We start from the raw sequence: 57,671 nt of genomic DNA, 5'->3' as shown, positions 1-57,671 counted from the left end.
GCGTCACGGCTTGTCCGGGACGACGGCGGTGGACGGGGGCGGATACACGGCTCAAACAACGATCGACACATGGTCTCGTTCTCGCGGCACGGACGCCCGAGGTCTGCGATCAGTTCGTCCCTCTCGAAAGGCAGAGGGCGCAGGGAATGCCGGGTGAAGGCCTCACCCATGGCCCGCCTGCGAAAAAATGCAGGCGGCAGGTACCACAGGCAAAGCCGATTCAACCGGCATTCCCTGCGCGACGGTCTTCACGCTTATACGCAGTCTCCCTGGTGCGCCGGGCTTGTTGGCCACCATTGCGACAATGCGCTTGCGCGCACTGCGCGTGATACCAGCATCGGGGTATCAGGACGCTGCGACTTCACGTCCGCGAGCTGCCGTTCGTCCGCGCATCCGAAAATGCGCTGCGGCATGATCGCGGCCATCGCTCCCCGCCTCGCGTGTCGTGACGATCGCGCGCAACGCCCCTCCGCAATGAGGCGGGATGCGCGGAGATAATCATGATTTCCGATTATTGGCAAGAGGATTATTTTTTTCGGAAACAGATGCCGGGCTGGTCAGCCGCTCCCGCATGAGCTAAACCGCGGCTCCCGTGAACGAGCAGAGGCGGTCTGGAGCATGCGGCGTCCGATGAACAGAAGAGTTGCGCTGATGGCGGCGGCATCGGCCGCGGCCGGTGTCTTGCTGGGCTCCCGCGCGGTCTCGGCACAGACCAGTTCCGCCAAACCCACAGGAAAGACCATGACCACTCCCTCCGGACTGCAGATCATCGACACCAAGGAAGGCACCGGCGCCACGCCGACGCGCGGTCAGACCTGCGTGATGCATTATACGGGCTGGCTCTATGAGAACGGCCAGAAGGGCAAGAAATTCGACTCGTCGGTGGATCGCAACGAGCCGTTCGAATTCCCGATCGGCATGAAGCGCGTGATCGCCGGCTGGGACGAGGGCGTCGCCACCATGAAGGTCGGCGGCAAGCGTACCCTGATCATTCCGCCCGAGCTGGGCTACGGCGCCCGCGGCGCCGGCGGCGTGATTCCGCCGAACGCGACGCTGATGTTCGACGTCGAACTGCTCGGCGTGAAGTAAGGCGCGCGAATGATGCCGGGTGGGGACCAAGCGTGCTGCGCGATACAGCGCCCTCTCCCCTTGTGGGAGAGGGCATCCCGGGCCCATCCGCGAACACAATGGGGTGAGGGGGCTCTCTCGGCGAGAGACGCTCATGGAGCGAGACCCCTCACCCGACCGAGCTTGTGGCGCTGTCCGACATGCCCTCTCCCGCAAGGGGAGAGGGCGCATTCATGGGCGCGGGCTTGAGCTCTGTAATGATCGGGTTGATAGTTGCCATCTATCGTTAACTAACGACGCAAAGACCGGCCCAAGAGGGGCCGGTCTTGTTAGTTACTAGAGATCGTCATCGCGCTACCTCAGCGGTCGCGCCGATCCTGCTCAGAGGTTCTTGTTGGCGGCGCCGGCGGCAGTGTTCACCGCGTCCTTGGTCGCCTGCTTGGCATCGCCCAGCGCCTGCTGGCCCTTGCCCTTGATCTCCTGCACGGCACCCTCGCCCTGCAGGCGCTCGGAGCCGGTGGCTTCGCCGATGCCCTGCTTGGCCTTGCCGATGGTCTCGTTGGCGACGCCCTTGATCTTGTCGGTGGTGGCACCCATGATTTCGTCCTCCGTTGTTCGTGTGAACTCCACCGATCCAACGCACGCAATGCAGAAAGGTTCGCGCGGAACTGCGAATAGCTTCGCTGCGGCATTTCGGCTAAGAACGGTTGGTTCCCTCGAACCGACGAAATCCCGAGAAGAAATCATGTCAGGCTCTGACGATCACGCGCACGGCCATTCCCACGATCACGGCGACGAGCGCTGGAAGCACGACGGCGTCCGCGTCATTCCGGGCAATCAGCTCGATTCCAACGTGCCGTCGACGCCGGGCATGGACCGCAAGGCGGCGATCAACTTCGCGCGCGTCGGAGCGCAGAAATTGTGGGCGGGCACGGTCACGATCAGGCCTGACGCCAAGACCGGGGCGCATCATCACGGCCATCTCGAGAGCGTGATCTACGTCGTGAAAGGCAAGGCGCGGATGCGCTGGGGCGATCGGCTGCAGTTCACCGCGGAGGCCGGTCCCGGCGATTTCATCTTCGTGCCGCCCTATGTGCCGCACCAGGAGATCAATGCGAGCCCGGACGAAGTGCTCGAATGCGTGCTGGTGCGCAGCGACGGCGAGGCGGTCGCGATCAACATCGACATCGAGCCGGTCGAGAAGCCCGAGACGGTGCTGTGGATCGACCCGGTGCACCGCGATCCTGCCGAATCGAAGTCGTAGCCATCAAGGAAATGGCGGAGCCGTCTCGCGACGGCTCCGCCGGGCAGGGAGCGGCTATACCGCCTTCCCTCTCACACGCGAAGCAGGGGCGACTGTCGCGCGTGTGTCTCGCTGGTCGTTGCACCCGAGCCGTTGTTCGGATGAATGCTGGTCAGGCCGCCTCGTTGGTGCGGCGCCAGCTTCCGAGCCTGGCGGTTGTTCAGGATGTGGCTGACCAAAGTGGTCTTCCCAGCCCCGAGGAAGCCGGACAAGACCGTGACGGGGAGTTTGCGCATCGAGATCGAACAGCCTCTTCAGGGGAAAGGGTCGGTGCCGGCGGGCGGGCATGCGGCCTCTTTATGCAATGTTATAACGTAACATCATCTGAAACGGGAGAGGGTGTCAAGGGGAGAGCGTGGCGACGAAGGCGTGAGTGGGCGGGCTCGCGGCCGCTTGGGGAGTCGGCAGAGGCGGCGGCCGAGACGCAGGGCGCGAGCGGCTCTGGTGAGCTGGTGAAGCCCTTGCAGTGCTGAAACGACGCTGCAGCCGCCAGCGACACCGCGTTCCCTCTGCCGTGAAGAACGCGGAGAGGGAAGCAGTATCGGTGGCGGGATGCAGCTCCGTTTCATCTCCTAAAAGAGGAGCTGATATCTTTTCGTGTAGCCGGGTCGTCAGTCCCTGCGACCAGCCACTGAAACGGCGCTCACGAGAATTGGCTCAGCTATGGCACCTACCTCGACAGGAACGCCGTGCCGGCCGGACCACTGGCCGCCGACATCGACAGTGCGCCGGGGGCGATCGCCCAGTTGGTCTGGTTCAGGATCAGCGTGTTGAACACCATCGTGACGCTGTTGCTGCTCATGGTCGAGACCGAGTTGATGGTGACGTTGCGGCTCGGCAGATACATCAGGCCGGTGTAGGACGAGCTGCTGGTGCCGTTGATCGGCAGGTTCGTCGTCGACAGGCCGCTCGGCTCGTACATCAGGATATTGGCGTAGGTGCCGCTGGTCGGCGCCGACAGCGTCGCATTGACGTTGCCGTTGAAGGTGAGCGTCGCGTTCTGGTCGACGAGGTAGAAGGTGACGCCGCTGCCGGTGACCGTCCATCCCGAGTTGAAGGTCATCGCGCCGCCCTTGATGATGTAGAGGCCCGGATTGAGCGTCAGCGTGCCGGAGCCGTTGAAATTGGTCGCGCCGCAATAGACGCCGGGATTGAGCGTGACCGAGCCGGGATCATAGACTTTGTTGTTGGTGGTGCACGCGCCCACCGTGACGGCGGGCAGCTTGCCGGCAAATGGGTCGGAGATCGCCGCGCAGCCGGTCTCGGCCGGCGGAGTGACGCCGCCGTTCTTGGTGATGTTGGTGCCCTTGATGCAGATGCGCTTGACGTTGAGCGTGGCGTTGAACATCGCGGCCGGGCTCTGCGTCGACAGCACGTGGATCTCGCAGCTCGGCGCATTGAGCTGGGCCCCGGAATTCACCAGCAATGATTGCGCGTTGATGGTGCTGACCAGCAGGATGCAGACGGGCGACGTGGTCTGCGCGCCGGCCTTGGCCGTTGCGGACGCCGTCACGCCGAGCGATGTCGTGCCCATCACGTTGAGGAACGAGGTCTTCACCGAGGTCGTCGCAGTGCCCGACAGCGAGCCGTCGCTGTTGGGCGTGAAGGTCGCCGTTGTGCCGGTGCCGAACCGGCCTTTGAAGCTGCCCGAGAACACCGCGCTTGCGGTCGACACCTGCTGCGCGCTCGCCTGGGTCACGCCAGCGAGGACCGCGGCGTCGACCGACTTCTGCAACTGCGCCCTGGTGTCGCTCGACTTGGCGAAATCGACCGCGGCGCCGACCGACACCAGGATCGGGATGATGGTGATGGCGAAGATCATGCTGATCTGGCCGTCCTTCGCGCGGCCAAATCTCCATGCCAGATCGCGAAGAGTCTTCGACGAAATCGATGCGGTCATGTGCGACGCTTCCTGCTGATGGCTGTCCGCGGCTCGATGCCGGCGGATGCGAGCCCCTGCTGCAAAGGAAGTGGCGGTCAGACGTTACCGCATGCTGAATCCGGTTCCGTAAAGGAAACCGGCAGCGGAGTAGCGGAAGCGGAAGGTTAGCAGCCCGTTTGCCGGATCATCGACAGGTGCCCGTTCGCACCACTCATTGGTAGCAGTCGCGCGAATTGCCTGTATTTGGCGGTGACGGCTTGTGAGTTGCAAGCGGTCGGATTGCGCCCGCCGGTGGATGTCGCGCTAACGAGGCGAGCGCCAGATCCGGGGCGAGAGAACGCGGCTGCACACCAATGCGTAGAGCGCGGTCACCAGGATGACGGTGAGATTGACCATGACCGCGTTGAGCGCGCTCGGCAGCCCGACTCGCAGGATGTCGGCGAACAGCCGGCCCTGGTGCACCCGCCAGGGGCCAGCGCCAGCCGCTAATAATGGACGCGCAGGCCGATGCCGCCGTGGATGGTGTTGCCGACCGGCTGCGGGCCGAGCGTGCCGTTGACGAACAGATCGGCGATCCAGCCCTGCGGCAGGCGGAAGCCGAGCCGGCCGCCATATTCGAACCAGCCCTGGTTGCCCATGGTCGGCGTCACCGTGCCGTTGCCGGTGACGGTGGCGACGATGCCGGAGCTGGTCGCGAACGACTGGACGTAGCCGCCATTGATGTTGGCCTCGATGCTCGTGCCGAACAGGTGGGTCCACTGGCCACCGACCTTGACCAGGCTGGTGCGGTCGGTGCCGCCGGCGATCGTCGCATCGAACGGGTTGAAGGCCACCGTGGGATCGCGATAGCCGGCGACGTGCTGCCACAACTGCCACAGCTCGACCGACGCCGCGAGCTCGTCGCGCGGCGAGAGCCGGCTGATCCAGCCGGCGCGGCCGTAGACCGCGTAGTTCGATGCCGTGGTGGTGCCGTCCACCGTGACGTTACCGAGGCTCGTTGCATAGCTCCGGCCGTAGCGCACGCGCTCATAGGGCGTCAGGATCGTGCCGACGTCGAAGAACGGCCGCGACGAGCCCCAGTCGACGAAGTCGTAGCGCAGTGCGAAGGCGCCGATCGGCGCCGACGTCACGTGGTAGCCGTTCTCGTCGTAGTGCGTGTAGGCGAGGCCCGCGAGCAGCGCCAGATTGTTGGTGAGCTGCTTGCGGCCATGGATGCCGGCCGAGAACGAGCCGGCCGAGCCGAATGCGCTGATGCAGTCGTTGCAGTTGACCTGCTCGTTGACGCCGAGCAGCACCAGCCCGAGCACGCGGTTGGTGATCATCTGGTTGAAGCGCTGGTCGGCGAGGCCGTTGATCGCGTTCGCGCTGTTTCCCGCGCCGGTGGGCGACGGCGACGGGGTCGGCGAGATCGAGGGAGAGGGCGTCGGTGTCGGACTTGAGGTCGATGTCGGCGTGGCCGACGGCGTCGGCGTCGCGGTGGGCGAGGAGGTCGGCGACGGCGACGGGGTGGGGCACGGCGCCGCCGCGAAATTGTCCACCCCGCAACTGCTCTGCGCGGCGGCCGGCGCAGCTTGCAGCGCAAGCGCGAGCAGCCCGCCGGCGATGGCGGTCATCAGGAGAGCAAGCTGACCGCGGTGCGTTCTCATCGTCATCGCCCGCACAGGATGCCGGTGAAGTCCTGCGGCGGCGCATTGCTGGCGAGATCGGTGACCGTGCAAAGGCCCGATGTCGACGCGCAGGTTGCTGCAAAGCTCCAGGACGGATTGCTGGTCTTCTTGATTGCGCTTCGGCCGTTGCCGGTCGCGGTGATGATCGCAGTGTCGCCCGGCTGCGTCAGCTCGAGGCATTGGAAGGTGAGGGTGCAGACCCGCGAAGCGCCTTCCTGCAGCACGACCATGGTCTGGCCGCGCTGCGAGCGGATGTCGAGGATGGTGCCGCGCACGCCGATGGTCGCGAGCGGCGTGTTGATCTTGTAGGCGGTTTTCTCGGAATGGCCGGTGACGAAGCGGAACGCGCCAGTGCCGAGCCGGATCGCCATGTCGCGATAGCTGGTCTCGTCGTTGAAGACGGTGCGGTCAAGCGTCAGGGTGGCGTTGGCGCCGAGCGAGAGATTGGTGCTGTCGATCATGACGAGCCGCGCGGCGCTGTCATTGCCGGTGCGCACCGTCTCGTTGCGCACGACGCCGTCGCCGACATTGATCGGACTGCTCGACGCGCCTGCCACGCGCAGCACGTCCTTCTGCACCAGCACGGCCTCGCCGATGCGGCCGTCGGCGCTTGCCCCGCCCGCCAAGCCCAGCAGGGCGGCGGCCGAGATTGCAGCGACACAGGCTCGGCGACGCTGATTCATATCCACACCGAAGATTGTTCCTTGCCCAATCTAGCCGAAGACGGCGCGCGGGGTTGTTGTAAAATAGGCACAAGTTTGCCTCTATGACCGTTCGGTGGTTAGTTGCCGCCACCGTGAGATCAGTTCAACGCGGAGGCCCATGAAGGTATCTGCTGCTCGCCGCGATGACGACGAAGAGGACGGCGAGGTTGCGCAGGATGGCGCTCTGTCGGTCCGCCGCTGTGTGATGACGACATTGCTGATCTTCGCGATCGCGCACGTCGTGCTGATGATCGGGCTCGCCTCGCCGCCGAAATTCGTCTTCGACGAGGTGCATTACGTGCCGGCGGCGCGGCAGATGCTGGGACTGGCGCCGGCGACGCCGCAGCTCAACCCGATGCATCCGCCGCTCGCCAAGGAGCTGATTGCGCTGTCGATCAGGACGTTCGGCGATAACGCCTTCGCATGGCGCTATCCCGGTACCGTGCTCGGCGGGCTCGCCGTGGCCGCGATCTATCTGTGCGGCCTGGCGCTGTTCGCGGCGCAATGGCCCGCCATTGCGGCGGCGCTGCTCGCGGCCTTCAACCAGATGCTGTTCGTGCAGGCGCGCATCGCGATGCTCGACATCGGCGCGCTCGCCTTCAGCCTGCTCGGGATCGCGGCCTTTCTGTTTTCGTTCCGGCAGCGCCGGCCGCAGGTCGTGTTCGCGCTGGCGGGCGCGCTGTTCGGCCTTGCGATCGCCTGCAAATGGAGCGGGCTGTTTCCGCTGCTGACGGCGCTTCTCATCGTCGGTCTCATCAAGCTGTTGCAGCATTGGCAGACCTCGTTTGGCGATGGCGAGCCGACCGACTGGTATCGGCCCGAGCAATGGCCGCAACTGAGCTGGCTGCAGATCGTGCTGTGCCTCGTCGCGATGCCCACCGTCTGCTATCTCGCGACCTTCGTCCCGCTGCACGGCCTGTCCGTCGTGGGCATCTTCGAGGCGCAGCGGCGCATCTTTGACGACAGCGTCACCACGGCGATCGCCGGCCACACCTATATGAGCGCGTGGCCGACCTGGCCGCTGCTGGTCCGTCCGGTCTGGTTCCTGTTCGACAAGACGAGCGACACCGACATCGCCGCGGTGGTGCTGCTCGGCAATCCGCTGGTGCTGTGGCCGGCGCTTGCGGCGATCGCGATCTGCGTCCGGGATTTCATCGCGACGCGCAGCGCGACGGCGTTCCTGATCCTGGCGTTCTATCTCGGCTGCTATCTGCCCTGGGCGCTGCTGCCGCGCGCGCTGAGCTTCATCTACTACTACCTGCCGTCGGCGACGCTGGCGAGCCTCGCGCTCGTCCATGTGCTGACCCGCTGGCCGCGCTGGGTGCTGTTGAGCTATGTCGCCGTCGCGATCCTGGGCTTCGTCGCGATGCTGCCGGTCAGCGCCGCCTTCATCGGCACGACGATGCAGACCTTCACCCGGTTGATGCTGTTCCAGAGCTGGATCTGAAACCGGACAAAAAGCGCCCCGCCCGCCAGGGACCGTGGGCAGGCGGGGCGATGCGCGGCGGAGCGCTCACTTCGCCGCGGTTTTGGTGTCCATGTTGACGACCTGGACCCGCCGGTTGAGCGGATCGGCCGGGTTGGCCGCGTCCTTGAGCTTGGTCTTGCCATAGCCGACCGTGACGAGGTCCTGGCCGGGGAGGGCGAACTTCTCGACCAGATAGCGTTTGATGGTGTCGGCACGGCGCTCGGAGAGATCCTGGTTGAAGCCGTCGCTGCCGATGCCGTCGGTATGGCCGGCGACCACGAAGGTCGAGCCCTTCAGGTTCGGATCGGACAGCGCCTTGCCGAGCTCCTGCACGGCCGGCATCGAGGCCTTGCTGATCTCGGCCGAGTTGTAGTCGAACTGGATCTCGAGATCGATCTTGGGCTTGGTGGCCGCGATCTCGGCAATCTGCTCGCGCTCGCCGAGCGACAGCGAGCGGGTCTTGCGGTTGCGCATGCTGTCGATGAAGGCCGCTTGCTTCGCCTGCGCTGCCGCGTCGGCCTGCGGGGTCGCCTGCGGTCCGACCGAAATGCCGCGCGTCACGGCCTTCGGCTTCAGCGCGTTGAGGATCTTGTCGGCCGACACGGCCTCGCCGGCGAGCGCGGTGCCTGCGCCGATCGCCAGCATGGCGGAGAACGCCGCCGCCTGAACTGCAAAGCGTCCAAAATATGGGGTCATCGTCGTTATCCTCGGGTCGTCATGCCCTATGGCCATTGGATGCGTGAACGATAGAACGGGTTCAAAGCATCAAATGTGATCGACGTCACGTTGCCGGACCGGGCGGCCCTTGAGGGGCGAAGCGAGTGGTCTGCGGGATGCGCCGCGCGCTGCCGCAAAGCGATCGGCAGGTGGCCGGTCCGCGAACAACAAATCGGCCAGATGCGGTTCTACCGGATAGCGCTCGCCGGGAAAAATCGCAAACCTGAGGGACGCGAACGGCGAGTGGATTCGTAGTCAAAGAAACGCGAACAGAAAAGCAAAGCCGTGTTCAACCCATCGCACAGGCGCGACTATCAGTCCCATCGGGCAAGCAGTCAGGATCAGACGGGATCAGTGGGTTCCATGTCGACGCTGATCGGAGCTGGCATCATAGCGGCATCGATCCTGCTGTCGACGCTGATCACTGCGGTCGGCAACCGCTATGTCGGCCTGGAAAGTCCCTCCGAGGATACGGCCTGGCTGGTCGACCGCCTGACCGGCCGCATCTACAAGTGCCGTGCGCCGGATCCCGGCCGCGCCAGCTGCAAGGCCGAGATCGCCACCGGCAGCATTCCGGACAAGTCCAAGCCTTGAGGTTCCGCTAGGGGATCTCGCCGGCCTGATTTGCCGTTGCGGGAGCGGGGGCGAATCTCGCACCATTGCGCGGCATGCCCGCCGTTTCCACGCCCATCCCGCTCCCCAAGCCGCAGGCGCGCCGCATCTGGCTGCGCGCGCAGCGGCTCGATGCCGAGGCGCCGTTCGGCGCGGGCCCCGAGGCGGTCGCCGCCGCCATTGCCCATCTCGGCTATGTGCAGATCGACACCATCAACGTCATCGAGCGCTGCCATCACCACATCCTGTTCAGCCGCATTCCCGCCTATCGCCGCGCCGATCTCAGGCAGGCGCAGAGCACCGACAAGACCGTCTTCGAATATTGGACCCACGCGCTGTCCTATATTCCTGTGCAGGACTTCCGCTACTTCGTTCCGGCGATGCGCCGCCACCGCCGCGAGGGCCATCGCTGGCTCACGACCGTGAAGCCTGAGGATACGCGCAAGGTCATGCGGCTGATCCGCCAAGGCGGCGCGCTGACGATCCGCGACATCGACGACGACGTTCTGCGCGAGAAGGACCACGCCTGGGCCAGCCGCAAGCCGTCGAAGCGCGCGCTGCAGCTCGGCTTCTACGAGGGCGTGCTGACGGTGTCGGGCCGCGACGGCATGCTCAAGACCTACGACCTCACCACCCGGCATTTCGGCTGGGAACGGCTGCCGAAGGGCGCCAATGATCGCGAGATCGCAACCTATCTGCTCGACCGCGGCTTGCGCGCCCAAGGCGTCGTCAGCCTCGATTCGCTCTGCCATCTCAATGCGCCAAGCAAGGCCGCGGTACGGCGGGTCATCGATGCCAGGGTCCGGCGCGGCGAGCTGCTGCCGGTGACGGCGGAGGGCGCCGGCAAGCAGGAGCACTGGATCACGCCTGCTGCATTGGCAGCGCCGATCGAGATCGATCCGGCGCGCGTGCACATTCTGTCGCCGTTCGATCCGCTGATCATCCAGCGCAAGCGGACGCAGGCGATCTTCGACTACGATCATCGCTTCGAGGCCTATGTCCCGAAGGACAAGCGCCTGTTCGGCTATTTCGCGCTGCCCGTCCTGGTCGGCGACGAGATCGTCGCCGCGCTCGACCTCAAGACCGACCGCCAGAACGGCAAGCTCCTGATGCAGAAATGGAGCTGGGTCGGCCAGGGCAAGGCCGCGCGTGGCGAGCGGCGCAAGGCGCTGAAGCGGGTGATCGAGGATGAGCTGCACCGGTTCCAGAAGTTTCAGCTTGGAGATTGAGGCCGGGAGCAACGGGTCCGTTTTCGCTTGAATTGGGAATGATTGTTTCCTATTATCCGGCCATGATGAAGTCTCCGAAGGATGCCGTCGAGCGCCGTGGGCCTGGCCGGCCGCGCGAGTTTGACATGGATACCGCCTTGAGCAGGGCGCTGGTGGTCTTCAGCGAGCGCGGCTACCACGCGGCATCGCTGGCCGAGCTACGCGTCGCGATGAAGCTCGCGACGGGAAGTCTCTACAAGGCGTTCCAGGACAAGCGCGCGATCTTCCTCGCGACACTCGATTACTACATCGCGCGGCGTGACCGACAGGTGCGCGAACGTCTCGATGCGCAGCACAGCGGCCGCGACAAGCTGCGGGCCTTGCTGCAGTTCTATGCCGAGTCCGCCAGTGACGGCGAGGGCCGGCGCGGTTGCATGGTCGTCACCAGCGCGGCGGAGCTCGCCAGCCTCGACGCCGAGTCCGTGGCGAAGGTCCGGGGCGCACTGCGCCGCGTCGAGGCGCTGTTGCGCGACTTGATCAGGCTCGGGCAAGCCGATGGATCCATCCGGCCGGGGCTCGATGCCGACGTCGTCGCCGGCGCTCTGTTCTGCATGATCCAGGGCTTGCGCGTGGTCGGCAAGACCGGGCGCGGCAAGAGCGAGATGATGGCTGTCGCGAGCCAGGCCGATGCCCTGCTCGGTTGAGCTTTCGTTTAAATAGGAAACAATCGTTCTATAAAGGAGAAACATCATGCGTCATCAGTCGAACGTGACAGCCGAAGCCGACGCCTCGCGGGTCGTCGCGGCGGAGCCGCTGTCTCGGGCGGAAGCGTCGCTGCCCGGCTTCGAGCATCGGTTCGAGACCATCGACGGCACCCGGCTGCACTATGTCAGCGGTGGCCGGCCTGATGGCGAGATCGTCGTGCTGCTCGCCGGCTTTCCCGAGAGCTGGTTCGCCTGGCGCAGGGTCATGCCGCTGCTCGCGCCGCGCTATCGGGTGATCGCGGTGGACCTCCCGGGGCAGGGCGACTCGGACCGGCCGGCGGACGGCTATGATACGCAGACCCTGGCCACGGCGGTGCATCGACTGCTGCAACGGCTCGGCGCCACGCGCTATCATCTCGCGGCCCACGACATCGGCGCATGGGTGGCCTATCCCTATGCGCTGCTGTTCGAGGCTGAACTGCGCAGCCTGGCCCTGCTCGATGCCGGCATTCCCGGCGTTACCTTGCCCGACGCACTGCCATTCGCGCCGGAACGCGCGTGGCGGACTTGGCACTTTGCGTTTCATGGTCTCGCTGAGCTTCCGGAGTTTCTGATCCAAGGGCGCGAACGCGACTATCTCAGTTGGTTCCTGCGTCGAAAGGCGGCCAATCCCCAGACGTTCCTGGAGAGCGACCTCGATGAGTATGGCCGCGTGCTGACCAAGGCCGGCGGCCTGCGCGCCGGGCTGGCCTATTATCGTTCTGCTGCGCTGTCGGCGCGCCAGAACCGGGAGCTGAATGCCAGGGGCAGGCTGAAGCCGCCGCTGCTGGCCATCGGCTCCGACCAGGGCTCGATCGTGGACATGGCGGCGCCGCTCAGGGAGTTTGCCCACCATGTCGAAGGCATCACCATCGCCTGCTGCGGCCACTACATTCCGGAAGAACAGCCGGCCGTTCTGGCCGAGGAGCTCGACGCCTTCTTCAGCCGCGTTGCGGCCGGGCCGAATTGAGCGTCTCGACGCTGCGGGTCGACCTGCCGTTCAAGTGATGCGCATCGTCCTTTCCTGCCGGCGCACCTACGGCAATGCGCGGCGCATCGCCGCGCGATCGACGGCGATGCCGAGCAGTATGCCGGCGGCATAGACGACGATGTTCCAGAGCGAGAAGATGCGGCCGAGCAGCAGCGCACCTGCAAGCGTCAGGCGGAAGCCGTCGAGCCACGGCGTGTGGACCAGACGGCTGGCCTCGACGATCACGGTGACGGCGAGCGCCAGCCCGCCGATCTGCCACGGTGACATCCGCGGCAGCAGCGCGACGAGCAGCATGTAAACCATCGTCGCCCAGAGGAGGGAGCCGCCATACTTGACGATGAAGGCGGGCGCTCCGAGGCCGAGACCGGCGAAGCGCAGTGCGAGCCCGAGCGCGATCATGATCAGTGCCGTCGCAAACGCCATCGCGGCGCGGCGGCGCTTGCCGGCGCGCGGCGGCCACCAGGAGGATAGCGGCGTCATGCGCGCGCCGCGCCCCCGCGATGCGCCGACGGGCTGTGGGATGTCAGGTTTTCCGATTGACTTGCCACGACCGATGCTCAACACCGCCTTCAACTATCAATGTCCAGAAAGCTCCCGGGAGGAGATCGATGAGTCCGTCCGCCACCACTCCGGCCGCACCTGGCCGCTCCGACATCGAGGCCGCGACCATCCGCGCGATCTCCTGGCGGCTGATTCCCTTTCTGGTGCTGGCCTATTTCTTCTCCTATCTGGATCGCGTCAATCTCGGCTTCGCCGCGCTGACCATGAACGCGGAGCTGAAATTCTCGCCGCTGGTGTTCGCCTGGGGCGCGGGCATCTTCTTCATCGGCTATTTCATCTTCGAGGTGCCGAGCAATCTCGCGCTGGAGAAGTTCGGCGCCAGCCGCTGGATCGCCCGCATCATGGTGACCTGGGGGATCATCTCGGCGCTGATGGCCGTGGTCTCGGGCCCCTGGAGCTTCTACACGCTGCGCTTCCTGCTCGGCGTCGCCGAGGCCGGATTCTTTCCCGGCATCATCCTCTATCTCACTTACTGGTATCCCGCGCAGTATCGTGCGCGCTTCCTCGCCGCCTTCGCGGTTGCCGTGCCGATTTCGACCGTGATCGGCGCGCCCGTCTCCGGCCTGCTGCTCGGCATGCACGGCCTGATGGGGCTGCAGGGCTGGCAGTGGCTGTTCATCATCGAGGGAATTCCGTCCATCATCCTCGGCGTCGTCACCTGGTTCTATTTGACCGACCGGCCGGAGCACGCGGCCTGGCTGTCGGCGGAGCAGAAGGCCTGGCTCGCGGCAAGGCTCGAGGCCGAAACGGCGGCGAAGCAGGCCGCCGGACACATGACGCTCGGTGAGGCGCTGTCGTCGCCCAAGGTGATCGTGCTCAGCCTGATCTATTTCGGCTTCGTCGGCGCGCTCTACGGCATGCAGTTCTGGCTGCCGCAGATCGTCAAGGCGTTCGGACTGAGCAATGTGCAGACCGGCTTCGTCACCGCGATCCCCTATGCGTTCGGCACCGTCGCGATGATCCTGTGGGCGCGGCATTCCGATGCGACGCGCGAGCGCGTGATCCATGTCGGCGCGCCGCTGATCCTGATCGCTGTCGCGCTGGCCGCCTCGAGCGTGATCGGCGATCCCACGCTCACCATGGTCGCGCTGACGGTCGCCGCGATCGGCGTGTTCTGCGTCTTCGGCGTGTTCTGGACCTTGCCCACGGCGTGGCTGTCGGGCACGGCCGCGGCCGGCGCCATCGCGCTGATCAACTCGATCGGCAATCTCGCCGGCTTCGGCGGTCCCTATCTGGTCGGCTGGATCAAGGACACCACCGGCTCCACCACCCACGGCCTGCTCGCGCTGTCGGTGTTGCCGCTGATCGCCGGGCTGCTCGTGTTCTTCGGCGGCCATGAGAGCAGGGTCGAATTCGCGGACCAGGCGCCGGCGGAGTGAGTCCCACGTGCATGCTGTGATCGGCATTCGGCTTTCGACCGTTGTCCGGCACGGCCCCGAAAGGACGGCGGGGATGGGCATTGACGCAGTTCAGAGCCTGCCTGCCGCGCCAATGAGCACCTGCGGCAACATGTCCAGATGTTCACGAAGTCATGATCACTGACGAATATTGACAATCGTCACTCAACATTCGACACTTCCTCGCAACTGCAGCGAGGGTGCCCCATGTTGATCCGCCTGATTTTCGCGAGCTATACCAAGCTGTTGACTGGTCTTGCGCTGGCCACCATGGCCGTCGCCCTGGCCGGGTGCAATGAAACCGTCGCCCAGAAAGCCGAGCCGATCCGGCCGGTGCTGGTCGCCCCCGTGCATTACGAGGCCGAGACGCCTGAACGCAGCTTCGTCGGCACCATCAGGCCGCGCATCGAGGCCGATATCGGCTTCCGCGTCGCCGGCAAGGTCGCCAAGCGCCTGGTCGAGGTCGGCCAGACCGTCGATGTCGGCCAGCCGCTCGCCACGCTCGACGAGGTCGACCTGAAGCTCCAGGCCGAGCAGGCCGAAGCCGAATTCCGCGCCGCCACCGGCGTGCTTGCGCAGGCGTCCGCCGCCGAGACCCGAGCCAAGGAGCTGCGGGCCAAGGGCTGGACCACCGATGCTCAGATGGACCAGGCCAGGGCGTCCGCCGACGAGGCGAGGGCACGGCTCAACCGTGCCGAACGCTCGGTCGAACTGACCCGCAACTCGCTGTCCTACGCGACGCTGGTTGCGGACGCGCGCGGTGTCGTCACCGCGAGCATGATCGAGCCAGGCGTGGTCGTTGCCGCCGGCCAGGCGGCGATCCGTGTCGCGCGTTTCGCAGAGAAGGAGGCGGTGGTCGCGATCCCGGAGACCCTGCTCGAACGCGCCAAGACCGGTAGCGCCTACGTCACGCTGTGGTCGGAAGCCGACAAGAAATATGCGGCGAAGCTGCGCGAGATCGCGCCCACCGCCGATTCCGCGACGCGCACCTATCTCGCCAAGTTCTCGCTGCCGGACGCCGGCGAAGCCGTCTCGCTCGGTATGACCGCGACCTTGACGCTCGCCGATCCCGCCACCACGCGCGTCGCGCGGCTGCCGCTGTCGGCGCTGTTCAGCGAGGGCCGCGATCCGTCGCTCTATGTCGTCAACGACAAGGGCGAGGTGACGCTGAAGCCGGTGAAGGTGAAGGCCTATGACAGCAAGGATGTGCTCGTCACGTCAGGCGTCGACGAGGGCGACAAGGTCGTGGCGCTCGGCGTGCAGAAGATCGATCCCGCCCAGAAGGTGCGGGTCGTGTCAGCGCTGACGTTCTAGTTCTCCTGTCGTTCCGGGCGCACGCAGTGCGAACCCGGAACCTCGAGATTCCGGGTTCGATGCTTCGCATCGCCCCGGAATGACGAAAGTAATGGTTGTCATTGCGAGGAGCGAAGCGACGAAGCAATCCAGACTGTTTCCACGGAAGGATTCCTGGATTGCTTCCACCGTCGCCCTTCGGGCTATGGCGGACAAGTCGCTTCGCTCGCAATGACGATCACTGAGAATGGCCTGGAATAGCGATATCGGATCATCGGAGAGCACCCATGAAGCGGTTCAACCTGTCGGCCTGGGCGGTCAATCATCCGCCGCTGGTGCTGTTCCTGATCATCGCGCTCGGCGTCGCCGGCTTCTTCTCCTATCAGAAGCTCGGCCGTGCCGAAGATCCGTTCTTCACCGTCAAGGTCGTCAACGTCTCGGTGATGTGGCCGGGCGCGACGGCGGCCGAGATGCAGAGCCAGGTCGCCGACCCCATCGAGAAGAAGCTGCAGGAGCTGCCTTACTTCGAGAAGGTGCAGACCTATTCGAAGCCGGCCTTCACCGCGATGCAGGTGACCTTCCGCGATTCGACGCCGCCGGCAGAGGTGCCGCATCTGTTCTACCTGATCCGCAAGAAGCTCGACGACGTGCAGTCGTCGCTGCCGTCGGGCATCGTCGGGCCGTTCGTCAATGACGAGTTCTCCGACGTCGATTCCATCTTGTTCATGATGACCGGCGACGGCGCCGATTATGCGCAATTGAAGAAGACCGCCGAAGGCCTGCGCCAGCGCCTGCTCAAGGTCACCGGCGTCACCAAGGTCAATCTCTACGGCACCCAGGACGAGCGCATCTATGTCGAGTTCAGCCATGCCAAGCTCGCCACGCTCGGCGTCACACCGCAGGCCCTGTTCGATTCGTTGGCCAAGCAGAACAATGTGACCCCGGCCGGCACGGTCGAGACCTCGTCGCAGCGCGTGCCGCTGCGCGTCACCGGCGCGCTCGACGGCGCCAAGGCGGTGGCGGAGACGCCGGTCGAAAGCAACGGACGCGTGTTCCGGCTCGGCGACATCGCGACCGTCACCCACGGCTACGTCGATCCGCCGAGCTTCAAGGTGCGGCAGGAGGGCAAGCCCGCGCTCGGCATCGGCGTGGTCACGGCCAAGGAGGCCAACATCCTGGAGCTCGGCAAGGAGGTGCACGCCGCCGCCGACGATTTCATGAAGGCCGTGCCGCAGGGCATCGAGATCGAGCAGATCGCAGACCAGCCCAAGGTGGTCGAGCACGCCGTCAGCGAGTTCGTGCACTCGTTCGTCGAGGCGCTGGTGATCGTGCTGTTCGTGTCGTTCCTGGCGCTGGGATGGCGCACCGGCATCGTGGTGGCGCTGTCGGTGCCGCTGGTGCTCGGACTCGTCTTCATCGTCATGAACATCATGGGGCTCAACCTGCACCGCATCTCGCTCGGCGCCCTCATCATCGCGCTCGGCCTGCTGGTCGACGATGCCATCATCGCGGTCGAGATGATGGTGGTGAAGATGGAGCAGGGCTGGGACCGGATGCGCGCCGCGTCGTTTGCCTGGGAATCCACCGCATTCCCGATGCTGACCGGCACCCTGGTCACGGCCGCCGGCTTCCTGCCGATCGGCTTTGCCAATTCGGCGGTCGGCGAATATGCCGGCAGCATCTTCTGGATCGTCGCCATCGCGCTGGTCGCGTCGTGGTTCGTCGCGGTGATCTTCACGCCCTATATCGGCGTCAAGCTGCTGCCCGACATCAAGGTTCATCACGACCATGATGAGCACGCGATCTACGATACGCGCATGTATCGCGGCCTGCGCCGCGTGATCCGCTGGTGCGTCGATCACCGCATCACCACAGTCGCTGCGACGGTCGGCGTGTTCGCGGCATCGATCGTGGCCTTCGGCCACGTCCAGCAGCAGTTCTTCCCGCTGTCGGAACGCCCCGAGCTGTTCCTGCAGTTGCGGCTGCCGGAGGGCACCGCATTCGGTGTCACCGAGAAGGCTGCCAAATCAGCAGAGAAGCTGCTCAAGGACGACAAGGACATCGAGACCTACACCGCCTATGTCGGGCAGGGCTCGCCGCGGTTCTGGCTCGGCCTCAACCCGCAACTTCCGAACGAGGCCTTCGCCGAGATCGTGATCGTCGCCAAGGACGTCGCCGCGCGCGAGCGCATCAAGGCCAAGATCGAGACCGCGGCTGCGAATGGCGAGCTGAACGAAGCGCGCGTCCGCGTCGATCGCTTCAATTTCGGTCCGCCGGTCGGCTTCCCGGTCCAGTTCCGCGTCATTGGCCCGGATGCGGCGAAGGTGCGCGAGATCGCCCATCAGGTGCGCGACGTCATGCGCCAGAACCCGAATGTCAGGGATCCGCAGCTCGACTGGAACGAGCAGTCGCCCTACCTCAAGCTGGTCGTCGACCAGGATCGTGCCCGCGCGCTCGGCCTGACCCCGCAGGACGTGTCGCAGTCGCTGGCGATGCTGATCTCCGGCGTGCAGGTCACGACCATCCGTGACGGCATCGAGAAGGTCGGCGTCGTCGCCCGTGCGGCGCCGTCCGAACGGCTGGATCTCGCCCATGTCGGCGACCTCACCATCACCTCGAAGAACGGCGTGGCCGTGCCGCTGCAGCAGATCGCCAAGATCGAGTATTCCCACGAGGAGCCGATCCTGTGGCGTCGCAACCGCGACATGGCGATCACGGTGCGCGCCGACGTGGCGGATGGCGTCCAGGCGCCGGATGTCACCAACCAGATCTCGCCGAAGCTGCAGGATATCCGCAACCACCTCGCGCCCGCCTACCGGATCGAGGCCGGCGGCGCGTTCGAGGAATCCGCCAAGGGCAATGCCTCGATCTTCGTGCTGTTTCCGCTGATGGTCATCGTGATGCTGACCCTGCTGATGATCCAGCTGCAGAGCTTCTCACGGCTGATCCTGGTGTTCCTGACCGCGCCGCTCGGCATCGTCGGCGCCTCGCTCGGGCTCAATGTCGCCAACGCGCCGTTCGGCTTCGTGGCGCTGCTCGGCCTGATCGCGCTCGCCGGCATGATCATGCGCAACGCGGTGATCCTGGTCGATCAGATCGAGACCGACGTTGCCCATGGCCTGACCCGCAAGGAGGCGATCATCGAGGCCACGGTGCGCCGTGCCCGCCCCGTGGTGCTGACCGCGCTCGCCGCGATCCTCGCCATGATCCCGCTGTCGCGCTCGGCGTTCTGGGGCCCGATGGCGATCACCATCATGGGCGGGTTGTTCGTTGCAACCTTCCTGACGCTGCTGTACTTGCCTGGATTGTATGCCCTATGGTTCCGCAAGAGTCTCGACGAGCGCGGAGCGAAAGACGCGGATCATTCCGCAGCGCAGCACACTGACGTGCCGAGGCCCGCGCTTCCTCTGGCCGAGGCCGCCGAATGAAGGACCAACAAGATCGCAGGCATGATGACCCTGGTTTCCGACCATATCGAATCCGATACGCACGAGCGCATTCTCGTCGTTGCTGAGCGCCTGTTTCGACAGATCGGCTACCAGAAGACGACCGTCGCCGACATCGCCAAGGAGCTCCGTATGAGCCCGGCGAATGTCTACCGGTTCTTCGACTCCAAGAAGGCGATCCACCGGGGGGTCGCCCACACGCTGATGGCCCAGGTCGAGGCGGCCGCCATCATGATTGCGGAGCGGCCCGGCCCGGCGGCGCCGCGGCTGCGCGAGCTGCTCGGCACGATCCATCGCATGAACACCGAGCGCTATGTCGGCGACAGCAAGCTGCACGAGATGGTCGCGGTGGCGATGGAGGAGAGCTGGGACGTCTGCGAGGCGCACATGCTGCTGATCACCGAAATCATCGGCCGGGTGATCGGGCAGGGCGCGGCGTCCGGCGAATTCGTGGTCACCGATCTGCCGCTGGCGGCAAAATGTGCGACGACCGCGATGATGCGCTTCTTCCATCCGCAGATGATCGCGCAATGCGCGACCAAGCCGGGCCCGACGATCGACGAGATGATCGATTTCGTGCTGTCAGGCCTTGGTTCCAGGCGCGCTGCAAGCTAAGTTCGCCGTCATTCGAGCGAAGCTTCGTCGCTTGCGCTCCCCGCAATGACGGAAGGGACGACGGCGTGACCGAACGGGATCTGCATTTCTACGAACCGAAGAACGGCCACGGCCTGCGCCACGATCCCTTCAACGCCATCGTCGCGCCGCGTCCGATCGGCTGGATCTCGTCGCGTGATCCGGACGGTCACGTCAACCTTGCGCCGTACAGCTTTTTCAACGCCTTCAACTACACGCCGCCGATCATCGGCTTCTCCTCGACGCAGTGGAAGGACTCGGTCGCCAACATCCAGGACACCGGCGAGTTCGTCTGGAACCTGGTGACGCGCGGCCTGGCGACGCAGATGAATGCGACCGCCGCGCATGTCGCGCGCGAGGTCGACGAGTTCAAGCTTGCGGGCGTGACGCCGGTAGCTTGCAAGTTCGTCAACGTGCCGCGCGTCGGCGAAAGCCCTGTCGCGTTCGAGTGCAAGGTGACGCAGATCATCCAGCTGCAGGGCGCCGACGGTGCCAAGGCGCAGGCCTGGCTGACGCTCGGCGAGGTGGTCGGCGTGCATATCGACAAGACGCTGATCAAGGATGGCGTCTACCAGACGGCGCTGGCGCATCCGATCGTCCGTGCCGGGCGTCGCGGCGACTATTTCGAGATCATGCAGGAGGCGATGTTCGAAATGGCGAGGCCGGACTGACGGACTTGCGCCTCTTGAACGCTGCTGCAATTGGAGACCACCCGACGTGACCGAAGCGACCGTCCATGCCGCGCTGTCCGCGCCGACCGAGCCCCGCGGCGATCTCTGCATCCGCACCCTGGCGATGCCGGCCGACACCAATGCCAATGGCGACATCTTCGGCGGCTGGCTGCTCAGCCAGATGGACGTCGGCGGCGGCGTGTACGCCGCCAAGGTCGCGAAGTCGCGCACGGTGACGGTCGCGATCGAGGCGATGAACTTCCGCAAGGCGGTGTATGTCGGCGATCTCGTTTCGGTCTATGCGCATCTCGTCCGCGTCGGCCGCACCTCGATGACGGTGCGTCTCGAAGCCTGGGTGCTGCGCCGGAAGGAGGAGCAGCCGATCCTCGTCACCGACGGCAACTTCACCTACGTGTCGATCGACGACGATGGCCGGCCGCAGCCGATCAGGCGCGACGGCTCCGTCACAGCCTGATCACATTCGCGGTCTGTCGGCGCAAGTAACCTCTGTTAATCCGCCGCATATGTCGCTCGCTCGGCATAAGGAACCGCGATCCGGCGATACGCGTTTGTTTGGGTCGGGCGGGACGGAGACGCGAAGGCCGAGCATGCGCGCTCGGCGTCTGCTGCGATCACTCTCGCGCGAGATGCGCCTTGTCCACAGGGCGAGCGTCTTTACGATAATTGCAAGTTCTGGTTGCTTGGCTGCGCGTTGCCGCGTCTCTGCCGTATTGCGTGCTTCGAGTGACACATTCGGACGAGCAGCGCTGACGGCAGTTCGTTTTCGATCCACAAGGCAAAAAATGCCAGCCGGAAAAAATTGCCGGCACAGAGGAAACGGCGGGGGCGTGTTGCGCGAACAGGGTGGGAGGAAGTCCATGTCGGACGTTGACGAGAAACTGACCTTGCAGGTCCTGAAGAAGCTGCAGCAGCGGCTTCTCCACGCCGAGCGCAGGATTTGCGTCTACGAGAATCAGCTCAGCGCGTTTCGTGAACATCACGTCGAGGTGTTGAGGGATCTGCGCACGATCTATCAGTTGCTTGGTCAGCATCAACACCGTCTCGGCGGAGCCGATGCGTCGCTGCGCAAGGTGACGCTCGTGCCGGATGATCCGCACTGATTCGGCAAGGGGGCACGGCGTGAGTGCGTGCAGCGCAGCCAACATAACATCCACACAATTTCCTGTTGGCATTCACATCGGAATAGCCGGTGGCTCCCTGCACGGAACATTCGTCATGGAGCTCGGTTATACGCCCCGGAATGAACGACGGGATTGCGCAATGTCCGACACCTACATCATCGAGGTCAGCTCCCAGGCGGCGGGGATCGTCGTCCGCGACCGCGGCGGCTTCCGCTTCTTCGCGGCGTCCCATCGCTTCAATGCCCTCGAGGGCCAGGTGTTTCGCAATGCCCGCGAAGCCGAACGCGCCGCGATTCGGCTCGTGACCGGCGAGCTGAGCGCAGCCGCCTGAGCAGACGGGCGCACGCGGTGGACGTCGGCCGGACCAGACCGCGCGCGACGTTTCAGGCGATTGCTGCGATGCGCCCAGTGCTTGCCGATTGACGCTTGACTCGATCAGCATCACCATGGTGCAGCTTGTCCCCGAAAGCTTGCCATGGCCGTCCTCTCTCAACGTCAGACCGACATCCTCAACATCGCGCGCGCCTCCGGCCGCGTCATGGTGGAGGATCTCGCGCGCCGCTTCGAAGTCTCGGCCCAGACCATCCGCAAGGACCTCAACGATCTGTGCGAGCAGCGCGCGCTGACGCGCATCCATGGCGGGGCCATCATCGCCTCCGGCGTCGAGAATCTCGCCTACGAGGCGCGGCGCTTCGTCGCTGCCGACGAGAAGAAGGCGATCGGTGCGGTCGCAGCCGCGCGGATTCCGAACGGCTCCTCGCTGTTCATCAATATCGGCACCACGACGGAGGAGGTGGCGAGCGCGCTGTCGTCGCACCAGGACCTGCTCGTCATCACCAACAATCTCAACGTCGCGATGCTGCTCTATCCGCATCCGCGCATCGAGGTGATCGTGGCCGGCGGCACGGTGCGGCGCTCAGACGGCGGCGTGATCGGATCGACCGCGACGCAGCTGATCGGCCAGTTCAAGGTCGACTATGCGATCATCGGCGCATCCGCGATCGACGAGGAGGGCGCGCTGCTCGACTTCGACTATCGCGAGGTCCAGGTGGCGCAGGCGATCATCGCCAATGCCCGCAGCGTGATGCTGGTGGCCGATTCCACCAAGCTCCACCGCAGCGCGCCGGTGCGCATCGCCCATCTCAGCCAGATCCAGACCTTCGTCACCGACCGGCCGCTGCCGGACGGACTGGCCAGCCTCTGCCATAGCCGCGGCATCGAGGTGGTCTCGGCGATGTCCGCCGACGAGGCCGACGACGCCGCGGAGGCAACCGAAACGGCGGGGTCCGCCGTGCTCCGCCGCGCCTGACTTTCCGCCACTCTCGCAGGCTCCTTGATCCCGGTTTGGGCAGGTTTTGCCCAACCGCGGCCCAACATGCGAATTTCGATTTGCTTTCACTTTCGTTTGTGTTTAACTCGAAACCGAAAGTGAAATCGCCGCAGTCAAGGCGATTGCCGGGGGATGCGTCTGTTGGAGCGGATCTACGACCTCGCCATTATCGGAGGCGGCGTGAACGGTTGCGGCATCGCGCGCGATGCGGCCGGACGCGGAAATTCCGTTTTCCTTTGTGAAATGAATGATCTGGCGAGCGGAACCTCGTCCTGGTCGACCAAGCTCGTGCATGGCGGCCTGCGCTATCTCGAATATTACGAGTTCCGGCTGGTCCGCGAGGCGCTGATCGAGCGCGAAGTCCTGTGGCAGATCGCGCCCCACATCATCCGTCCGCTGCGCTTCGTGCTGCCGCATCATTCGGGGCTGCGCCCGGCCTGGCTGCTGCGCCTCGGCCTGTTCCTCTATGACCATCTCGGCGGCCGCAAGCTGCTGCCGCCGACGCGGTCGGTGAACCTGCGCAGCGACGAGGTCGGCCGCCCCTTGATCCCCGGGCGCTACAGCAAGGGCTTCGAATATTCCGACTGCTTCGTCGACGATGCGCGTCTGGTCGTGCTGACCGCGCGGGATGCTGCCGATCGCGGCGCCGTCATCCGCACCCGCGCGCGCGCGACCGAGATCCGTCAGGATGGCGGCCATTGGCTGGTCACGACCGATAACACGCAGACCGGCGAGCGCGAGACCATCAAGGCGCGCGCGCTGGTCAATGCCGCCGGTCCCTGGGTCGAGCAGGTGCTGGCGACCGGCGCCGGCGTCAATGCCAAGGCCAAGGTGCGGCTGGTGCAGGGCTCGCACATCGTGGTGCGCAAGCTCTACGATCACGATCGCGCCTACATCTTCCAGAACGCCGACGGCCGTATCATCTTCGCCATTCCCTATCAGCAGGATTTCACGCTGATCGGCACCACCGATCGCGACTATCAGGGTGATCCGGCCAAGGTGAAGGCGACCGACGAGGAGATCGCCTATCTCTGCGCCGCGCTCGGGGAATATCTCGCCAAGCCGGTGACGCCGGCCGACGTTGTGTGGAGCTATTCCGGCGTGCGGCCGCTCTATGACGACGGCGCCTCCGAGGCCAAGGCGGCGACCCGCGACTACGTGTTCGAGCTCGATACGCCCGGCGGCTTGCCGCTGCTGTCGATCTATGGCGGCAAGATCACCACCTACCGGCGCCTGTCGGAAGAGGCGCTGGAGCGTCTCGCGCCCTATGTGAAAGGGGGCAAGGCGGAGGAGGGATGGACCGGCAAGGCGTCGCTGCCCGGCGGCGACATGAAGGTTTCGGCCGTCGGGCCGTTGATTGCGGATCTCCGCAAGACCTATCCGTTCCTGTCGGATGCACATGCGAAGCGGATCGCCCATGCCTATGGCACGCGGGCTGCGGCCATGCTCGCCGGTGCGACATCTTTGGCCGATCTCGGCCAGGATTTCGGTGGCACCTTGACGGAGCGTGAAGTCAGGTACCTGATGACGAACGAGTGGGCGTTGACGGCCGAGGACATCGTGTGGCGGCGATCGAAGCTGGGGTTGCGGATGTCGGCGGCTGAGATCGCCGCGCTCGATGCGTGGATCACAGCCAATCGCGAGCGCTCCGCCGTGCCGGCGCGTGAGGCGGGAGGGCGCGCATGAGCGTGACGCTCGATCACGTCTCCCGAATTGTCGACGGCGTGACCACCATTCGCGACGTCTCGCTGACGTTGCAGCGCGGTACGCTGAGCGTGCTGCTCGGGCCGACGCTGTCCGGCAAGACCTCGATCATGCGGCTGCTCGCCGGCCTCGACCGGCCGACCACGGGGCGGGTGCTGGTCGACGGCAAGGACGTCACCGGCGCCGACGTGCGGCAGCGCTCGGTCGCGATGGTCTATCAGCAGTTCATCAACTATCCCTCGCTCTCGGTCTATGAGAACATCGCTTCGCCGTTGCGCGTGCAAGGCAAGTCGCGCCAGGAGATCGAGAAGCGCGTGGCGGAAGCAGCCCGGCTGCTCCGGCTCGAGCCCTATCTGAAGCGTACGCCGCTGCAGCTCTCCGGCGGCCAGCAGCAGCGCACCGCGATCGCGCGCGCCCTGGTGAAGGGTGCGGACCTCGTGCTGCTGGACGAGCCGCTCGCCAATCTCGACTACAAGCTGCGCGAGGAGCTGCGCACCGAGCTGCCGCGCATCTTCGAGGCATCCGGCGCAATCTTCGTCTACGCCACCACCGAGCCGTCGGAGGCGCTGCTGCTCGGCGGCCGCACCATCTGCATGTGGGAAGGGCAGGCGCTGCAGGCCGGCGATACTGCGGCCGTGTATCGCCGACCCGACACCTTGCGTGTCGGCCAGGTGTTCTCGGACCCGCCGATGAATACGGTCGAGATCCAGAAGCGCGGCGAGAGCGTGGAGTACGCCGGCGGGGTCAAGGCGCCGGCGGTAGGCCTCTATGCTGATCTGCCCGATGGCGCCTATCGCGTGGGCTTCCGCCCGCATCAGCTCGGGCTTGGCAAAGGCGATGGCAGCCACGGCCGCCATGCCTTTCCTGCGATCGTCTCGGTCACCGAGATCACGGGATCGGAGAGCTTCGTGCATCTGACGCGCGACGGCATGAACTGGGTCTCCGTGCTGCACGGCGTCCATGAATACGAGCCCGGCGAGATCCTCGACGCGGTGCTCGATCCGTCCAATGTGTTCGTGTTCGACGCTGGCGACCGCCTGGTCGCCGCGCCGGCGATCTGAGGGAGATGCCGCATGGCCCGCATTGACCTCGTCGATCTCGCCCACGCCTACAACGGCAACAGCGGCGATATCGAGAGCTACGCGCTGAAGCCGGTGACGATGACCTGGCGCCAGGGCGGCGCCTATGCGCTGCTCGGCCCGTCCGGCTGCGGCAAGACCACGCTGCTCAACTTGATCTCCGGCATTCTGACGCCTTCGCACGGCAAGATCCTGTTCGACGGCACCGACATCACCAAAGCCTCGACCCGCGAGCGCAACATCGCGCAGGTGTTCCAGTTTCCGGTGATCTACGACACGATGACGGTCGGCGAGAACCTCGCCTTTCCGCTCAAGAACCGCGGCGTGCCGAAAGCGGAGATCGACAAGCGCGTCGCCGAGATCGCGCGGCTCTTGGACCTGACGCCGGACCTCCATCGCAAGGCGACGCGGCTCACCGCCGACGCCAAGCAGAAGATCTCGCTCGGCCGCGGCCTGGTGCGCTCCGACGTCGCCGCCGTGTTGTTCGACGAGCCGCTGACCGTGATCGATCCCGAGCTGAAATGGCAGCTGCGCTCCAAGCTGAAGGCGCTGCATCGCGAGCTCGACCTGACGATGATCTACGTCACCCACGACCAGACCGAGGCGCTGACCTTCGCCGACACCGTCGTCGTCATGCATGACGGCCGCGTGGTGCAGAGCGGCACGCCCGCGGAATTGTTCGACAAGCCGGCGCATACCTTCGTCGGCTACTTCATCGGCTCGCCCGGCATGAACATCCTCTCCGCCGAGGTGAAGGGACGCGAGGCCCGCATCGATGGCCACACCCTGACGCTGTCGCGCAGCTACGACGCGCTGCCGGCCGGCGCCAAGATCGAGATCGGCGTCCGCCCGGAATTCGTCGATGTCGCTCAACCCGGACCGGGCCTGCTCGACGCCAATATCGAACGCGTCGACGATCTCGGCCGCATCCGTTTCGCCCGCGTTCGCGTCGGCGACGTCAAGTTCGCCGCGCGCCTGCCGGCCGGCTTCTCGCCGCAGGGCTCGGCGATCGGGCTGAAGTTCGATCCAGCCTATGTCCACGTCTATGCCGACAGCCGTCTCGTCGAGGGAGCCTGAGTGATGGACAAGACCATCAACAACAAGGCCTGGTTCCTGGTGCTGCCGGTGTTCCTGCTGGTGGCGTTCTCCGCTGTCCTGCCGCTGATGACGGTGGTGAACTATTCGATGCAGGACACGTTCGGCAACAACCAGTTCTTCTGGAATGGCGTCGGCTGGTTCAAGGAGCTGCTCGATCCCTCGACCGATCTCGGCGGCCGCTTCCTCGCCTCGCTCGGGCGCAACCTGATCTTCTCGCTCGCGATCCTGGCCATCGAGGTTCCGCTCGGAATCGTCGTGGCGCTGTCGATGCCGCGGGGCGGATGGACCGTGGCGTTCTGCCTCGTCGTGCTGGCGCTGCCGCTGCTGATTCCGTGGAACGTGGTCGGCACGATCTGGCAGATCTTCGGCCGCTCCGACATCGGCCTGCTCGGCTACACGCTCAACGCCATCGGCCTGGACTACAATTACGTCTCGAACGACGCCGACGCCTGGTTCACGGTCATCTTGATGGACGTCTGGCACTGGACCAGCCTGGTAGCGCTGCTGTGCTATGCCGGCCTGAAGTCGATCCCCGACGCCTATTACCAGGCTGCGCAGATCGACGGCGCCTCGCGCTGGGCGGTGTTCACCGCGATCCAGCTGCCCAAGATGCATCGCGTGCTGCTGATCGCCGTGCTGCTGCGCTTCATGGACAGCTTCATGATCTACACCGAGCCGTTCGTCGTCACAGGCGGCGGGCCGGGCAATTCGACGACCTTCATCTCGATCGAGCTCGTCAAGATCGCGCTCGGCCAGTTCGATCTCGGCAAGGCGGCTGCCCTGTCGCTGGTCTACAATCTGATCATCCTGATCGTCTGCTGGGTGTTCTACACCATCATGACCAATGCCGGCGCCGAGCGGCGGCCGGTGAAAGGGGGCGCGTGATGAACACCATTCCGGGCCGTCGGATCATCATCTCGCTGTTCCTGGTCTTCCTGCTGTTGCCGATCTACTGGCTCGTCAACATGAGCTTCAAGACCAACAACGAGATCGTCACCACGATGAACTTGTGGCCGCATCAGCCGACGCTGGCCAACTACATGCGCATCTTCACCGACGAGAGCTGGTATTCCGGCTACATCAACTCGCTGAAATACGTGATCATCAACACGGTGATCTCGATTGCCGTGGCGCTGCCGGCGGCCTATGCATTCTCGCGGTACCGCTTCCTTGGCGACAAGCACCTGTTCTTCTGGCTGCTGTCGAACCGCATGGCGCCGGCTGCGGTCTACGCGCTGCCGTTCTTCAATCTGTATTCGGCGATCGGCCTGTTCGATACGCCCTGGGCGGTGGCGCTGGCGCATTGCATCTTCAATATCCCGCTCGCGGTCTGGATCCTCGAAGGCTTCGTGTCGTCGGTGCCGCGCGAGATCGACGAGACGGCGTTCCTCGACGGCTACTCGTTTCCGCGCTTCTTCGTGAAGATCCTGGTGCCGCTGATCGCGAGCGGCATCGGCGTCGCCGCCTTCTTCTGCTTCATGTTCTCCTGGGTCGAACTGCTGCTCGCGCGCACGCTGACCTCCGTCGACGCCAAGCCGATCTCGGCGGTGATGACGCGCACGGTCTCGGCGTCCGGCATGGATTGGGGTCTGCTCGCGGCTGCCGGCGTGCTCACGATCATCCCCGGCGCGCTCGTCATCTGGTTCGTCCGCAACTACATCGCGCGCGGCTTCGCGCTGGGACGGGTGTGATGACGCACGCTTGTTGCCACGGCCTCCGTTCCGCCTCCTCCGCTTGCGGGGGAGGCCGTATCGCATCGTCAGATGCGATACGGGTGGGGGCATCTCTCCTCTCGGGCGCTCCGACGCGCGGCGCCCCCACCCCAACCCTCCCCCGCAAGCGGGGGAGGGGGCCCATTACCGCCTGGAGCCGATAGCCATGAACAGCATCGCATGGATGGCATGGACCTTGCCGACCGCGATCTTCTTTGCTGCGCTCGCATGCACGCTCGGCGTCATGATCGTGCTCGCCGCGCGCTACCCGGAGGCCGAGCGGGTCGGCGTGCTGCGCATCCCGACCACGCGCGGCGACCGGCTGTTCATCTCGCTGATCTCGGCCGCCGTCATTCATCTCGTATGGATCGGTCTGGTCGGCACCGACACGATTGCGACCTTGCCGATCGGCGAGGAAGGGTTTGAGGTTTCGAGCCTGTGGCTCGCGACCGCAATTTCGCTTGCATCAGCCGTTGCGATCTTCCGCACCGTCTGACGCAGGTGAAAAGGGGCAGATCCGGGGACAACCCGGACCTGGATACGTCTGTCGCTCAAGGAGGAAAGCATGCGACACTTGAAACCTAGGAAGCATCACCTGACCAAGGCGAGCTATCTCGCGATGACCAGCGCTGCTGCGCTGTTCGCCGCCACTATGACGCTGTCCGTGCCGGCACGTGCGGACGACGCCACGATCCAGAAGTGGATCGACAGCGAATTCCAGCCTTCGACGCTGTCGAAGGAAGAGCAGAAGAAGGAGCTCGAGTGGTTCGCGAAGGCCGCCGAGCCCTTTAAGGGCATGGAGATCAACGTCGTCTCAGAGACCATCACGACTCACGAATACGAGTCGAAGACTCTCGCCAAGGCGTTCAGCGAAATCACCGGCATCAAGCTCAAGCACGACATCATCCAGGAAGGTGACGTCGTCGAGAAGCTGCAGACCCAGATGCAGTCCGGCAAGAACGTCTATGACGGCTGGATCAACGACTCCGACCTGATCGGCACCCACTTCCGCTACGGCCAGACGATCGCGCTGTCGGACTACATGAAGGGCGAGGGCAAGGACGTCACCGATCCGATGCTCGACGTCAACGACTTCATCGGCAAGTCGTTCACGACCGCTCCGGACGGCAAGCTCTACCAGCTGCCCGACCAGCAGTTCGCGAACCTGTATTGGTTCCGCTACGACTGGTTCACCAATCCGGACTACAAGGCCAAGTTCAAGGCCAAGTATGGCTACGACCTCGGCGTGCCCGTGAACTGGTCGGCCTATGAGGACATCGCCGAGTTCTTCACCAACGACATCAAGGAGATCAACGGCGTCAAGGTCTATGGCCACATGGACTATGGCAAGAAGGATCCCTCGCTCGGCTGGCGCTTCACCGACGCTTGGCTGTCGATGGCCGGCAACGGCGACAAGGGCATCCCGAACGGCCTGCCGGTCGACGAATGGGGCATCCGCATGGAAGGTTGCCGTCCGGTCGGCTCGTCGATCGAGCGCGGCGGTGACACCAACGGCCCGGCGGCCGTCTACTCGATCGCGAAGTATCTCGACTGGATGAAGAAGTATGCGCCGCCGCAGGCGCAGGGCATGACCTTCTCCGAGGCCGGTCCGGTCCCGGCGCAGGGCAACGTCGCTCAGCAGATCTTCTGGTACACCGCCTTCACCGCCGACATGGTGAAGCCCGGCCTGCCGGTCGTGAATGCGGACGGCACGCCGAAGTGGCGCATGGCCCCGTCGCCGCATGGCGCGTACTGGAAGGAGGGCATGAAGCTCGGCTACCAGGACGCCGGTTCTGCGACGCTCTTGAAGTCGACCCCGCCGGATCGCCGCAAGGCCGCCTGGCTGTACCTGCAGTTCATCGTCTCCAAGACGGTGTCGCTGAAGAAGAGCCATGTCGGCCTCACCTTCATCCGTGAATCCGACATCTGGGACAAGTCGTTCACCGAGCGTGCGCCGAAGCTCGGCGGCCTGATCGAGTTCTACCGCTCGCCCGCGCGCGTGCAGTGGACCCCGACCGGCAACAACGTGCCCGACTATCCGAAGCTGGCGCAGCTGTGGTGGCAGAACATCGGCGATGCGTCGTCCGGTGCGAAGACCCCGCAGCAGGCGATGGACGCGCTCGCGGCCGCTCAGGACTCCGTCCTCGAGCGTCTGGAGAAGTCCAAGGTCCAGGGCGAGTGCGGTCCGAAGCTGAACAAGAAGGAATCGGCCGAGTTCTGGTTCAACAAGTCGGCCAAGGACGGCAACATCGCTCCGCAGCGCAAGCTCGCGAACGAGAAGCCGAAGGGCGAGACGATCGACTACGACACCCTGATCAAGTCGTGGCCGGCCACCCCGCCGAAGCGCGCCGAGGCAAAGTGAGCCAACGCTCTGAAGTCATCGCCCGGCTCGACCGGGCGATCCCATCACGAAGGCCGGGAGCAATCCCGGCCTTTTCTTTTGGCCCAGAGGTGAGGGGCTTCCCGTTCCATTCGGGAATTATTCCCGTGTCGCCGGGGACAACTTCCACGCAGCAAGTGCCTTGAAGCCGGTGGGGACAGGCGGCACTCTTTGACGATCGGGCATGTCGCGATCTTCGCCGTGACTTTGCCCCAACGACACGAAACAACAAGGCCTCGACACGATCCGGCATGGCCTCATGCGATCCACGCCGGGATCGTGATCACCAACCACGGGGCCACCGAGGGAGTACGGCCATGGATCAGGCGCACATCGCCAATATCGCGAGCACGCTGCCAGAGGCGTTGTCGCCCTGGACCATGTTCATGCAGGCCGACATCGTCGTGAAGTCGGTGATGATCGGGCTGGCGCTGGCTTCAGTCGCAACCTGGACCGTTCTGGTGGTGAAGACGATCCAGCTCCGCGCGGCACTGCGCACCTCGCGCAGCGCGCTCGGCATCGCGCTGGCCGCGCGCGCGCTGTCGGATGCGACGGGACGCATTTCCGCCGACGACGGTGTGGTCGGACGGCTGCTGGCCGTCGCCGATGACGAAATTGACAAGTCGCGTGGCCTCCCCGCCGATGGCATCAAGGAGCGTGTCTCCTGGCAGTTCGAGCGGATCGAGGCGGCGGCGGTGGCGCGCATCGGCCGCGGCATCGGCATTCTCGCCACGGTCGGCGCGGTCGGGCCGTTCGTCGGCCTGTTCGGCACGGTCTGGGGCATCATGAACAGCTTCATCGGCATCTCGCATGCGCATACGACCAACCTTGCGGTGGTCGCGCCGGGCATCGCGGAGGCGCTGCTCGCCACCGCCTTCGGCCTCGCCGCGGCGATTCCCGCGGTCGTGATCTACAACCTGTTCGCGCGCGCCACCGGCGGCTATCGCGCCGTCATCGCCGATGCATCGGTGGCGGTGATGCGGCTGCTCAGCCGTGATCTCGATCGTCAGCACGCCGGGCCCACGGAGGCGCGGCGCAGCGCCATCCGCGCGGTCGACGCGCCGCTGCTGTCGATCGCCAATCCGGCGGAGTGAGCCATGGCCGTCAAGCTAGCCCGGCGCACCGACGAGTTCGAGGAGACGCACGACATCAACGTGACGCCGTTCATCGATGTCATGCTGGTGCTGCTGATCATCTTCATGGTGGCGGCGCCGCTCGCCACCGTCGACATCCCGGTCAACCTGCCGGCGATATCGGCGGAGCCACAGCCGCGCGCGGAGACGCCGGTCTTCGTGACCTTCAAGGCCGACCGCTCGCTCGCCGTCGGCGACCAGAGCGTCGCCCAGTCCGACATCGCCGCCTCGCTCGATGCCGCCACCAAGTCCGATCGTGGCCAGCGCGTGCTGCTGCGCGCCGACCAGACGCTGCCCTATGGCGAGGTGATGGCGCTGATGAACACCCTGCGCCGCGCCGGCTACACCAAGGTGGCGCTTGTCGCGCTCGAAGACCGGAGTGCGCCGTGAGCGTGCTGACGCTCGAGCCGTTCGACAATGACGAGGCTCGCCGCGAGCGGACGCTGTGGACGATCGCTGCGATCGTGGTCGCGGCGCTGCATGTCGGGCTTGCCGCCGGCTATTGGCTGCTGCGCCCGGCGCCGCAGGGCCGCGCGCAGGCAGAAGCGTTCGACGTCGTGTTCACGCCGGCGGTCGTGAGCGAGCCTGCGCCGGCGATCCAGGAGGCGCCGCCGGCCGATCCGACGCCGCCCGCGGAGCCGCCAAAGCCGGAGCCGGCCAAGGAGGAGGCCGTCGCGCGCGAAGCCGTGGCCGAGCCGGTGCCGCAGCCGCCCGAGCCGCAGGTGTTGGCGCAGCCCGAGCCGGTGCCCGAGGTGATCGCGAGTCCGGAGCCATTGCCGCAGGTCGCGCTGGCGCCCGAGCCGCCGCGCGCCGACGACATCGTGCTGCCGCCGCCGCCAGCGCCGAAGCCGATCGAGGCGAAGCCGCCGGAGGCGAAGCCAGCTCCCATTCTCGAGCGCGTCGAACGCAAGCCGGCCGAGAAGAAAGAGGCCAAGGAGATGGCCGAGCGGAAGCCCGCGCCGCCGAAGCCAGCGGCACCGGCCAGCCGACCGTCGCGCGTCGCGTTGGCGCCCAATGCAGGGGAGGACAGCCAAGGCGCGCGCGAGGGCCAGGCCGACTGGAACAGCCAGGTGCGCGCGAGCATCGCCCGCGCCGCGAGCTATCCATCCGACGGCAACGGCGCCAGTGGCACGGCGACCGTGACGGTCGTGATCGACCGTAACGGTCGACTTCTGTCACGGCGCCTTGTCGGCAGCTCCGGCTCGCCCGCGCTCGATCGCGCGGCGCTGTCGAGTGTGGAACGCGCCGCGCCGTTCCCGCGCTTTCCCCCCGTGATGCGGCAGGCGCAGGAAGCGCTCAACGTTCCGCTGCGTCTGCGACAGCGTTGAGCGCCGCGTCCTGCGCGCGTCGCCTATTTCGAGCACTCGGTCAGATCGGTATCGCGCACGACGAACTGCGCGCCTTCCTTGAGCTCGATGTTCTTGGCGACGCAGGTGCGGCCGCCCTTTTCGGACAGCTTGATGTCGTAGCGGCCGGACTTCACGCCGACCAGCGTCATGCGCTCATTGTGGTCGACCTCGCCCTCGTCGTCGTTCTTGCACTGGTCGGCGCCCCAGGTTTTGGTGCCGGCGGCCGCCAGGTACATTTTCACGATGGTCTGGCCGGTGCGGTTGAGGAAGCGCGGGCCGTCCTCGGCGGACGCGGCGGAGCCGGCCAGCATGAGAAGCGCGCAGGCGGTGACGAGGCGACGCATGACGAGTGTCCTTTTCTTATGATTGGTCATGGGATGAGGGCGCGCGGGGTCAGAAATCCTTGCCGATGCTGGTCTTGACGGCAAGGCCGCGCGAGGCGTTGGTCAGGCCGTAGCCGACGCCGAAGCTGAATTCGAAGCCCTTGAAGCGGGTGTCGGCGACCGCGTAGAGCGTCTGCATCTGCTGATTCCAGGGCAGGATGTAGCCGAACGGTCCGAGATTGGAGAAATGCTCGATACCGACGGTCCAGCGATCGCTGAGGCGCTTGACGAAGCGCACCGATGGCTCGAAGGCCGAGCCGGCGCCGTCGATGCCGAACGTCATGTTGGCGTTGAAGATCAGCTGATAGTCGTTGGGCAGGTTGACGCCGATGATCGGCGTGAACATCTGCGCGACGCGCGGCGTCGCCTCCTGCACGAAGCGCGGTGCGCCGGGCTGGCCGGCGCCGGCCTTGTTGGCGACCCACAGGTCCGGCGTCAGGCCGCCCTGCGGCGCCAGGATGGTGCGTGACACCAGGCCGAGGAAGACGGTGCGCTCGAGCCGGTCGCCCTGGATGAAGGTCTGGCGAATGGTGACGCCGCCGGACTGGAATGAATAGCCGGGCACGCCATTGTCCATCACGTTGCCCAGCGCCATCGGCACATTGGTGCGGGCAAAGGCGTAAGGTGAGGTCAACGCGATCTCATACCATTCGGTTGGCGAGTAGCCGATCTCGGTCTCGCCGGTGACCGCACGCTGCGGCACGCGGCGTCCGCCGTTCTGTTGCGGATTGAAGGTTGTCAGATAGCCGAAGCGCTGTTCGACCTGGAAATGTCCGGGCGAGGCGGGGTCATTGCCCTGGATCTCCTCGGCCGCTGCACCGAACGGCGCGAGCACGAGAGCACCGGCAGCCATGTACAATCGCGATCGTCTTTTTGTACTCCTGGCGATGCCGTTCGGCTGCATGTCCCCGCGCTCCCTTCAACTAATGAGCTAACGAGTCGGCTGGGCGAAAACATGCGGGCCTGTCGGCTGAAAGATGACGCGATCGGGAAACGATCAGTCGTCGAATGCCGCAATTGCTCCGGCCCTTGCTGTTTCGATGAGGAATAGGGATGTTTTGGCAAGTCGAACGGGACATTTTGACCGGGACAATATGGCGGCCATTTCGCGAGTGAATCTCAACACGGTGATGAATGTGGCGTGCTGCAAACACATTGAGGTCATAGAGCGAGGAAAACATGCGTTGCAGCATGCATTGCTGATCACCGGATCAGCCAGAGAATGGACACGCCCGTGCTTCACACACCCGGTCATCGTCGCCGCTTGTCCGCTCGGCCGATGCGGCTCGGACTGGTGCTCACACTGCTTCTGTCCACGCTGCTGCCGGATGCACGCGCCTTCGCGGAGGAGCCGCTGCGGGACCAGCTGGAAGCCTGGTGGAATCAAACCCAGGCCGGCAAGAGAGATCAGGTTGGGCAAGTCCGACAGGCGTCATCGGGGAGCGGTGCCAGAACCGCAAGGCATGTCGCCAAGCGCGGACGCCACGTCGCCAATGCCCGCGCCGAGGCAGGAGGAGGTGTCTTCGACCACGATAGCGGTCCGCGTCGTGACCGTCCGGGGAGATATTTTCTGCACGGACCGAGGTTCTAGTCCCGACGCTCTTGCGGGAATTTCCCGGGCGTCGCGTTCTTGCACTTGCGAAATGACAAGGCCTCCCATAGGTCAAAGCGATGTGTGGCGCGTTGCCGGTGAAATCGCCGACGCTCGCATACGTTGTTTTCGTGCCCTTCATCGCCGCCCCTCGGACGGCGGAGACAAAGGATCAATTCGATGAATTGGAAACTGATGATGACGGCCGCTGCCGTCGGCATGGCCGCGATCGTCGGCACGTCGACGATCGCTGTCAGTGCACCGGCCCGTTCCAAGCTGCTGACCTCGATCGACCCCGACAAGGACGGCACCGCCGACATGAACGAGGTCCGCACGGCCGCCGGCGCGCTGTTCGATCGTCTCGATCGCGATCACGACGGCACGCTCGACGCCAAGGAGCTGCGCGGCCGCGTTTCGGCCAAGGATCTCAAGGCCGCTGATCCCGACAATGACGGCACGCTGACCAAGGACGAGTATCTCGCGCTGGTGGAAGGCCGCTTCAAGGCGGCCGATCCGGACGGTGACGGCACGCTCGATTCCAAAGAGCTGAAGTCGGTGGCCAAGCTGCTGAAGTGAGACATCGGTCCGCACTGGACCGACGCGACACGGACATGAGCCCGAGGGCCTGTGACGGGAGACCGTCGCAGGCCCTCGTCTTTCAGGCGGATGCTCGTGGCGGGCCGGCAGGAAGGCGATTGGCCCTCACATGCTTGGGCGGGACATTTCCACCGCGAGACGAACCAGGTCGGGCAGGCTGCGGGCCCCGAGCTTCTGACGCAGCCGGTAGGTCAGGTTGATGACGGTCTTGTAGCTGATGCCGAGATGGTCGGCGATCGCCTGATAGGATTTCGCCTGGGCCAGCAGCGCAAGGGCCTGGCGCTCGCGCGGGGTCAGCGCAGGGGCCACCATGCCGTCCGGGTCGGCACGGAGCAGGGCGATGCGGGTGGCGAGCTGCGGATCGAGATAGGTGCCGCCGGCTCGAACCTGCTCCAACGCCTTGGGCAGCTCCTGCGGCGGCGCGTCCTTCAGCAGATAGCCGCTGGCGCCGGCGTCGATCGCCGAGCGGACGATGCGCGGCTCGGCATGCATGCTGAAGACCAGGATCCGGGCGCGGGGATCGTGCGACCGCATGCGTTCGATCAGACTGATGCCGCCGAGCTCCTGCCCGTGCAGGCGCAGATCGACGATCGCGACATCCGGCCGGTCACGGACATAGGCCTGGTACCCGCTGTCGGCATCGTGTGCCTCGGACAGCGCGCGGATCCCGGCTTCGTTCAGCAGCCAGCGGCAGGCCGTGATCACGACCGGGTGGTCATCGACGAGCAGAACGCGATACATCCGATGAAGGTCTTGCCCTTATGGCGCCGACGGCGCCGATGCTTTCTCTACCATGTGAGTTCCCTTGCAAACCAGGATCGGGTGCAACAGTACGGCCGAGGCTGGGAGATAGCTCGGCGAATCGATCGCCACTTTCCGGATCCGGGAAGATTGTCCCTAGGGGCCGAAGAATATTGCCCGTTGCGACGAACTGGAGGGCTGTTTACGAATGTTAACGTTCGTAGACGGGTAAATCGGCCAGTTCTGGTGCGGGTAAAGGCTCAGGGGCGTGGGCTGTTGCCGGAACCGGTCGACAAGAAACTGGGGGACGTCTTGACCAGACTGTCGGCGCTGAAGAGCGCGCTTCTCGCGACCTGTGCGTTGCTGCCTGCGGCTGCGTTCGCGCAGCAAACCCTGCAGACCATCGAGGTGGTCGGCGTCTCGCCCGTTCAGGGCAGCGAGATCGCGAAGGACAAGATTCCTTCCAATGTCGAAACCATCGGGGCGCGGGAGCTCGACCACAGCCGCGCGCCGACGCTGCTCGACAGCATCCTGCAGTCGGTGCCCGGGGTCTCCCTCAGCGACCAGACCGGGAACGCGTTCCAGCGCGACTTGAATTATCGCGGTCAGACTGCCTCGCCGGTGCTCGGGACGCCGCAGGGCATCGCCGTCTACCAGAACGGCACCCGCATCAATGAGGCCTTCGGCGACGTCGTGAACTGGGACCTGATCCCGGAAATGGCGATCGCACGCATGACCCTGATGCCGAACAATCCGCTGTTCGGCCTCAACGCCACCGGCGGTGCGCTGTCGATCGAGATGAAGAACGGCTTCAACTACCAGGGCGGGGAAGCGCAGTTGTTCGGCGGCTCGTTCGGCCGGATCCAGTCGGGCGCTCAATACGGCTGGAACAACGGCACCTACTCGGCCTATATCGCGGCGGAAGGCGCCTATGACCGCGGCTGGCGCGACTACTCGTCGGCCTCGCAGATCCGGCGCATGTATGCCGATTTCGGCGCGCGCGGCGACAACACCGAATTCCATCTCTCCTTCACCGGTGCCGACAACAAGCTCGGCTCGGTCGCCGCGACACCGATCGAGATGCTGAACCAGCGCTGGTCCAGCGTCTATACCTGGCCGCAGTCGCTGCATCTGCAGATGCAGATGGTGCAGGCGAGCGCAAAGTGGACGCCGACCGACACGCTGTCGATCCAGGCCAACGGCTATTACCGCAACTACAAATCCGCGCGCGTCGATGGCAATAGCACCGAGGTGCGGGACGGGGGCGGCGTGTTCGTCCTTGAGGACGCCGCGGGGACCCCGTGGGACATCAACCGCAACGGCCCAACCGCCAACACGCTGGCCGCCGATGCGGCGCTCGGCCAGATCGACCGCAATACCGTCAAGACCGACAGCTATGGCGGCTCGCTGCAGGCGACCTCAACGACGCAGCTCTTCGGCCATGACAACCATTTCGTCGTCGGCGCCAGCGTCGATCACGGCAATACCAACTTCCAGGCCACATCCGAGCTCGGCACCATCGACAACAACCTGTTCGTCACCGGCCTCGGCGTCTACATCGACCAGCCCAACGCGGGCCTTGCTCCCGTCAATCTGAATGCCAAGAACACCTATCTCGGCATCTATGCGACCAACACCTTCGACATCACCTCGCAGCTCGCCTTGACCGCCGGCGGCCGTTTCAACTGGGCGCAGATCAACCTGCGCGACCAGACCGGCTTCGCGCCGCTGCTGAACAGCAACAACAATTTCCAGCGCTTCAACCCGGTGGTCGGCCTGACCTACAAGATCACGCCTGACATGACCGCCTACGCGGGCTATTCAGAAGCCAACCGTGCGCCGACGCCGCTCGAGCTCGGCTGCTCCGATCCGGCCAATCCCTGCCTGATCGACAACTTCCTGATCGCCGATCCGCCGCTCAAGCAGGTGGTGTCCCGCACCGTCGAAGGCGGCCTGCGCGGCGAGATTTCCGGCGGCCGCTCGGCCTACGCTGCCGACCTGCCGGCCTACCGCAAGGCCCCGATCAAATCGGTGGCGGTCGATGATGGCTGGCGGCTGCGCTGGGGCCTCAGCCTGTTTCGCACCGAGAATTCCGACGACATCATCCAGGTGGTCGACCCGGCCAACCCGGTGCGCGGCTATTTCAAGAACGCCGGCACCACGCTGCGCCAGGGTGTCGAGGCCAAGGTCGACCTGGCCTGGAACCGGTGGACCGCCTACGCCAACTACACCTTCATCGACGCCACCTTCCGCAGCGCCTTCGACGTCAACGATCCGTTCCTGCGGGTGCCGGTCGGCGTCGTCTCCGGCAACCACATTCCCGGCATTCCGGCGCACCGCCTGAAGCTCGGCGCAGAATATGCCGTGACCGACGCCTGGAAGGTCGGGGCGAGCGTCAACTATGTCGGCAGCCAGTACCTGCTGCACGACGAGACCAACGTCTACCCGAAGGTCCCGGCCTACTGGGTCGTGAACGTCAACACATCTTATCAGGTGACCAAGAACGTCGAGGTGTTCGGCCTGATCCAGAACCTGTTCAATCAGCGCTATTACTCGGCAGGTACCGTGTTCGACCCCGCCGGCTTCAACACCGCCGGTGGCGGAACGGCGTTCGCGCTGAACGATCCGCGTAGCATGGTTCCGGGGATGCCGCTCGCGGCCTACGCCGGCATCCGGGCGAAGTTCTGAGCTTCGCATCCTGACGACCATAGGCGCATCCGCGCCGCGCCACGGCAGCCCCCACCGTGGCAGGAAGGCCGGGAGAAATCCCGGCCTTCTTCTTGCTTGACTAAAAGCGTGACGTGTCTCCGCTGCCGTAGGGTGGGCAAAGGCGCGCGTGCGATACTGCATGTCACGAGCTCAACTCCACCGCGCGCCGTGCCCACCATTCCTTCCGCTTGCGCGGATGCACGGCGGGCACGTGACCGCCCTGCGGGCGACTGCTTTGCCCACCCTACGCAGCCGGTATGAATCGTCGATGAGTCTGCTCACGATGGATTTTGGGCAATTATCCCGCTGACCTCGTGAACGAGATCGCTGCGCGCCTGTGGAATTTGCGAAGCATCGCGATTAGTTGCTGCCGGCCTTCGCCAACTACGAACTTCCGCCACAGAACCCGACCAGCTATTGCGCATCGTATCGAGCAGCGAGGTGGCGCATATGAGCCGTAGATCTTCAAGCCTTGTATCGATCATCGCGTCATCGATGGAGGCCGTTCACCGGCCCCACGTGCCTCCGTGGGTGCGAGCGACAATCTCTGTCGTGCTTCTCGCTGGCAGTCTGGGGGCGCATTCTCTGCTGCTTGGCGATGCGGCGGCGCGCGATCTCGATGGGCGTTACGCCAATTCTCCGCTCAAGGGCTGGTTCGAGAGTTTGCGTTCGGGCAAGGGGCCGTGCTGCTCGGATGCGGATGGCACCGCGCTCTCGGACACGGATTGGGACACGAAGGATGGCCGCTACCGTGTTCGCATTGAAGGCCAATGGTGGGTCGTTCCGGAAGAGGCCGTGGTGGCCGAGCCCAATCGCGCCGGCCGGACGATGGTATGGCCCGTGTATTATCGCGAGCTGAATACGGGCCTGCGCATCGATGTGCGGTGCTTCCTGCCCGGCAGCATGATGTAGGTGGGGATGGGCCGGATCGCAGAAGCGCAGGGTGGGCAAAGGCGCGAGGCCAGATGTCGCGACAGGCGCGGCCTCTCGTGCGCCGTGCCCACCCTACGTGATGGCGACTACTCCGCCGCTTGCGCCGCTTTCAGCGTCGGATAGTCGGTGTAGCCCTTCTCGCCGCCGCCATAGAGGGTGGCGCGGTCGAGCTCGTTGAGCGGCGCGCTGACCTTGAGCCGCTCGACCAGATCCGGGTTGGCGATGAACGGCCGGCCGAAGGCGATCAGGTCGGCCGCGTTGGCATCGAGCTGTTTGTTCGCGAGCGCGAGGTCATAGCCGTTGTTGGCGATGTAGGTGCCCTTGAAGCGCTTGCGCAGCGACGCGTAGTCGAACGGCGCAACGTCGCGCGGACCGCCGGTCGCCCCCTCGATCACGTGGATGTAGACCAGATTCAGCGCCGCGAGCTGGTCGACGATGTAGTCGAACAGCGCCTGCGGATTGGAATCCGAGATGTCGTTGGCCGGCGTCACCGGAGATAGCCGAATGCCGGTCCGGTCGGCGCCGATCGCCTCCGACACGGCCTTGGCAACCTCGAGCATCAGCTTTGCGCGGTTCTCGATCGACCCGCCATAGGCGTCGGTGCGCTTGTTGGCGCCGTCCTTGGCGAACTGGTCGAGCAGATAGCCGTTGGCGCCATGGATCTCGACGCCGTCGAAGCCGGCCTCGATCGCATTCAGCGCGGCCTGCTTGAACGCCGCGACGATGCCGGGAATTTCCGCGAGCTCGAGCGCACGTGGCGTCGAGACGTCGGTGAACGCGCCGCCGACGAAGGTCTTGGTCTTGGCCGCGATCGCCGAGGGCGCGACCGGCGCACCGCCATTCGGCTGCAGCGAGACATGGGAGATACGGCCGACATGCCAGAGCTGGATGAAGATGCGCCCGCCCTTGGCATGCACCGCGTCGGTCACCTTGCGCCAGCCGGCGATCTGCTCCTTGGAATAGATGCCAGGCGTGTCCTGGTAGCCCTGGCCCTGCTGCGAGACCTGGCTGGCCTCGGAGATCAGGAGGCCGGCGGAGGCGCGCTGGCTGTAATATTCGGCCGTCAGCGGACCCGGCGCGAGGCCGTCCACCGCGCGGTTGCGGGTCAACGGCGCCATCACGACGCGATTGGCGAGGGTGACCGGACCGAGCTGATATGGCGCGAACAGTTTGGATGCACTCATCGGGATCTTTCCAGGAGAGGGGAGGGGGGTCATGGTGAGTTGTGCATTGCCGCGAACAGCGCAATGCCGCGAGGTATCCGTCCGGCGCAGACGTGCCGCGCGATGGAGCGGCCGCAACAGGCCATCCGTTGGATAGCCTGTTGCAATAGACGAAAGGGATCAGGCGACGCCCAGGAAGTCCCGCTTGCCGATTTCGACGCCGTTGTGGCGGAGGATGCCGTGGGCGATCGCGGCGTGGAAATAGAAGTTCGGAAACGAGACGCGGTTGACGAAGTCCTGCCCCTTCAGGGTCAGCGTGGTGTTGGGCCCGCTTGGAAAGGTGACGTCGCGGCTATCGGCCCCTTCGAACTGCGCCGGCTGGAACGTCTTCAGGTAATCGATGGTTCTGGCAAGCCGCTGGCGAAGCTCGGCGAACGTCGTCTCGGTGTCGGGCGTGCTCGGGACCTCGCTATGGGAAAGCCGCGCGCAGCCCTTGGCGGCGAAGTCGCAGGCGAGCTGGATCTGCTTGGAGAGCGGCAGCATGTCCGGATACAGCCGTGCGCCGAGCAGCACCTCGGGGGCGATCTTTTTGGCTTCGCAATGGGCCTCGGCCTTGCTGAGCAGGCCGGACAGGCTTCCGAGGATCTGGAGGTAGGCCGGCACGGTCGAATCGTAAAAGGACATGATGCTCTCTTTTGGCAGGAGACGTCGCGACGAAAGCGCGCGCCCTCGGAGATGGGGCGGCGTCCAAGAGAATGCAACTGCATCTTTCTGGTTTTTGCGGTCGCCGTGCATTCCAGTCGTTCACGCTGAGGTCACGGCGATTGTGGACGCGTCCCCTGGAGGATTTCCCCAAGCCGTGGCCGAAATGCCGGATCGAGGTCGTGGAGAACGACGAGCCTGGGTGGCCGAACAGGGTCAGGATGAAGATCGGCGCTACAAGCCAAATCGGGCTTCAATTGCCCGTCTGCTCGCGCTTTTGTCCTGAGCGATCATCTGGCCGTCCAATTCCGAGGTGATAAATTGGAATAGCGAAGAGCGGACGACACGGTCGCATGAAGTCGGACAATAAGTCATCTGCAATTGAGAGACGAGGAGCGCCGCGCGATGATGTCGGCTCACCTACCGTGTCGCTGTCGCTGAAGCCGGCGCCGCCTGCGCCCGCGGCGTGCCGCGCATGCGTACGAGCAGTTCCGCCGTTGGCCAGGAATCGGCCGGCAGCCCGAGCCGCACCTGCATCGTTTTGACCGCGATGCGGCTCTGCTGCCCCAGCACGCCATCGACCTTGCCGACGTCGAAGCCGGCCTTTACCAGGAGTTGCTGCAGCTCCTTGATCTCGTTGAACGGCAGTTGCGCGACCGGGCCGCTGGCTTTGCGCATCGGCGCCGCGCCGGCGATGCGGGTGGCGAGATAGGCCGCGGTGGTCGAATAGATCAGCGAATTGTTCCACTCGGTGTAGGCGGCGAAATTGGCATAGGCCAGGAACGCCGGGCCGTTGCGGCCCATCGGCAGCAGCACCGAGGCTTCGAGCGCATCGTTCGGCAGCGGCCGGCCGTCGGCATAGGTCACGCCGAGGCCGGCCCATTTGCTGCGCGGCGCCTTGACGGTGAGATCGGCCTGCTCCCACGGAAACGCCTGGGGCACGCGGATCTCCTCCAGCCACGGCTCGCCGCGGCGCCATTTCAGTCCGGTCGCGATGTAGTTCGCGGTCGAGCCGATCACGTCGGGCGCGCTGCGCAGGAGGTCGCGGCGGCCATCGCCGTCATAGTCGACGGCATAGGTGACGTAGTGGGTCGGCAGGAACTGCGTCTGACCGAGCTCGCCGGCCCAGGAGCCGATCATCTCCTCCGGCGCGAGATCGCCGCGGTCGATGACCTTCAGCGCGGCGATGGTCTCATTCTGGAAGCGCTCGCTGCGGCGGCAATCATAGGCCAGCGACACCAGCGACGGCAGCACCGGCAAATTGCCCATGTTGGCGCCGAAATCGCTCTCCAGGCCCCAGAACGCGGCGATGACCGCCGGGGGCACGCCATACTCCTTCTCAGCGCGCGCGAACGCTGCCGCATGCATCCGGATGTGCTGCTGGCCGTTCTGCATCCGGTAGGGCGCGGCCATCCGGCCGGCGAACTCGGTGAACAGTTGACCGAACACGCGCTGGCCGCGGTCGCGATTGACGATGCCCTGGTTGTAGGTGAGGTACGGCGAGGCGGCCGCGATCGCGCGCTGCGACACGCCTTCGGCAATGGCGCGTTGCTTCAGCTCGGCGAGAAACCGGTCGAAGCTCTGGCCGTTATGGCAGGCCGCGGCGCGCATCGATGGCGCCGGCTTCGGACGTGGTGCGGCCGCCTCCGGCGCCATTTGCGCCGCGGCGCTGACAACCAGCATGAACGAGGTTGCGAGCGCGCTGAAGGTGACGCGCAAGGCAGTCGAAGAGCTTCGCATCCGGTCTCACCGATGGCTGTCAGGTCGTTGTCCAGCCATCGATATCCGATGCGGGGGGCGGGAGGGAAGGGGGCAGGGGCGAATAGCGAATGGCGAATGGGAAACGGCGAGAACCCTATTCGCTACGCCCTATTCGCTACTCGCCCTTTCATCCCACCTTCGCCAGCGCCGCCTGGGCCTCGCTCTGGATCCGCTTGAGATGCTCGGCGTCGCGAAAACTCTCGGCATAGAGCTTGTTGACGTCCTCGGTGCCGGAGGGTCGCGCCGCGAACCAGCCGTAGTCGGTCTCGACCTTGATGCCGCCGAACGACTGGCCGTTGCCCGGAGCCTTCGTATGCACCATGCGAACGGGATCGCCGGCGAGCTCCTTCAGGTTCAGCATTTCCGGCGTCAGCGCCTTCAGCGCCGCCTTTGCCGGCGGGCTCGCCGGCACGTCGATGCGCTCATAGACCGGCGCGCCGAGCTCGGCCGTCAGCTCCTTGTAGAGCTCGCTCGGGTCACGGCCGCGCCTGGCCATGATCTCGGCCGCGAGCAGCCCGAGGATCAGGCCGTCCTTGTCGGTGGTCCACACCGTGCCGTCGCGCTTCAGGAACGAGGCGCCTGCGCTCTCCTCGCCGGCGAAGCCGAAACTGCCGGAGCCGAGGCCCTCGACGAACCATTTGAAGCCGACGGGGGTTTCGACGAGCTTGCGGCCGAGCTTGCGCGCGACGCGGTCGATCATCGAGCTCGACACGATGGTCTTGCCGATCGCGGCATCGCTTCGCCAACCGGGCCGGTGAGCGAACAGGTAGGAGATCGCCGTCGCTAGATAGTGGTTGGGATTCATCAGCCCGCCCGAGCGGGTGACGATGCCATGGCGGTCGGCGTCGGTGTCGTTGGCAAACGCGACGTCGAAGCGCTCGCGCATGCCGATCAGGCTCGCCATCGCGTAGGGCGAGGAGCAGTCCATGCGGATCTTGCCGTCCCAGTCCGCGGTCATGAAGCGGAAGGTGGGATCGACGACGTCGTTGACGATTTCAGCGTTGAGACCGTAGCGCTCGATGATCGGCGCCCAGTAGGCGATCGCCGCGCCACCGAGCGGATCGATGCCGATCTTGATCCCGGCCGCCTTGACGGCGTCGAGATCGACGGTGTTGGCGAGATCGGCGACGTAGGGCGTGATGTAGTCGTAAGCGTGCAACGAGCCGCGCTGCTTGGCCTGGCTGTAGCTGATGCGCGATACGCCATCGAGGTCGTTGGCCAGATACACATTGGCCTGCCGCTCGATCTCGGCCGTCGCGTCGGTGTCGGCGGGGCCGCCATGCAACGGATTGTATTTGTAGCCGCCATCCTCCGGCGGATTGTGCGACGGCGTGATGACGACGCCGTCGGCGAGATGCGCCGTGCGGCCCTTGTTGTAGGAGATGATGGCGTGCGAGATCACCGGCGTCGGTGTGTAGCCGCCGTCCTTGTCGACCATCACCTCGACGCCATTGGCGCCGAACACTTCGAGCGCGCTGGCAAGCGCCGGCTCGGCCAGCGCGTGGGTGTCGATGCCGACGAAGAGGGGGCCGTCGAGGCCCTGCTGGCGGCGGTAGTCGCAGAGCGCCTGGCTGGTGGCGAGAATGTGGTTCTCGTTGAAGCCGGTCTTCAACGACGAGCCGCGATGCCCCGACGTGCCGAAAGCGACGCGCTGGGTCGGCTCGTGCGGGTCGGGCTTCAGCGCATAATAGGCCGTGATCAGCCGCGGAATGTTGGCGAGCGCGGCATTGGCGATCGGCCTGCCGGCTGCGGGGTCTGTCTTGGCCATGGAGCATCCTTCGCAAGTTCGAGAAACATCTGCGGCGGCGCTTCGTTCCGCCGCGGCGGGCGCAGGGAACGCGGGGCGTCGCGACGAACCTGCCGCAACATGGCGGCGCGCGGTGATCCGATCAACGGAATTCGTGCACGCCCCCCGCGGCGGCGTGAAGCCTATTTGATATCCGCTGAGGGAATGCCGGGTTCTCGCGGTCGAGGCCGGCCAATGTCGCCGCCTTGTGCGCGCGACATTAACCACGCCTCACTGAGTCCGCGTGCCGGGACCGGCGCTTAAGCCTGAGTTTAACGGATGGCCGTTGAAATAGCAGGCCGGAGCAGAGGCGCGTCTCGTGCGCGGGAGAGTCGTCAGGAGCGGAAAAGTGAGAGCGCTTTGTCTCGGCGCGTTGGCCGTCGTTTCAACCTTGGCCCTGGCCGGCTGCAGCCACCAGGTGACGCCGCAGGTGGCCTCGCCTTGCGTCGATCTGAGCGGAAGGCCCTGCGTGGACGGTCCCGTCGCCGACCAGTCGCCGCAATCATTGGAGCCTGCCGACACGATCCACAAGCCTGCAGCCGCGGTCGCGCGCCGCGCGGCTCTGCAGCACAAGCACGCCCGCGCCGCAAAGCGCCGGGTCAAGTCGCCAATCGTCACCGCCAAGACGATTGAAAAGCCGATTGAAAAGGCGATTGACAAACCGATCGAAAAGCCGCTCGCGGCACCAGCGCGAACGCCGCGGCCCGATCCGGTCGCGCCGGCTGACGGCGCGCCCGCGCCGGTGATCAAGACCCCCTCCGTCACGACGGATATGCCGAATCCGGCCAAGGTCCAGAGCGACGTCATGGTGGCTGCGGTGACGGTGGCGGCCGAGCTGGCCGAGCGGATGACCGCGCTGCGTGTCCCAGAGGGGCCCGCCGACAGTCATCTCGTCGCGGTGCTGCTGGCGCGTCCCACCGTGCGCGGATTGGGCGATCTCAGCGGCAAGGTGATCGCGATCGACGAGCGCTACGCCAAGTCCAACGCGAAGATCACCGCGGCCATGAATGCGGCCGGTGCGACGGAGGTGCTGCTGCTGGAAGGGCAGGCCACCGCGATCACCCGGTTGAACAATGGCGAGGTGAGCGCGGCCGTGGTGGCCCTGGTCTCGCCGGAGGCCGCGGAGGCGTTTCCGAAGGTCGCGGGCTTTCGCCTGTTCTCTGTCGTCCTGAAGCCGTAGCTTCAGGACGCTTTGTCACAGGCGGGCTAGGTCGCGGCGGTGCTGCGCGACGGCCGCGGCAGCGCCGCGCCCTTCACGGCCGCGATGCCCCTGGGAAAGCCGCTGCGGTCGCTATAGAGGCGCTTGCGGCCGCGCCGCGGATCGTGCTGCCTCTTGACGTCCTGGGCGCACATGTAGTCCAGCGCCGTGATGCCTCCGACCATGACCAGCGCCGCCAGCACGCTGCCCGCGCGCGGATTGCTCGGCCTGAGCTCACCGGCCAGCGTCAGCATGTCCAGCCCGTCGCCGGCGACGCGGCTCAGCAGGCCGGCCCGCTTCTCCACCGACAGCGTGAGCACGCCGGCGAACAGCTCGCGCACGCCATAGGCCCGCACCAGTCCCTCGCGGCCCTCCATGCCGAGCGCATGCGTGACGCGGTGCGGCGCCAGCAGCTCCAGCGTGCCGAGCACGATGCTGAACCAGCCGAGCCCGCGGGCCAGACGATCGGCCGGCGTCAGCGAGCTGGGGCCGGTCGAGATGATCTTGGGGTCGCCCTTGGATCTCACGAGATTCGAGAAATGAAACATGCGATGCGATCCCTTATGGCTTCAGCACGACCTTGACGCAGCTGTCCTGCTTGTCGCGGAAGGCGCGGTACATCTCAGGTCCCTGCGCGAGCGGCACGGTGTGGGTGATGACGAAGGACGGGTCGATCTGGCCATCCTCGATGCGCTGCACGAGGTCGTCCGTCCAGCGGTTGACGTGGGTCTGGCCGGTGCGGATCGTCAGGCCCTTGTTCATCAGCGCGCCCATTGGCACCATGTCGGACAGCCCGCTGTAGACGCCGGGGATCGAGACGATGCCGCCGGGACGGCAGACATAGATGATCTCGCGCAGCACGTGCGGCCGGTCGTTCTCGAGCATGAACATCTGCTTGGCGCGATCGATCACGCTGTCGGGCTGCGCAAGGGTGACGTGGCTCTCGAAGCCGACGCAATCGATGCACTTCTCCGGGCCCTTGTTGTCGGTCAGCTCGTTCAGCCGCCCGACCACGCTCTCCTTGTCGAAATTGATGGGGATGGCGCCGCCGGCCTCGGCCATCGCCAGCCGCTCCGGAATGCGGTCGATCGCAATCACCTGGGAGGCGCCGAGCAGGATGGCGCTGCGGATCGCCATCTGTCCCACCGGGCCGCAGCCCCACACAGCGACCGTATCGTCCGGCTCGATGTCGCATTGCGCGGCCGCCTGCCATCCGGTCGGGAAGATGTCGCTGAGAAACAGCGCTTGCTCGTCCGTCATGCCGTCGGGAACCTTGATGTGCGTGGCGTCGGCGAACGGCACGCGCAGGTATTCGGCCTGGCCTCCCGGATAGCCGCCGGTGAGATGCGTGTAGCCGAACAGGCCCGCGGTGGTGTGTCCGAACACTTTCTCGGCAAGATGCTTGTTGCGGTTGGTGGTCTCGCAGACCGAGAAATTGCCGCGCCGGCACTGCTCGCATTCGCCGCAGATGATGGTGAAGGGCACGACGATGCGATCGCCCTTCTTGAGCTTGCCGTTGACGCCGGAACCGACCTCGACGACCTCGCCCATGGTCTCGTGGCCCATGATATCGCCGGGCATCATCGCCGGGATGTAGTTGTGGAACAGATGCAGGTCGGAGCCGCAGATCGCGCAGCTCGTCACCTTGATGATGGCATCCCTGTCATGCTCGATCTCGGGATCGCTGACGGTGTCGCAGCGAATGTCCTCTTTGCCATGCCAAACCAGCGCCTTCATACGGTCCTCCGGACAGAATGTTGCGGAGGCAAGTCGAAGGGCGCGGCGATGGTTGCTATCGAGCGCGGAATTTTCCGGAGTGGCGCGGCGTCCCGCGCTCGATGGCCGGCTCAGGCCTTCCGGGCGGCCTTCTTCGGCGCGGGCCTCGCAGGATCCCTCCTGGCAGCCTTGCCAGCCTGTTTGCCGCCTTGCGGCTTGGCCGCCGCACCGTCGGCCTTCTTCTCCGGCTGCTTGGTCTCCGGCTTCCTGGGCAGCTCCGCGGCGGCGGCCTGGCGCATCGCGCGGGCGTAGCTGTCGGCGACGTTGTCGGCGGAGATCAGGAGCCGTCGGGCGGCGGCATTGGCCTGCTCGACCGCCTCGCGGGCGAGCAGCTTGAAGCGCTCCTTGGCGTCCTTGTCCTTGGCCTTGACGGCCATGCCGTTGAAGCGGTCCTTGCGCTTCTTCGCCGCTGCCAGAATGGCCTTGTTCTGCTGCTTGGCCAGTTGCCGGATCACGGCATCAAGATCGGCATCCGCCATCGTCGTCCCCAACTCCCCCAGAGAATCAGCGCGCCCCGGCGCTGCAAACCGCGCGGACTATGCAATCGGTGCCGCCGCTTTGCAATCGGGGTACCAGAGGAGGGGTGCCGCGCCGATCAGGGGCGGCGGGCCGATGAGATCCGTCCGGCATTCGATGCCGGGGCCCGCCAAAAAAAAGCGTCCGCATGGCGGTCATGTCGCTCCGAGTGGTGCAACGGCACCGCAGAAAGGCCGCTTACGACAATCGGAAACGCAACGTAACCAATTCTCGGCAATTCCATCAATTCCAATGCAACGCTTGATCCGCAACATTCCCGGCAACATCACCGTGTTCGTTGGAGTGTGGCCGTGCTGGCCGGAAATAGATACCTCAGGCTACTGTCGCGGTTCCGTCGCGACCAGAGCGGCAACATCGCGATCATCTTCGCGCTTGCTTTGCTCCCGATCCTCGCCTTCGTCGGCTCGGCGATCGACTATTCGATGGCCGTGCGCGCCAAGGCGAAGCTGTCGGCTTCGATGGACGCCGCGATGCTGGCCGCGACCGGCTACACCGCCATGCGCGGCGCCGCGTCGGACGCCAAGACGGCGGCGACCAACATGTTCAACGGCCAGATGTCGGCGCACAATCTGGCGGCGGACTCGCTGAACATCGATATCAGCGATAGCGTCACCGCGCGGACCGTGACCGGCAGCGCCACCGTGGTGGTCAAGACGGCCTTCATGCACATGTTCGGCTACCCGACCATGACGGTCTCGGCCTCGTCGTCGGCTTCGGCCTCGTTCCCGACCTACATGGACTTTTACGTTCTGCTCGACAACTCGCCGTCGCAGGGTCTCGGCGCGACCACGGCCGACATGACGACGCTGCAGAATGCGACGTCCGACAAGTGCGCCTTCGCCTGCCACGACACCTATACGTCCAGCTCGAAGAAGACGCTGCAGACCAACAGTTATTATTCCATCGCCAAGAAGAAGGGCGTGACGATGCGCATCGACGTCGTCCGGAGCGCGACGCAGTCGCTCACGGACACGGCGACCGCCAGCCAGGTCGTCAGCAACCAGTACCGCATGGCGGTGTACAGCCTGGGCAGCGACTGCGGCTCGCTCGGCCTGACGACCATCGCCAGCCTGTCCTCGAGCATGTCCTCGGTGAAATCGTCGGTCGGTTCGCTCGACCTGATGACGATCCCCTACAGCGGCTACAACAACGACATGTGCAGCGATTTCGACGGTGCGATGTCCGCGATGAACGGCGTCATCCCGACCCAGGGCGATGGCTCGTCGACCAGCCCGCAGAAATGGCTGTTCTTCGTCTCCGACGGCGTCGCCGACTATTCCTATCCGACCACCTGCAGCAAGACAGTTCTCTCGGGCGGCCGCTGCCAGGAACCGCTGAACACGACGACCTGCGATGCGTTGAAGGCTCGTGGCATCAAGATCGCCGTGCTCTACACCACCTATCTCGCGATCACCAACAACAGCTGGTACACGACCTATATCGCGCCATGGCGGGATTCGATCAGCGGCATCATGAAATCGTGCGCCAGCCCGGGCTACTACTACGAGGTCGATTCGAGCGGCAGCATCGGCGCAGCGCTTACCGCGCTGTTCCAGCAGGCGATCGCATCGGCGCATCTGACCAAATAGGGCAGGTCGTCCAGGCGCTCATGCGGGAAGTGCGACGAGCTGCTCCAGCGTCGCGCCATCCCTGAGCACGGCCAGGATCTCACGGCGCGACAGGAAGCGGATCGCCTGCGTGAACGAGCCGGCCCCCGCGATCCGCGCTTTGGCGGTGGCGAGGTCGACGTCGATGTCGCCCGGCTCGCGACGCCGAGGCGGCGGCAGGGACGCAACGTGCTGGCGGCAGAGACCGGCGTTCTGGCGCAGTTCGACCAGCGCCGCCCGGCGATCCGGCCGCAGATTCTCCGCAAGCTGCTTGGCGCGGACCAGCACCGGCGGCGGAGCGCGATCCTCGGGCGTCGTGAACAGGCGCGCGCCGGTGCTGCGGCCGCCCGTGAGCAGACCGATCGGAATCGACAGCACGAGGCCGGCGATGACCGGCGACATCCAGGCCAGCAGGGGGACGGAGACAGCATAGGCGCCCGCCGCCATGACCAGGCCGCATACCGTCGGCAGCGCGAATTTGCGAAGGATCTCCTGCCGGCTCACGCCGCCGTCGCTGCGGCGCTGCACCTGCCAGCCGGCGTCGCGCCCCATCAGGATTTCGATCACGGCGATCGACTGGAAGATCATCATCGAAGGCGCGATCAGGGCCGCGAGCAGCGTTTCCGCCAGCACGGCGACGCAGAGGCGCAACCCGCCGCCAAAGCCTCGGCGTCGCGTCGGCGTGAACAACGTGACGAGGCAGGCGAGCAGCTTCGGCACCATGAGCAGGCCGAGCGTCGCCGCGAAGACCTGGGCGGCGAGCACCGGGTCCTGGGCCGGCCAGGTCGGAAACAGCGCAAAGCCCTTGGGGAAATATTCGGGCCTGACGAAGTTGGCCTGCAGCGAGATGAGGATGCCGAGCACGAGAAAGGCAAACCACAACGGCGCGGTGACATAGGCGCCGATGCCGATCAGCAGATGCAGCCGCGACACCCAGTGCAGGCCGCGCGCCGGCAGCACGGCGAGATGCTGCAGATTGCCCTGGCACCAGCGCCGGTCGCGCGCGGCATGATCGATCAGGGACGGCGGCACCTCCTCGAAGCTGCCGTCGAGATCGACCGTCATGTAGATTCCCCAGCCGGCGCGGCGCATCAGGGCGGCCTCGATGAAATCGTGGCTCAGGATATGTCCGCCGAACGGCTTGCGCCCGGGGAGCTCGGGCAGCGCCGCGTCTTGCGCGAAGGCCGCGACCCGGATGATCGCATTGTGGCCCCAGTAATTGCCTTCCGCGCCGTACCACCACGCATTGCCGGCCGCGATCATCGGGCCGTACAGCCGGCTCGCGAACTGCTGCAGCCGCGCGAACAGGCTGGTGCCGTTGACGATCACGGGCAGGGTCTGGATCAGCGCCGCCTGCGGCGCGTTCTCCATGGCATGGGCCAGCCGGACCACGGTCGCGCCGCTCATCAGGCTGTCGGCATCAAGAATGATCATATAGTCGTAGGCCGCGCCGAAGCGCTGCACCCAGTCGGCGATGTTGCCGGACTTGCGGGCGACATTGTCGGCCCGGTGGCGGTAGAACACCCGATCTGTGCCGCAGGATTGGCGCAGATCGACGAACGCAGCCTCTTCGCCGATCCAGATGTCGGGATCGGTGGTGTCGCTGAGCAGAAACCAGTCGAAGCGCTCGGCCTGTCCCGTCCCGGCGACCGATTCGATCATGGCGCGCAGCCGCACCATCACCGCGTCCGGATCCTCATTGTAGGTCGGCAGCAGCATGGCTGTGCGGCCGGACAAAGAGGGCAGGGGACCGTCGATGTCGATCGCGATCGTATCGCGCCGCCGCCCCAGCAGGGCGCAGAAGCCGGCCAGCGCACAAACGAAGGCAAAGGCGATCCACGCGAGCAGGATCGAGAACAGCACGAGTACCATGCCTTCCAGCACGGTCACGCCACCGACCTCGACGACCTCGTACATCTTGTAGCAGCCCACCAGCGTCAGCGCCGCGGTGCCGGCGAAGATGAGAGCGCGCCGGAATGCGATGCGGCCGCCGCTCGTGATGGCACGTCGGCCGGGCGCGGCATGATTGAGTGGCGACGGCACCATCGCGAGCGGCGCCTCGGCCGGGAGAAAGCTCGCGTCGCTAGCCTCATAGGTCGGACGCGGCTGCGCTGCGGTCATGGCGTCCATCGATAGACCCAGGTTTCGGATACGGGCTTGTCGTTGGCAACCAGTTCGGCCCTGAGCTCGACCGGCGCATCGCCGACCGCGCATTGGAAGCTGAGCCGCCAACCTTGCGTCTCCGGGTTCGGCTGCGCGACGATGTTCGTCACCTCGGATTTCGCCGCGCTGACCACGCCCTTGACGATGTTCGGATCGAGGCTCTTCAAGGCGTCGCCTTGGAGCTCGAGAACGAACAGCCGGCCTTCGCCGCGGGTGGCCACGCCAGTGCGCGTGAAGCGCGCCAGCGTATTCGGCTTCGGCACATCGGGCCCCCAGTGCAGGCGATAGGTCATGTTGTGCTCGCCCTTGGCCGCGAGCGGCGTCTTCGGCCGCCAGAAGGCGGCGATGTTGTCGTGGATTTCCTGGTTGGTGGGGATCTCGAACAGCACCACCGCGCCGTCACCCCAGTCGCCGATCGGCTCGATCCACAGGCTCGGCCGCCGTTCGAAATGCGATTCGAGATCCTGATAGGCGGTGTATGTCCGTTCCCGCTGCATCAGGCCGAAGCCGCGCGGATTGAGGTCGTTGAATACGCTGACCTGCAGGTCGCGCGGATTGCTGAGGGGGCGCCACAACTGCTCGCCCTTGCCGTTGAACATCGCAAGCCCGTCGGAATCGTGCACGGCGGGGCGGAAATCGTCGACGTCGTTGCGGTCGTTGGGTCCGAAGAAGAACATGCTGGTCATCGGCGCCAGTCCGGCGTGAGCGATCTCGACGCGCGGATACAGCGATGCCTCGACGTCGAATACGGTGGTCTCGCCAGGGCGGATCGTGAACCGGTAGGAGCCCGTCGCGCTCTTGCTGTCGAGCAGCGCATGCACCACCATTGCGGTGGCGCCTTGCGTCGGCTTCTCCAGCCAGAACGCCTTGAACACCGGAAACTCCTCGCCCTTGGCCTCGCCGGTGTCGATCGAGAGCCCGCGCGCCGACAGTCCGTAAATCTCACCCTTGGCGACGGCGCGAAAATAGCTCGCGCCGAGGAACACACAGACCTCGTCGTAGTAGTCCGGCCGGTTCATCGGCGCGTGGACGCGGAAGCCGGCAAAGCCGAGATCGGCCGCCGGGAAGGCCGGGACTTGCTGACCGAATGCAAAGTCCTCGGGTCGATAGGCCACGGGGCTGGCTTTGCCGTCCGCAACCTCATAGATCTCGACCCGGTCCTTGTAGATCGAGCCGCGATGGAAGAACTGCGCCTGGAACGGCAGGTTCTCACTGCGCCACAGCGCATGGTCCGGCAAGAACCGAATCGAGCGGTAGGCGTCGTAGTTCAGCTTCGCCAGCGCGTCCGGCAGCTTGTCATCCGGCGCAGCGTAGGGCTTGGCGGCGAGATTGCGCGCGAGGTCGCGCACATAGGCCGCATTGAACGGCTGCGCCGCAGGCGGCGCGGCTGATGCGCTCCGCGTCAAGGATGCGGCGACCGGGATCGCAGCCGCTGATTGAATGAACTGACGGCGATTCAACTTATTCTCGCTTTGCTGCATGGAACTGCGGAGCAACATTTCTGAAGGCGTCGGGTTCCATCGGAAGTCAACGAGAGGGGGCTGCTTTGGAGTCCCGTCCTGCTGAACGCGCCACCGGCGATCCCGCTGGCGCGTGCAGATCATGGGCGCGCCGTTCTGAACGCAACGTGAGCGACTGACCTGCGCGACAAACTTGGAGCCGAGACGTGAACATTCGACCTGCTCGCCAGCCACGGCAATTTCGCTTCTCGTGGCTTACGCTGGAAGGCTTGGGGCTGCATCCGGGGCCGGGCCGCCGGTCTTCCACGTCGTGGAATCGCAGACAGCAGCTGCCGCAATGCCGACGACTGTTGCGCTCCGCGGCACGATTGTTGACTTATCGCAATTAAGGAATCCGGCCGAGGCTCTACCAGTCGATTGGTCTGCAGCAGCCGATCCAGGCGGGGAGGATGACTGGTCACCCGAAAGGACGTCAAAGTCAGTCGGGCATTCCAGGGTTATGCACAGGATCGAACGAACGTCGGCGACAAAAATCGTATTGGCTCCCGGGTCGGCAATGTCGCACACAATCACTTGGAAGGGATTTGAATGCTTCGATTGCGTGCGCTGAACGCTCCGACGCCATTTCTCTTTTTCACTGGCAAGGGCGGTGTGGGCAAGACGTCGCTCGCTTGTGCGACCGCCATCAGTCTCGCGGACCGTGGGTTGCGTGTCCTTCTGGTCAGCACCGATCCTGCGTCGAACCTCGACGAGATGTTGGAAGTTGAACTAACTGACAGTCCAGTGCCGGTGCCGAACGCGGCAGGGCTCTTCGCGATGAATATCGACCCTGAGACCGCAGCCGAGAGCTACCGAGCTCGCGTGCTTGAACAGCTCGAGCCCACGGTGACCGATCAGGAGAGATCGACCATACGCGAGCAGCTTTCCGGCGCATGCACCACCGAGATTGCCGCATTCGACGAGTTCGTCGGATTGCTCGACGGAGACAGGGCGGGTTACGACCATATCATCTTCGATACGGCCCCGACCGGCCACACCCTGCGGCTCCTGAGCCTGCCGAAGGCTTGGACCGGTTTTCTGAAGGACAACAGCCGCGGCGCCTCCTGCCTCGGCCCGCATTCCGGTTTGAAGATGCAGGAGGATCGTTTTCGACAAGCGCTTCAGGCGCTGAGCGATCCGAGGCGGACGACCGTGGTCCTGGTGACCCGCGCCGACCGGAGCGCAATCCGGGAGGCGGCGCGAACGTCGAGCGAACTTGATGGGCTCAATCTCACCAATCAGACGCTCGCCGTGAACGGACGCTTTCACGCCACTGACCCTACTGACGCGGTCGCAAGTTCACTCGAGCGGGATCAGGATGAGGCTCTCGCCTCGATGCCGGACTCGCTGCGTAAGCTGCCGCGGGACGAAATCCCACTGGTTGGGTTCGACATTGTGGGTCTCGCGGCGCTCAGGGCAGTGTTGTCGTCGTCCGGTCCACGGCTTGAGACGTCGACTGGCGAACAAGTTGGAGTGCCGGTTGACGTGCAGGGACTCGACCGTCTGGTCGATGACATCGCTCACCGCAATCGCGGCCTCATCATGGTCATGGGTAAGGGCGGCGTCGGGAAGACGACGATTGCGGCTGCCATCGCTGTCGGCCTCGCGAGGCGCGGGCATGCCGTCCACCTCAGCACGACCGATCCAGCGGCCCACGTCACGGATGTCGTTGACGCCGCGAGCCCAGGGCTGACGGTGGACCGGATCGATCCTCGGCGCGAGACGGAGCGCTATGTCGCGAAAATACTAGCGAGCCGCGGCCGCGACCTGGATGAGCAGGGCAAGGCGCTCCTGCTTGAGGACCTGGCTTCGCCCTGCACGGAGGAAGTCGCCGTTTTCCATGCCTTCTCGCACGTGGTTGCGGAGGCTCGGAGCGCCTTTGTGGTGCTCGATACGGCGCCGACCGGTCATACCCTGCTCCTACTCGATGCGACCGGGGCCTATCATCGCCAGTTGACGAGCCAATTGGAGCCGGGCGGTGCCGGCCGGGTGATCACGCCGCTGATGCGGTTGCAGGATTCCACCTACACGCAGATCATCCTGGTGACCCTGCCGGAAACGACTCCCGTTTCGGAGGCCGCCGCTCTCCAGGAGGACCTGCGGCGCGCCGGCATCGAGCCGTTCGGTTGGGTGATCAACAAATGCCTCGCCGCCTCCGGAACTCGCGATCCCCTGCTGCGGGCGCGGATTGCCAGAGAGCGGATGCAGATCGCTCGTGTTCAGGACGGCTTGGCCAAGCGCGCTTTCATCATGGCGTGGCGAAGCAAGCCTCCCATCGGCATCGAGGAGCTGGAGACGTTATCGATGCCGAGTTCTTGATCACGTTCAGCTCGATCGCGATCTGGTCTCCCCCTATCGGGATCACGTCTTCATTGCCCGATCGCAGGATATGGCGAGATCAGGGGCCGAGTTTGTTGCGGTCGTTGCGACGCAGCGACGGCGAAAATCCCCGCCCGCCCGTCGGGCAAATCGGCCGCTCAGTTTTGTTGGATTTGCGGCGCGCGCTCTCCTCTCATGGCCTGTCGAGCTGTCAATTCCATGTGCGCCGATGGACTGATTTCGTCAGCCAGTTCAGCTGGATCACTCGTGTCCAGTCCCATCGGCAAAAATATTCTTGTTTCCATTTTTCAGAATTTGATGTTCACTCCGCTCGTCCCGCCTCGATCTGAGGGGCGTATCGCGGTCGTCACGAACGTGGGGTGCGGGATGCGATGGGCGTATCGAACCGCAGCGCGAGCGATCGTGCCGACGAACGGTTTGATGCGCACGATCAAGCCGTGTGGTCCTGATCTCCCGGTGCTGAGATCAAGTTCGCGCCGACGATGGCGCTGATGACAGGGGCAAGACAGCCGGTCCCTGGGGAGAGCACGGAGTAAGCCGTAAAGCCATCGCGCAGGGAAGGCCGGGATGTCCCAGCCGAACCTGTGGTTCCTGCCCCGTGCATTTCTTTCGCACGGGGGCCATGGGGGCGGCGAGCTCCCGGTCTTCCCTGCGCCCTCTGTATTCAAGGGGGCAAACGAACAGCAAAGCTCGGGCGCCGATGCGCCGCGAGAAGGTGATCTTATGTCTCTCCACGTCATTGCGAGGCGCCCTTGCGCCGAAGCAATCCAGGGCTCAGCGCGCGACTCTGGATTGCTTCGCTTCTGTTCAGCCCGGTGACATAGCTGACGGGTGTTCGGGGAGATGGTTGACACTTCAAAATCGGCTCGATTCGTCAAGCAGAGGGGCGAGCGA

The 57,671-nt window shown here is 65.3% G+C and carries 51 protein-coding genes and 1 pseudogene; 32 read left to right on the top strand and 20 right to left on the bottom strand.

The window, feature by feature from the left end; translation table 11 throughout:
- The first annotated feature begins 630 nt into the window (after positions 1-630).
- Positions 631-1,089, top strand: coding sequence for an FKBP-type peptidyl-prolyl cis-trans isomerase (locus QW861_RS12505; RefSeq protein ID WP_409998083.1), 459 nt, complete (start codon positions 631-633; stop codon positions 1,087-1,089).
- 360 nt (positions 1,090-1,449) lie between these two features.
- On the opposite strand, the gene QW861_RS12500 is transcribed toward QW861_RS12505, so the two are convergent.
- Positions 1,450-1,665, bottom strand: coding sequence for a CsbD family protein (locus QW861_RS12500; protein ID WP_315750360.1), 216 nt, complete (start codon positions 1,663-1,665; stop codon positions 1,450-1,452).
- A gap of 148 nt (positions 1,666-1,813) precedes the next feature.
- Here QW861_RS12500 and QW861_RS12495 point away from each other — a divergent pair, with 148 nt between their 5' ends.
- On the top strand, positions 1,814-2,332 hold the full coding sequence (locus QW861_RS12495) for a cupin domain-containing protein (RefSeq protein WP_315750361.1): 519 nt from the start codon (positions 1,814-1,816) through the stop codon (positions 2,330-2,332).
- A 173-nt stretch (positions 2,333-2,505) separates the two neighbouring features.
- On the opposite strand, the pseudogene QW861_RS12490 reads toward QW861_RS12495, so the two are convergent.
- The 5 genes and pseudogenes from QW861_RS12490 to QW861_RS12470 form a co-directional block, all read right to left on the bottom strand.
- Positions 2,506-2,607: pseudogene (locus QW861_RS12490) on the bottom strand (GTP-binding protein); the annotation flags it as partial.
- Between the two features lie 434 nt (positions 2,608-3,041).
- Positions 3,042-4,271: a Tad domain-containing protein gene (locus tag QW861_RS12485; protein ID WP_315717362.1), complete on the bottom strand. Its 1,230-nt coding sequence runs from the start codon at positions 4,269-4,271 to the stop codon at positions 3,042-3,044.
- A 285-nt stretch (positions 4,272-4,556) separates the two neighbouring features.
- The gene (locus QW861_RS12480; protein WP_315750456.1) at positions 4,557-4,715 is read right to left on the bottom strand and encodes a hypothetical protein; all 159 of its coding nucleotides are present in this window, start codon (positions 4,713-4,715) and stop codon (positions 4,557-4,559) included.
- 23 nt (positions 4,716-4,738) lie between these two features.
- Positions 4,739-5,905: a hypothetical protein gene (locus QW861_RS12475; protein ID WP_315750362.1), complete on the bottom strand. Its 1,167-nt coding sequence runs from the start codon at positions 5,903-5,905 to the stop codon at positions 4,739-4,741.
- Positions 5,902-6,603 (bottom strand): FecR domain-containing protein, encoded by a 702-nt coding sequence (locus tag QW861_RS12470; protein ID WP_315750363.1) that lies wholly within the window; start codon positions 6,601-6,603, stop codon positions 5,902-5,904. The genes QW861_RS12475 and QW861_RS12470 overlap by 4 nt, the downstream gene beginning before the upstream one ends.
- 139 nt (positions 6,604-6,742) lie before the next feature.
- Here QW861_RS12470 and QW861_RS12465 point away from each other — a divergent pair, with 139 nt between their 5' ends.
- Entirely contained in the window at positions 6,743-8,071 is a 1,329-nt protein-coding gene (locus QW861_RS12465) for a phospholipid carrier-dependent glycosyltransferase (protein ID WP_315750364.1), read from the top strand.
- 66 nt (positions 8,072-8,137) lie between these two features.
- On the opposite strand, the gene QW861_RS12460 is transcribed toward QW861_RS12465, so the two are convergent.
- Positions 8,138-8,788, bottom strand: coding sequence for an OmpA family protein (locus tag QW861_RS12460; protein ID WP_315717358.1), 651 nt, complete (start codon positions 8,786-8,788; stop codon positions 8,138-8,140).
- Positions 8,789-9,172: 384 nt separating this feature from the next.
- Here QW861_RS12460 and QW861_RS12455 point away from each other — a divergent pair, with 384 nt between their 5' ends.
- From QW861_RS12455 to QW861_RS12440, 4 genes are all read left to right on the top strand, one after another.
- Positions 9,173-9,403 (top strand): hypothetical protein, encoded by a 231-nt coding sequence (locus QW861_RS12455; protein WP_315717355.1) that lies wholly within the window; start codon positions 9,173-9,175, stop codon positions 9,401-9,403.
- Positions 9,404-9,477: 74 nt separating this feature from the next.
- Complete coding sequence (locus QW861_RS12450) at positions 9,478-10,650, top strand: winged helix-turn-helix domain-containing protein (protein ID WP_315750365.1); 1,173 nt, start codon at positions 9,478-9,480, stop codon at positions 10,648-10,650.
- A gap of 125 nt (positions 10,651-10,775) precedes the next feature.
- On the top strand, positions 10,776-11,333 hold the full coding sequence (locus QW861_RS12445) for a TetR/AcrR family transcriptional regulator (protein ID WP_315750366.1): 558 nt from the start codon (positions 10,776-10,778) through the stop codon (positions 11,331-11,333).
- A gap of 46 nt (positions 11,334-11,379) precedes the next feature.
- Positions 11,380-12,342: an alpha/beta hydrolase gene (locus QW861_RS12440; RefSeq protein WP_315750367.1), complete on the top strand. Its 963-nt coding sequence runs from the start codon at positions 11,380-11,382 to the stop codon at positions 12,340-12,342.
- A 66-nt stretch (positions 12,343-12,408) separates the two neighbouring features.
- Here the strand turns inward: QW861_RS12440 and QW861_RS12435 are convergent, their stop codons facing one another.
- The gene (locus QW861_RS12435) at positions 12,409-12,843 is read right to left on the bottom strand and encodes a DUF2809 domain-containing protein (RefSeq protein ID WP_315750368.1); all 435 of its coding nucleotides are present in this window, start codon (positions 12,841-12,843) and stop codon (positions 12,409-12,411) included.
- Between the two features lie 128 nt (positions 12,844-12,971).
- Between QW861_RS12435 and QW861_RS12430 the strand changes: the two genes are divergently transcribed.
- The 19 genes from QW861_RS12430 (at position 12,972) to QW861_RS12340 (ending at position 33,270) form a co-directional block, all read left to right on the top strand.
- Complete coding sequence (locus QW861_RS12430) at positions 12,972-14,303, top strand: MFS transporter (RefSeq protein ID WP_315750369.1); 1,332 nt, start codon at positions 12,972-12,974, stop codon at positions 14,301-14,303.
- Between the two features lie 225 nt (positions 14,304-14,528).
- Positions 14,529-15,635: an efflux RND transporter periplasmic adaptor subunit gene (locus tag QW861_RS12425; protein WP_315750370.1), complete on the top strand. Its 1,107-nt coding sequence runs from the start codon at positions 14,529-14,531 to the stop codon at positions 15,633-15,635.
- A gap of 266 nt (positions 15,636-15,901) precedes the next feature.
- Positions 15,902-19,042 carry an efflux RND transporter permease subunit gene (locus QW861_RS12420; protein WP_315750371.1) on the top strand — a complete coding sequence of 1,047 codons (3,141 nt, stop codon included), beginning with the start codon at positions 15,902-15,904 and terminating at the stop codon, positions 19,040-19,042.
- Between the two features lie 21 nt (positions 19,043-19,063).
- The gene (locus QW861_RS12415) at positions 19,064-19,675 is read left to right on the top strand and encodes a TetR/AcrR family transcriptional regulator (protein WP_315750372.1); all 612 of its coding nucleotides are present in this window, start codon (positions 19,064-19,066) and stop codon (positions 19,673-19,675) included.
- Positions 19,676-19,740: 65 nt separating this feature from the next.
- Positions 19,741-20,364, top strand: coding sequence for a flavin reductase family protein (locus tag QW861_RS12410; RefSeq protein ID WP_315717346.1), 624 nt, complete (start codon positions 19,741-19,743; stop codon positions 20,362-20,364).
- Between the two features lie 46 nt (positions 20,365-20,410).
- The gene (locus tag QW861_RS12405; RefSeq protein WP_315717345.1) at positions 20,411-20,839 is read left to right on the top strand and encodes an acyl-CoA thioesterase; all 429 of its coding nucleotides are present in this window, start codon (positions 20,411-20,413) and stop codon (positions 20,837-20,839) included.
- A 373-nt stretch (positions 20,840-21,212) separates the two neighbouring features.
- Positions 21,213-21,485: a hypothetical protein gene (locus QW861_RS12400; protein ID WP_315750373.1), complete on the top strand. Its 273-nt coding sequence runs from the start codon at positions 21,213-21,215 to the stop codon at positions 21,483-21,485.
- Between the two features lie 160 nt (positions 21,486-21,645).
- Positions 21,646-21,837, top strand: coding sequence for a hypothetical protein (locus tag QW861_RS12395; RefSeq protein WP_315717343.1), 192 nt, complete (start codon positions 21,646-21,648; stop codon positions 21,835-21,837).
- A 144-nt stretch (positions 21,838-21,981) separates the two neighbouring features.
- Positions 21,982-22,815, top strand: a complete 834-nt coding sequence (locus QW861_RS12390) for a DeoR/GlpR family DNA-binding transcription regulator (protein ID WP_315750374.1) — start codon at positions 21,982-21,984, stop codon at positions 22,813-22,815.
- 153 nt (positions 22,816-22,968) lie between these two features.
- Positions 22,969-24,522, top strand: a complete 1,554-nt coding sequence (gene glpD, locus QW861_RS12385) for a glycerol-3-phosphate dehydrogenase (protein WP_315750375.1) — start codon at positions 22,969-22,971, stop codon at positions 24,520-24,522.
- A complete protein-coding gene (locus tag QW861_RS12380; RefSeq protein ID WP_315717340.1) occupies positions 24,519-25,601 on the top strand; it encodes an ABC transporter ATP-binding protein in 1,083 nt (360 codons plus the stop codon). Before glpD ends, QW861_RS12380 begins: the two co-directional genes overlap by 4 nt.
- Positions 25,602-25,613: 12 nt before the next feature.
- The gene (locus QW861_RS12375; RefSeq protein ID WP_315717339.1) at positions 25,614-26,696 is read left to right on the top strand and encodes an ABC transporter ATP-binding protein; all 1,083 of its coding nucleotides are present in this window, start codon (positions 25,614-25,616) and stop codon (positions 26,694-26,696) included.
- A 3-nt stretch (positions 26,697-26,699) separates the two neighbouring features.
- On the top strand, positions 26,700-27,602 hold the full coding sequence (locus tag QW861_RS12370; protein WP_315717338.1) for a sugar ABC transporter permease: 903 nt from the start codon (positions 26,700-26,702) through the stop codon (positions 27,600-27,602).
- Positions 27,602-28,408, top strand: a complete 807-nt coding sequence (locus tag QW861_RS12365; RefSeq protein WP_316193101.1) for a carbohydrate ABC transporter permease — start codon at positions 27,602-27,604, stop codon at positions 28,406-28,408. Before QW861_RS12370 ends, QW861_RS12365 begins: the two co-directional genes overlap by 1 nt.
- Before the next feature lie 187 nt (positions 28,409-28,595).
- Positions 28,596-28,925: a DUF2160 domain-containing protein gene (locus QW861_RS12360; protein WP_315717336.1), complete on the top strand. Its 330-nt coding sequence runs from the start codon at positions 28,596-28,598 to the stop codon at positions 28,923-28,925.
- A gap of 123 nt (positions 28,926-29,048) precedes the next feature.
- Complete coding sequence (locus tag QW861_RS12355) at positions 29,049-30,791, top strand: ABC transporter substrate-binding protein (RefSeq protein WP_315717375.1); 1,743 nt, start codon at positions 29,049-29,051, stop codon at positions 30,789-30,791.
- A 335-nt stretch (positions 30,792-31,126) separates the two neighbouring features.
- Positions 31,127-31,903 carry a tonB-system energizer ExbB gene (gene exbB, locus QW861_RS12350; protein ID WP_316187208.1) on the top strand — a complete coding sequence of 259 codons (777 nt, stop codon included), beginning with the start codon at positions 31,127-31,129 and terminating at the stop codon, positions 31,901-31,903.
- 3 nt (positions 31,904-31,906) lie between these two features.
- A complete protein-coding gene (gene exbD, locus QW861_RS12345; RefSeq protein ID WP_316187207.1) occupies positions 31,907-32,332 on the top strand; it encodes a TonB system transport protein ExbD in 426 nt (141 codons plus the stop codon).
- Positions 32,329-33,270 carry a TonB family protein gene (locus QW861_RS12340; RefSeq protein WP_316171606.1) on the top strand — a complete coding sequence of 314 codons (942 nt, stop codon included), beginning with the start codon at positions 32,329-32,331 and terminating at the stop codon, positions 33,268-33,270. The genes exbD and QW861_RS12340 overlap by 4 nt, the downstream gene beginning before the upstream one ends.
- A gap of 23 nt (positions 33,271-33,293) precedes the next feature.
- On the opposite strand, the gene QW861_RS12335 is transcribed toward QW861_RS12340, so the two are convergent.
- A complete protein-coding gene (locus QW861_RS12335) occupies positions 33,294-33,635 on the bottom strand; it encodes a hypothetical protein (protein WP_315717331.1) in 342 nt (113 codons plus the stop codon).
- A 49-nt stretch (positions 33,636-33,684) separates the two neighbouring features.
- Positions 33,685-34,527: a hypothetical protein gene (locus tag QW861_RS12330; protein ID WP_315717330.1), complete on the bottom strand. Its 843-nt coding sequence runs from the start codon at positions 34,525-34,527 to the stop codon at positions 33,685-33,687.
- Positions 34,528-35,484: 957 nt separating this feature from the next.
- Here QW861_RS12330 and QW861_RS12325 point away from each other — a divergent pair.
- Complete coding sequence (locus QW861_RS12325; protein WP_315717374.1) at positions 35,485-35,841, top strand: EF-hand domain-containing protein; 357 nt, start codon at positions 35,485-35,487, stop codon at positions 35,839-35,841.
- Between the two features lie 126 nt (positions 35,842-35,967).
- Here the strand turns inward: QW861_RS12325 and QW861_RS12320 are convergent, their stop codons facing one another.
- On the bottom strand, positions 35,968-36,603 hold the full coding sequence (locus tag QW861_RS12320) for a response regulator transcription factor (RefSeq protein ID WP_315750378.1): 636 nt from the start codon (positions 36,601-36,603) through the stop codon (positions 35,968-35,970).
- 312 nt (positions 36,604-36,915) lie between these two features.
- On the opposite strand from QW861_RS12320, the gene QW861_RS12315 reads away from it, so the two are divergent.
- Together QW861_RS12315 and QW861_RS12310 are read left to right on the top strand one after the other, a co-directional pair.
- Complete coding sequence (locus QW861_RS12315) at positions 36,916-39,291, top strand: TonB-dependent receptor (protein ID WP_315750379.1); 2,376 nt, start codon at positions 36,916-36,918, stop codon at positions 39,289-39,291.
- Between the two features lie 516 nt (positions 39,292-39,807).
- Positions 39,808-40,224 carry a hypothetical protein gene (locus tag QW861_RS12310; RefSeq protein ID WP_409998626.1) on the top strand — a complete coding sequence of 139 codons (417 nt, stop codon included), beginning with the start codon at positions 39,808-39,810 and terminating at the stop codon, positions 40,222-40,224.
- A 107-nt stretch (positions 40,225-40,331) separates the two neighbouring features.
- Here QW861_RS12310 and QW861_RS12305 read toward each other — a convergent pair whose 3' ends face one another.
- The 4 genes from QW861_RS12305 to pgm all read right to left on the bottom strand — a co-directional run bounded on the left by QW861_RS12305 (position 40,332) and on the right by pgm (position 45,639).
- A complete protein-coding gene (locus tag QW861_RS12305; protein WP_315717327.1) occupies positions 40,332-41,429 on the bottom strand; it encodes an alkene reductase in 1,098 nt (365 codons plus the stop codon).
- Between the two features lie 159 nt (positions 41,430-41,588).
- Positions 41,589-42,092 carry a DUF1993 domain-containing protein gene (locus tag QW861_RS12300; RefSeq protein ID WP_315717326.1) on the bottom strand — a complete coding sequence of 168 codons (504 nt, stop codon included), beginning with the start codon at positions 42,090-42,092 and terminating at the stop codon, positions 41,589-41,591.
- 438 nt (positions 42,093-42,530) lie between these two features.
- A complete protein-coding gene (locus QW861_RS12295) occupies positions 42,531-43,766 on the bottom strand; it encodes a lytic murein transglycosylase (protein WP_315827133.1) in 1,236 nt (411 codons plus the stop codon).
- A 232-nt stretch (positions 43,767-43,998) separates the two neighbouring features.
- Positions 43,999-45,639 (bottom strand): phosphoglucomutase (alpha-D-glucose-1,6-bisphosphate-dependent), encoded by a 1,641-nt coding sequence (gene pgm, locus QW861_RS12290; RefSeq protein ID WP_316171611.1) that lies wholly within the window; start codon positions 45,637-45,639, stop codon positions 43,999-44,001.
- Positions 45,640-46,006: 367 nt separating this feature from the next.
- Between pgm and QW861_RS12285 the strand changes: the two genes are divergently transcribed.
- Entirely contained in the window at positions 46,007-46,837 is an 831-nt protein-coding gene (locus tag QW861_RS12285; RefSeq protein WP_315750382.1) for a hypothetical protein, read from the top strand.
- A 26-nt stretch (positions 46,838-46,863) separates the two neighbouring features.
- Here the strand turns inward: QW861_RS12285 and QW861_RS12280 are convergent, their stop codons facing one another.
- The 3 genes from QW861_RS12280 to QW861_RS12270 all read right to left on the bottom strand — a co-directional run bounded on the left by QW861_RS12280 (position 46,864) and on the right by QW861_RS12270 (position 49,110).
- Positions 46,864-47,403 (bottom strand): hypothetical protein, encoded by a 540-nt coding sequence (locus QW861_RS12280; protein WP_315717323.1) that lies wholly within the window; start codon positions 47,401-47,403, stop codon positions 46,864-46,866.
- Positions 47,404-47,416: 13 nt separating this feature from the next.
- Positions 47,417-48,592, bottom strand: coding sequence for a zinc-dependent alcohol dehydrogenase (locus QW861_RS12275; protein ID WP_316167422.1), 1,176 nt, complete (start codon positions 48,590-48,592; stop codon positions 47,417-47,419).
- Positions 48,593-48,702: 110 nt separating this feature from the next.
- Positions 48,703-49,110, bottom strand: a complete 408-nt coding sequence (locus QW861_RS12270) for a hypothetical protein (RefSeq protein WP_315717321.1) — start codon at positions 49,108-49,110, stop codon at positions 48,703-48,705.
- Between the two features lie 348 nt (positions 49,111-49,458).
- Between QW861_RS12270 and QW861_RS12265 the strand changes: the two genes are divergently transcribed.
- Positions 49,459-50,757 carry a TadE/TadG family type IV pilus assembly protein gene (locus tag QW861_RS12265; protein ID WP_315717320.1) on the top strand — a complete coding sequence of 433 codons (1,299 nt, stop codon included), beginning with the start codon at positions 49,459-49,461 and terminating at the stop codon, positions 50,755-50,757.
- An 18-nt stretch (positions 50,758-50,775) separates the two neighbouring features.
- On the opposite strand, the gene mdoH is transcribed toward QW861_RS12265, so the two are convergent.
- The gene (gene mdoH / locus QW861_RS12260) at positions 50,776-52,905 is read right to left on the bottom strand and encodes a glucans biosynthesis glucosyltransferase MdoH (RefSeq protein WP_316193100.1); all 2,130 of its coding nucleotides are present in this window, start codon (positions 52,903-52,905) and stop codon (positions 50,776-50,778) included.
- Entirely contained in the window at positions 52,893-54,398 is a 1,506-nt protein-coding gene (locus QW861_RS12255) for a glucan biosynthesis protein G (RefSeq protein WP_316167427.1), read from the bottom strand. The genes mdoH and QW861_RS12255 overlap by 13 nt, the downstream gene beginning before the upstream one ends.
- Positions 54,399-54,986: 588 nt before the next feature.
- Here QW861_RS12255 and arsA point away from each other — a divergent pair.
- Complete coding sequence (gene arsA, locus QW861_RS12250) at positions 54,987-56,756, top strand: arsenical pump-driving ATPase (protein ID WP_315717317.1); 1,770 nt, start codon at positions 54,987-54,989, stop codon at positions 56,754-56,756.
- Positions 56,757-57,671: the final 915 nt, after the last annotated feature.

Origin of the sequence: Bradyrhizobium sp. SZCCHNRI1029, assembly GCF_032487555.1 — a bacterium.
Taxonomy (GTDB): domain Bacteria; phylum Pseudomonadota; class Alphaproteobacteria; order Rhizobiales; family Xanthobacteraceae; genus Bradyrhizobium.
This window is presented reverse-complemented; position numbering and strand designations above follow the sequence as displayed.

Bases quoted from the DNA above. Each gene is read 5' to 3' on its own strand.
- QW861_RS12505 (WP_409998083.1), top strand. From the start codon at position 631: ATGAACAGAAGAGTTGCGCTGATGGCGGCGGCATCGGCCGCGGCCGGT.
- QW861_RS12500 (WP_315750360.1), bottom strand. From the start codon at position 1,665: ATGGGTGCCACCACCGACAAGATCAAGGGCGTCGCCAACGAGACCATC.
- QW861_RS12495 (WP_315750361.1), top strand. From the start codon at position 1,814: ATGTCAGGCTCTGACGATCACGCGCACGGCCATTCCCACGATCACGGC.
- QW861_RS12485 (WP_315717362.1), bottom strand. From the start codon at position 4,271: ATGACCGCATCGATTTCGTCGAAGACTCTTCGCGATCTGGCATGGAGA.
- QW861_RS12475 (WP_315750362.1), bottom strand. From the start codon at position 5,905: ATGACGATGAGAACGCACCGCGGTCAGCTTGCTCTCCTGATGACCGCC.
- QW861_RS12470 (WP_315750363.1), bottom strand. From the start codon at position 6,603: ATGAATCAGCGTCGCCGAGCCTGTGTCGCTGCAATCTCGGCCGCCGCC.
- QW861_RS12465 (WP_315750364.1), top strand. From the start codon at position 6,743: ATGAAGGTATCTGCTGCTCGCCGCGATGACGACGAAGAGGACGGCGAG.
- QW861_RS12460 (WP_315717358.1), bottom strand. From the start codon at position 8,788: ATGACCCCATATTTTGGACGCTTTGCAGTTCAGGCGGCGGCGTTCTCC.
- QW861_RS12455 (WP_315717355.1), top strand. From the start codon at position 9,173: ATGTCGACGCTGATCGGAGCTGGCATCATAGCGGCATCGATCCTGCTG.
- QW861_RS12450 (WP_315750365.1), top strand. From the start codon at position 9,478: ATGCCCGCCGTTTCCACGCCCATCCCGCTCCCCAAGCCGCAGGCGCGC.
- QW861_RS12445 (WP_315750366.1), top strand. From the start codon at position 10,776: ATGGATACCGCCTTGAGCAGGGCGCTGGTGGTCTTCAGCGAGCGCGGC.
- QW861_RS12440 (WP_315750367.1), top strand. From the start codon at position 11,380: ATGCGTCATCAGTCGAACGTGACAGCCGAAGCCGACGCCTCGCGGGTC.
- QW861_RS12435 (WP_315750368.1), bottom strand. From the start codon at position 12,843: ATGACGCCGCTATCCTCCTGGTGGCCGCCGCGCGCCGGCAAGCGCCGC.
- QW861_RS12430 (WP_315750369.1), top strand. From the start codon at position 12,972: ATGAGTCCGTCCGCCACCACTCCGGCCGCACCTGGCCGCTCCGACATC.
- QW861_RS12425 (WP_315750370.1), top strand. From the start codon at position 14,529: ATGTTGATCCGCCTGATTTTCGCGAGCTATACCAAGCTGTTGACTGGT.
- QW861_RS12420 (WP_315750371.1), top strand. From the start codon at position 15,902: ATGAAGCGGTTCAACCTGTCGGCCTGGGCGGTCAATCATCCGCCGCTG.
- QW861_RS12415 (WP_315750372.1), top strand. From the start codon at position 19,064: ATGATGACCCTGGTTTCCGACCATATCGAATCCGATACGCACGAGCGC.
- QW861_RS12395 (WP_315717343.1), top strand. From the start codon at position 21,646: ATGTCCGACACCTACATCATCGAGGTCAGCTCCCAGGCGGCGGGGATC.
- QW861_RS12390 (WP_315750374.1), top strand. From the start codon at position 21,982: ATGGCCGTCCTCTCTCAACGTCAGACCGACATCCTCAACATCGCGCGC.
- glpD (WP_315750375.1), top strand. From the start codon at position 22,969: ATGCGTCTGTTGGAGCGGATCTACGACCTCGCCATTATCGGAGGCGGC.
- QW861_RS12380 (WP_315717340.1), top strand. From the start codon at position 24,519: ATGAGCGTGACGCTCGATCACGTCTCCCGAATTGTCGACGGCGTGACC.
- QW861_RS12375 (WP_315717339.1), top strand. From the start codon at position 25,614: ATGGCCCGCATTGACCTCGTCGATCTCGCCCACGCCTACAACGGCAAC.
- QW861_RS12370 (WP_315717338.1), top strand. From the start codon at position 26,700: ATGGACAAGACCATCAACAACAAGGCCTGGTTCCTGGTGCTGCCGGTG.
- QW861_RS12365 (WP_316193101.1), top strand. From the start codon at position 27,602: ATGAACACCATTCCGGGCCGTCGGATCATCATCTCGCTGTTCCTGGTC.
- QW861_RS12360 (WP_315717336.1), top strand. From the start codon at position 28,596: ATGAACAGCATCGCATGGATGGCATGGACCTTGCCGACCGCGATCTTC.
- QW861_RS12355 (WP_315717375.1), top strand. From the start codon at position 29,049: ATGACCAGCGCTGCTGCGCTGTTCGCCGCCACTATGACGCTGTCCGTG.
- exbB (WP_316187208.1), top strand. From the start codon at position 31,127: ATGGATCAGGCGCACATCGCCAATATCGCGAGCACGCTGCCAGAGGCG.
- exbD (WP_316187207.1), top strand. From the start codon at position 31,907: ATGGCCGTCAAGCTAGCCCGGCGCACCGACGAGTTCGAGGAGACGCAC.
- QW861_RS12335 (WP_315717331.1), bottom strand. From the start codon at position 33,635: ATGCGTCGCCTCGTCACCGCCTGCGCGCTTCTCATGCTGGCCGGCTCC.
- QW861_RS12330 (WP_315717330.1), bottom strand. From the start codon at position 34,527: ATGGCTGCCGGTGCTCTCGTGCTCGCGCCGTTCGGTGCAGCGGCCGAG.
- QW861_RS12325 (WP_315717374.1), top strand. From the start codon at position 35,485: ATGGCCGCGATCGTCGGCACGTCGACGATCGCTGTCAGTGCACCGGCC.
- QW861_RS12320 (WP_315750378.1), bottom strand. From the start codon at position 36,603: ATGTATCGCGTTCTGCTCGTCGATGACCACCCGGTCGTGATCACGGCC.
- QW861_RS12310 (WP_409998626.1), top strand. From the start codon at position 39,808: ATGGAGGCCGTTCACCGGCCCCACGTGCCTCCGTGGGTGCGAGCGACA.
- QW861_RS12305 (WP_315717327.1), bottom strand. From the start codon at position 41,429: ATGAGTGCATCCAAACTGTTCGCGCCATATCAGCTCGGTCCGGTCACC.
- QW861_RS12300 (WP_315717326.1), bottom strand. From the start codon at position 42,092: ATGTCCTTTTACGATTCGACCGTGCCGGCCTACCTCCAGATCCTCGGA.
- QW861_RS12295 (WP_315827133.1), bottom strand. From the start codon at position 43,766: ATGGCGCCGGAGGCGGCCGCACCACGTCCGAAGCCGGCGCCATCGATG.
- pgm (WP_316171611.1), bottom strand. From the start codon at position 45,639: ATGGCCAAGACAGACCCCGCAGCCGGCAGGCCGATCGCCAATGCCGCG.
- QW861_RS12280 (WP_315717323.1), bottom strand. From the start codon at position 47,403: ATGTTTCATTTCTCGAATCTCGTGAGATCCAAGGGCGACCCCAAGATC.
- QW861_RS12275 (WP_316167422.1), bottom strand. From the start codon at position 48,592: ATGAAGGCGCTGGTTTGGCATGGCAAAGAGGACATTCGCTGCGACACC.
- QW861_RS12270 (WP_315717321.1), bottom strand. From the start codon at position 49,110: ATGGCGGATGCCGATCTTGATGCCGTGATCCGGCAACTGGCCAAGCAG.
- mdoH (WP_316193100.1), bottom strand. From the start codon at position 52,905: ATGGACGCCATGACCGCAGCGCAGCCGCGTCCGACCTATGAGGCTAGC.
- arsA (WP_315717317.1), top strand. From the start codon at position 54,987: ATGCTTCGATTGCGTGCGCTGAACGCTCCGACGCCATTTCTCTTTTTC.